Here is a 57,671-nt window from a genome sequence, read left to right as displayed (position 1 = left end):
AGGCCCTGCAATCCAGAGGGTGGCGCACCCACGCCGTTACTGACGGCTTCGGGGCAGTGCAGGCAGCGCGCAAACTGGATCCCGACGCCGCCGTCCTCGACATAATGATGCCTGGGATGGACGGACTAGAAGCAATGGAACGCATCCGCAGAGACCTCCCGAATCTGCCAATCCTGTTACTGACTGCGCTAGATGCCGTCGAAGATCGGGTGCAGGGACTGCGCTCAGGTGCCGATGACTACGTGACGAAACCATTCAATCTAGACGAGGTCGAAGCCCGCCTTGAAGCGTTGGTGCGACGAGCCGGTGGCCTGGCAGCACAGGTAGAAGAGACCGTACTTACAGTGGGCGATCTACAGATGAATGTAGATCGGCACGAATTGGCGCGAGCAGGCAGCCTGATCGAACTCACGAAGACAGAGTTTGACCTGTGTGAATACTTGATGCAGAACGCTTCAAAGGTAGTTTCTAAGGCACAAATCTTGGACGCCGTGTGGCACTTTGATTTCGGCGGAAAAGCTAACGTGGTAGAGCTGTACATTTCGTACCTTCGGAAAAAGATTGATGCCGGTCGTCCGCCTATGATCCACACCGTGCGCGGGGTGGGCTACGTTATGAAACCTGCGGCTGCCGATGAAGCGTAAATACCGCTCCTTAGGGCTACGCCTACCAGCGCTAGTGTTGCTGGTCGGCATATGTCTGCTGCTCTTTGTTGGAGGACTGGCAGGAGTTACCCTGCGGCAGGTGCTCGTAGGGCAGGTAGATGACACGCTGCGCTCTTCGCTAGGGCAGGCAGAGATGAAAGCCGACCCCTCCGGGGGGTCCCTGTCGCACTCGCTGCAGAACCCCGGACTATCGCGCGGGTCGGTGCATCTGATCCGCAAGGGCGGCCTAATGCTCGCTGGCAAGGTCGACTCGGACCTGGCCATTGTGCAGATTAGTGATTCGCAGGCGGAAGAATTCCTGCAGGCGGCCCAAGAAACGCCGTCCTCTACCTGGATTAGCGGCTTGGGACACTACCGGGTACTCGAGGCGAAACTGCCTTCAGCCGACGGAAAGGGCATTCAGGTACTGGCGGGCGAGCCGTTAGAGCGAGTCGACAATGTGCTGGTGTTCTTTGGTGGCCTTTCCGCCCTCTACGGTATCGGCGGGCTGGCATTGGCCTGGTTGCTGGCAAGGGTGCTGGTTCGCCGCGAACTAGCCGGCATTCGCACCGTTACCAAGGTCGCACGGCAGGTAACCAGACAGGATCTGTCCGGGGCCGTCCTCAACACGCGAGCCCCAGCAGCCTTAGCCGCCTCCGAAACCGAGGCGGGCGAGATGGCAAAAGCGCTCAACGTAGCACTTGATCACGTCGAACGCTCTCTTGGAGCCCGAGCGCGCAGCGAAGAAAAGCTAAGACAATTTGTCGCAGATGCCTCCCACGAACTGCGTACCCCGTTAGCTACGGTCGGAGGATACGCCCAGCTTTTAGCGGGCACAGATCTGGGGGAGAGCCCCAACCAAGCAGTATCGCGGATTGCTTCAGAAGCGGAACGAATGCGAGCCTTGGTAGAAGATCTTTTACTGCTAGCCCGCATAGACTCCGGTAGGAAAGTGGAAGTAAAACCTGTACCGCTCGCGGGACTAGCTGTGGATGCGGTAGCTGACGCGGCAGTAAGCGCCCCTAGCCACAAGTGGGATTTGAATCTGGCCGAGGGCGCAGAAGACATTGAAGTAATTGGAAACGAAGCTGGCCTCCGGCAGGTCTTTGCAAACCTTACTGCTAACGCATACCAGCACACGCTTGAGGGCACACTGGTGCGAGTATCCCTACGCAGTCAAGATGGCCGCGCAATAGTTACGGTAAGCGACGATGGGCCGGGGATTGCCGAAGAGGACAAAAAGAAGATATTTGACCGCTTCGCCCGCGCCGATTCAGCGCGTAAACCGGGCGAATCCACCGGGCTTGGACTGTCCATTGCCCACGCCATAGTGGAAGCCCACGGTGGTAAACTCCGCCTGCTAGAGGAGCCAGAACTAGGGGGAGCCACCTTCGAGGCCTCGTTCAATCAGAGGAAAGATAATCCGGCGGAGGCCACTGCCAAGGTAGACTGAGCTCGTGCGATACATATCTACTCGAGGTGGCGGCGCCCCGCGTACTTTTACCCAGATCCTACTCGAAGGGCTGGCTCCGGACGGGGGCCTCTACATGCCCGCGGAATACCCCCAATTGGATGCGAAGACGCTGGAAGAATGGGCGGTCCTGCTGAAAGAGGACGGCTACAGCGCGCTCGCGGCGAAAGTACTTAGCCTGTACATCGACGACATAAGCCCTAAGGATCTGGAACAGATCTGTGCCAGGGCCTATGACAATGACAAATTCTCTGATCCTCTAATGGTGCCAGTCTCGCAGCTGCGGGAAGGGCTGTGGCTGGCCCACCTTTCTAACGGTCCCACAGCAGCGTTCAAAGATATGGCAATGCAGCTGCTCGGAGAACTATTTGAGTGGGTACTGGCGAAGAAGGCAAGGTCCCTCAATATTCTGGGGGCTACCTCGGGGGACACGGGCTCTTCGGCAGAGTACGCAATGGCTTCGAGGAAGAACATCAAGGTGTTCATGTTGACGCCGGCGGGCAGGATGAGCCCTTTTCAACAGGCACAGATGTTCTCTCTTACCGATCCCAACATCCACAATTTGGCAATCGATGGGGTGTTCGACGATTGCCAGGACATCGTTAAGACGATCGCAGGTGACCTAGAGTTCAAGCGCTCCTATTCGATTGGTGCGGTCAACTCCATCAATTGGGCCCGACTATTAGCACAACTGGTTTACTACATCAGCTGCTACCTACGAGTGGCTAACCGGATCGGAGACAAGGTCTCTTTTAGTGTTCCCACTGGTAATTTCGGCGACGTCTGTGCAGGCCATATTGCAAGGCAAATGGGGCTGCCAATCGACAAGCTGATAGTCGCTACAAACGAGAACAATGTACTAGAGGAGTTCTTCCGCACAGGCCGCTATCGCGTGCGTCCTGCCAGCGAAACGCTGGCAACGTCCTCCCCGTCGATGGACATTTCTAAAGCCTCGAATTTCGAACGCTTTATTTTTGATCTGTTGGACCGCGACGGAAAGGCAACTGCGGACCTATTTGGGCGGCAGCTGGCAGAAAAAGGACTATTCGACCTGTCCGATTCGCCGGCTTTCGCGAAGGTAGCAGACTACGGATTCATCAGTGGATCCTCCACCCACGCTGATCGCATCGAGCAGATTCGCGATTGGGATAGGCAGGGCGTGCAAATAGATCCTCATACTGCCGACGGATTGCACGTTGCCGAACAGCTGCGCGATCGCTGCGGTGGCCCCGTGGTGGTCCTGGAGACCGCTTTGCCCGTAAAATTCGCCGATACCATCGAAGAGGCTACTGGGCATGAACCAGAGGTACCGGCCCGTTTCGTGGGGATCATGGACGGACCGCGGCGGGTCGAAGCTCTTCCGAATGACGCGCAGAAGGTAAAAGACTTTATTCGAGCGAACTCGAAGTAAGCTCTCGGCCTGCCGTGTTGAGGCCTAGGCGCCCGTAGGCAAGAGGGAATAGGGATCCCACCCACAGGGCAGCTATTGTTGCCACTGCTACAGTGGCCCACATTGCCCCGGCTAGCCCCACCGTGTCGGTAAGAACTGCTACGAATAGGGGGCCGGCGGCGCTACCCGCCTGGGTAATTGCGGTCCACCACCCCAAGAACCGTTCGCGATAAACGTCCGGGGACATGTCTACGCCCATAGTCATGACAATGCCCGAGCCGAAACCGTTGCCGAATCCAACCAAAGAAGCAAATATCAGGAACGCCATCTTGCCGTCTACTAGCACCAGCCCTAAGAATCCACTGCCCATGATCAGGTAGGCGGGAAGTAGAGCCACCAAGCGGCCGTAGCGGTCTTGGAGTCTACCTGCGGGGTAAAACATGGCCACATCGAGGGCAGCAGAGATAGCGAAAGTAGCAGAGATCAGCGTCGGGGAGAGCCCCATGTGCGCTCCCCACAGTGGAATCAGCACGTTCCGATTCGCTCTTACTATGTGCATCGACATTCCTGCAAAAGCCGCAATTGCAGTGGAAACTGAATCGGCTTTTCGCCGGATTTTCCGATTTAACTTCTTTGCCGCAGTTTGGGCGGTTTTTGCCCGTCCCGGCTCCGGCACCAGGAAGATTGCGATCATAGCGCCTGCTATCAGCGCTGTTATTAGGTGTAGCCAAAACACTGACGGGATGCCGGCCCAAGCCACCATGGCGGCGCCCAAGGCAGGACCTGCCATGACGCCCAAGCGCATCATGCCCCCCAGCATCGAAAGGGCAGTTGCCCGGTAGCGGGAATCAATGTTGTCGGCAAGATAGGACTGCCGGGCGATCGCCCATACAGAGGCCGCTACTGCGATACCGGTCAGACCGATTACGTAGCCGACCTTTGCTACCGTGCCGGGCGAATACAGCGAGAAAAGGCATATTGCCAACGAGATAGCAGCTATCGCCGTTGCTCCCATCAGGCCGCGCTTGTCAGTGGAATGAAGCAAGACATGGCCTACCAATGGTGCCGCGATAACGCCAACCACGCCGTAATATGCCATCACGGTGGATGCGTGCGAGGACGTGAACCCGATCTGCAGAGCGGCAAGCACGATAAGTGGTGCCACGGCTCCCGAGCCAATCGCAAAGATTACGGTCGGTGCGTAAATTGGGCGAATGAGTTTACGTAAAGGATTCACTTTGCCCTAGACAGTTCGTTGTCCTTTTGCACTGCCGCATTTACCGCAGCAGTTGCTGCGTTAGATAGCCCAGCTGCCTCGGCTGCCAGGAGTCCGGCGACAGTGGTCCCGCCGGGGGAGAGGACGGTATCGACCAGATCAGTCGGAGTGAGTTCCCCTTTTGCTGCTTGGGCTTCCACGTTTTCAGCCGTACCTGCCATGGCGGTGGCGACAATGCGTACAGCCTGAGCTTTGGGAATGCCATGGGCTAGTCCTGCCCGGGCAAAAGAATCGATCAGTTGGAAAATCCATCCAGGCAGGCATCCGGCAATGGCAGCAAATGCCGGGAAGAGGTCCTCAGAAATGACCTCGGTGTTACCGCAGCAATCAAACACCTGGACTACCTTCTCAAGGGTTTCTGGGGAGGTGCCTTCGCTGGCTGCGAGGCCGGACATTGACCTGCCAAGGGAGGCGTTTACGTTGGGCATCACGCGAACTAGCCCGGCTGCATCGGTGGGGAGGTCTTCTTGCAAGGTGGCAAGGGAACGGCCTGCAGCAACCGAAACAATGATGGTCTGTTTGGGGTCTGCAAGTTTACTGAGCACGCCGTTTACTTGGTAGGGCTTTACAGCGATTACCGTAATATCGCTCTTGGTTACCAGATCATCCGGGTCTGTTGCGACTTCCGCACCTAGTTCCTCGGCAAGTGGAGCAGACGATTCCTTCCGGCGCGCGTAAAGACATAGCCGAAATTTTTCCTTGCCGTTTGCAGCGACGCCACGGGCAATGGCGCTGCCCATGGAGCCAGTGCCCAAAATTCCTACTGTTAGCATTCGTCCTCCTAAGTTTCCTCCAATTTACCAAGCCGTTGAACCAGCCAGCCAGGGAAAGCAGCGTTAGATTAGAGATATGGATCGATATGCAAATCCGCGCGGCGGGAAAGTAGTTGTAACAGGAGCTTCATCCGGCATCGGGGCGGCAACCGTCAGAGCTCTGGCCGCAAGTGACTGGTCTGTGGTGGCAGTAGCTCGCAGGCAAAACAAACTGGAGGCGCTCGCCAAGGAAACCGGCTGCGAATACTATGTGTGCGACCTAAAGGACAAAGAGGCAGTGGACAAAATGGCTCAGTCCTTGGGCGCGGACGTGCGGGTAGTAGTAAATAATGCCGGCGGCGCGGTGGGCCAAGATCCGATCGCGGATACCACCGTTGAGGACTGGCAGGAAATGTATTCTCGCAACGTCTCCACTGCTCTAAACGTCACCAAAGCGTTTCTGCCCACTTTGCGCGAGGGCGGTGACCTGGTTTTCGTTACCTCCACCGCCGCACACGATACCTATCCTGGTGGAGGCGGTTACGTGGCCGCCAAGCATGCGGAAAGAATGATCCCGCTAACGCTGCGTCAAGAACTGGTGGGCGAAGATGTGCGGTTAATAGAGATCGCTCCCGGCATGGTGAAGACAGCAGAGTTCTCCCTGAACCGACTTGGCTCGCAGGAGGCAGCCGACAAGGTCTACGAAGGAGTCGACAATCCGCTGTCTGCCGAGGACGTAGCGGATTTGATCTGCTGGTGTCTATCCCGCCCAGTCCACGTAAATATCGATTCGGTCATCATCAGACCTACCGCGCAAGCTACAAATACGCTCGTCGCACGCAAAAAGTAGGTGGCTAACACCACAATTCCCAAAAGGCGAATACGGTTTTGCTAGTACTGGAGCCATAGTTACACTGGAGGGGCATTGATCCGGCAATCACCGGGGAGCACTGGGAAGAACGGGTAACTAAGTAGACCCCAGCGGGTAAGCCCGACACAGCTGCAATGAGTGGCCATCTTGACGCAGGGTTTAGGTGGCAACCGAGGTGGTACCGCGGCTCATGTCGTCCTCGAAGCAGAGGAAAAGGAGACCATGAGCAAGGATCCGCAAGAAGCAAAGCGAGGGGCCTACCCACGCCACCGTGATAGCGCAGTCGCCTCCTCTCCTAACTTCCCCCAGATGGAAGAGGAGACCCTGGCCTATTGGAAAGAAGACGACACTTTCCGCAAATCGATCCGCAACCGTGATGCGGGCGAGGGCGGCTCAAACGAATTCGTGTTCTACGATGGCCCCCCGTTCGCCAATGGTCTGCCCCACTACGGGCACCTGCTGACCGGGTACGTAAAGGATTCCGTCGCGCGCTACCAGACCATGAAGGGCAAGCGGGTAGAGCGTCGCTTTGGCTGGGACACACACGGCCTACCCGCCGAACTCGAGGCAGAACGCATCCTGGGCATCGAAGATAAGTCCGAGATTGAAGGCCCTGACGGCATCGGCATTCAAAAGTTCAATGACACCTGCCGCTCCTCTGTGCTGCGTTACACCGACGAATGGCAAGAATACGTCAACCGACAGGCCCGTTGGGTAGATTTCGAAAACGACTACAAGACCCTAGACGTGACTTACATGGAGTCGGTCATCTGGGCTTTCAAGCAGCTCTACGACAAGGGGCTGGCATATGAGGGTTACCGGGTGCTGCCGTACTGTTGGCACGACCAAACTCCGCTGTCCAACCACGAACTGAAGATGGATGACGACGTCTACCAGATTCGCCAGGACAACACGGTTACCGTAGGCCTGCGCCTAGAGACGGGCGAGCTGGCGCTGATCTGGACGACTACTCCCTGGACGCTACCGTCGAACTTGGCCATTACCGTTGGCGAAGACATCGACTACGTAACCATTGCGGTAGCATCCGACCTGGACTCGCCGTTGGCCGGCGAGAAGGTTGTGATCGCCAAGGCCCTGGCTCCCAACTATGCCAAAGAGCTGGGCGAGGACCCGCAAGTAGTAGCTGAATACAAGGGGAAAGATCTGCTAGGGCGCCGCTACACTCCAATCTTTGATTACTTCATGGATGGGGCCAAAGAGGGCGAAGTTCCTGGGCCGAATGCGTTTACGGTAGTAAGCGCCGATTACGTGTCCACCGAAGATGGCACCGGCTTGGTGCACACGGCACCTGCCTTTGGTGAAGACGACATGTTTACTTGCATGGCGGCAGACATCAAGGCCGTCGTTCCTGTGGACGAGGCGGGCAAATTCACCTCGCAGGTACCTGAGTACGAAGGCCTGCAGGTATTTGACGCTAATAAGCAGGTTGTTCGCGATCTGCGCCGCGGCATTGAAGACGATGAGGGGCCGCTTGCCCGTATTCCTCGCGAGCAGCGAGCCGTGCTGGTACGTCAGCAGTCCTACGCCCACTCTTACCCGCACTGCTGGAGGTGCCGCAAGCCGCTGATTTACAAGGCAGTATCCTCCTGGTTCGTGAAGGTTTCTGCTTTCCGCGACCGCATGGTCGAGCTGAATGAGCAGATCACCTGGGTGCCTGACCATATTAAGGAAGGCCAGTTCGGCAAGTGGCTGGCAGGTGCTCGCGACTGGTCCATCTCGCGTAACCGCTTCTGGGGAAGCCCGATTCCGGTGTGGAAGTCCGACGACCCGCAGTATCCGCGAGTAGACGTATACGGCTCGCTGGAAGAACTAGAGCGCGACTTCGGAGTAGAAGTGAAAGACCTGCACAGGCCGTTCATTGACACTTTGGTGCGCCCCAACCCCGATGACCCAACTGGCAAGTCCATGATGCGTCGCATTCCGGACGTGCTCGACTGCTGGTTCGACTCGGGGTCCATGCCGTACGCGCAGGTGCACTACCCATTCGAGAACCAGGAGTGGTTCGAAAACCACTACCCGGGCGACTTCATCGTCGAATACATTGGGCAGACTCGCGGCTGGTTCTACACCCTGCACGTGCTGGCGACCGCCCTGTTTGATCGTCCTGCTTTCACCTCTTGCGTAAGCCACGGCATAGTCCTCGGAGATGACGGCCGCAAAATGAGCAAGTCCCTGCGCAACTACCCGGATGTGAACCAGGTATTCAATTCTTATGGATCGGATGCGATGCGGTGGTTCTTGCTGTCCTCGCCAGTGGTGCGCGGTGGCAACCTCGTGGTTACCGAGAAGGCGATTCGCGACACCGTCCGCCAGGTCATGTTGCCGTTGTGGAACTGCTACTACTTCTTTGCCCTGTACGCTGGCGCGTGCAATAACGGCGAGGGGTATGCGGCGAAGAAGATTGACTTCGCAGATCGGGAAAAGATTGCTTCGCTACCTGTCATGGATAGGTACCTGATCGCTTCGGTCAAGAAGCTAGTCGAAGAGGTCGACGCCGATCAGGACTCCTACGATGTAGCCGGTGCTGCTCACGCGGTGGAGCGCTTCACTGACGTGTTGACCAACTGGTACGTTCGCACGTCCCGCCAGCGCTTCTGGGACGAGGACGAAGACGCTTTCGATACACTGTATTCAGTTCTCGAAGTCCTCATGCGTGCCATCGCGCCGCTAGCCCCGCTGCTGGCAGAAGAGATCTACCGCGGCCTAACCGGGGACGAGTCGGTGCACCTTGCCGACTATCCTGTGCTTGGGGATGCCTGCGCAGATGATGAGCTGGTTGCCACCATGGACGAAATCCGCGACATTGTCTCGGCAGCACACGGGTTGCGAAAGGCAAACAAGCTGCGCGTCCGGCAGCCGCTGCAGACTTTGACTGTAGTTTCTGAAAACTCTGCCGGCCTGGCAGGGTTCAAGGAACTGGTCGCAAGCGAGGTAAATGTCAAGCAAATGACACTTGTCCCGGCGGCTGAATCAGGCCTGGAAGTAGCGAAGGAACTTTCGCTGAACCCGCGCGAGTTCCCGCCCCAGGTGCGCAAGCACACCTCTGCGCTTTTCAAAGCCCAGAAATCTGGAGCGTGGACAGAACTGGAAGACGGCAAAGTCCGCTTCGATGGCGTTGAGGTAGACGGCGAGCCAGTCGTTCTTGGCCCCGGCCAGGTGGCGACCTCGGTGAAGGTCACGGCAGAGGAGGGCCAGGCGGCAACCGTGCTGGGGAACGGCACCTTCGTCGTCCTCGACACAACCGTGGATGCGGCGCTGGAAGCTGAAGGTTATGCTCGCGACGTGATCCGCGTAGTGCAGGACCAGCGTAAAGCTGACGGATTGCACGTGGCAGATCGAATCAACTTGGTCATCTCGGTACCCCAAGAAAGGATTCCGGATGTGCGGATGCATCAGCAGATGATCGCCGCCGAAACCCTGGCCAAGACGGTTTCCTTCGAGGCTAACGAAGAATCCGACAGCGAGGTTCACGCTTCTGTAACCCGCGTGGAAAAGTAGCCTAGAAACAGTTTGGGCCCAGCAGCTAAGTGCTGGGCCCAAACTTATTTAACCGATGTCAGATCTTTTGCGGCTCGATCTTCCAAACGTCATTGGCGTAGTCGCGGATTGTGCGATCAGAGGAGAAACGGCCGGAATTGCAAATGTTTCGCCAGCACATCGCTGCCCAGGAATGGCGATCGAGGTAGTCCTCTACCAACTGGTCGCGCACCTTCCGGTAGTCAGCAAAATCGCCGAGTACGTAGTACATGTCTGCTGGTTCGTAACCGGGCGATTCCAGGAGCGAACGCCGCAGATCGTGGAAGATACCTGTGCCCCCATCGTCGAAGGTGCCGTCGATAAGAGTGTTCAGCACCCGCTCGAGGCCGGGCGTCTCGTGCATAGTGCGGACCGGATCGTAGCCTGCACGCAACTGTTCGAGTTCGTCTACGCGGGCACCAAAGATGTAGGCATTGTCGTCTCCCACAGCGTCAACAATTTCGACATTCGCGCCGTCCATAGTGCCAAGCGTTAGAGCGCCGTTCATCATGAACTTCATGTTGGAAGTGCCAGAAGCTTCCTTGCCGGCTACCGAGATCTGTTCGGAGACATCGGCGGCAGGAATAATGTTTTCGGCAGGGGAGACGTTGTAATTCGGCACGAACACAACCTGCAGAATCTTTGACACCTCCGGGTCGGAGGCTATCAGCTCACCAATAGCGTTGATGAACTTGATGATTGTCTTTGCCCGCACGTACCCAGGAGCAGCCTTGGCCCCAAAGATGAACACTCGAGGCGGGTAGTCGCCCTCGGGATTGTCTTTGATCCGGAAGTACAGATCCAAAATATAGAAGGCGTTCAGAAGCTGCCTCTTGTACTCGTGCAGCCTCTTGATCTGGACGTCAAAGATGGCGTCAGGGTTGACCTCAATGCCGTCGCGCCTCTTCAGCCACGCAGCAAAGTCCTTCTTATTAGCATGTTTTATTTGAAGTAGTTCAGAAAGTACCTCGGGATCGTCCGCATACCCTTCCAAGGCGTGCAGGCGATCGAGGTCGCGAACCCATTCGTCAGAGCCGCTCAGCTTAGTTAGCAGGGACGAGAGGCGAGGATTGCACTGCCGTAGCCACCGCCGCGGGGTAACCCCATTGGTCTTGTTGTTGAATTTCTCAGGCCAAATGTCGTACCAGTCATGCAACGTGTCAGACTCGATGATCTGCGTGTGCAGCGCGGCCACGCCATTGATCGAGAAGGAGGCATAGCAGGCAATCCAAGCCATGTGGATGGAGCCGTTCTGAATCGGCGCCATGTAGTCAATCTTGCCTTGGTCGTATCCGGCTTGAGCTAGCTCTTCGCGGAAGCGGCGGTCGATCTCGGCAATGATCTCTAGAACTCTTGGGAAGAGCCGCTGGAAGATTGAGTACTCCCAGGTTTCTAGAGCTTCGGCGAGCACGGTGTGATTGGTGTAGGCAAAGGTGTGGGTGACAATATTCCAAGCATCGTCCCACCCAAGGCCGTGTTCATCCATCAGGAGTCGCATGAGCTCGGGGATGGCGAGCACCGGGTGAGTGTCGTTTAGCTGAATGCAGTTGTAATCGGCAAACCCGCGTAGATCCTCGCCATGGTGGTCAATATAGTTGTCGATCATCGTCTGCAGCGAAGCCGAGACGAAGAAGTATTGCTGGCGTACTCGCAGAACTTTACCCTCGTAGGTTGTGTCGTTGGGGTAGAGGACGCGGCACAGGTCGGCAACGCGCTCGCGTTCGATGATTGCATCGGTGAATCGCTGCGAGTTGAAGGCATCGTAATCGAATTCCTCCATCGGCTCGGACTTCCAAAGCCGCAAGGTGCCCACGTTCTTGGTACCGTACCCGGTGATCGGCATGTCGTAAGGTATTGCCCTAACCGTCATGTCAGCGAAGTGGACGATACGGAATTCTTCCTCGCGGCGGATGACGAACGGGTATCCCTCTTCCATCCACGGATCAGGGTGTTCCCGCTGGTAGCCGTCTTCGAAAGACTGCTTGAAGAGGCCGTAGCGGTACAGGATGCCGTAACCGGTCACCGGTAGGTCCAGCGTGGCACAAGAATCTAAGAAGCACGCCGCTAGCCGGCCCAGCCCGCCATTACCAAGTGAAGCATCCGGCTCGGATTCCAACACATCCACCAGATTGATGCCGAAGGCGTTAGTTGCTTCGCGCGCTAGATCTACTAGGCCAAGATTTGTGAGGTTGTTGAGCATTGCTCGGCCCATAAGGAACTCTGCCGAAAAGTAGTGTTCCGTTCTAGCAGAGGCAAACTTCTTAGCTGTCTTCTCCCAATTATCCGCGATGCGCGAGACTACTGCCTCGGATAGTCCGGTCCACATTTCGATGGGGGTGGATACCTCTGGGCGCCTGCCTGATACCGATCGCGTGAATGATCCCAGTTCTGCTGTTAGATCTTTTGTCATTACTATCTCCGGCTTCTGTGGTTTTGCCACTGTTGGGAGGCGGGATTCCGCCTGTAGGTCTGTGTTAAGGATATGGGTAGTGTGCCTGAAGGGCCATGGCAGGGACGTTTTGTCTTTCCCGTTGGGCGAAATAACCCAAGAGATGCCGAGGGCGAGGTAGGGCAAAACAAAAGGAGGGGGCCAGCCCCCTCCTTTTGAGTAACAATGGATCTGAAACTTGTGCTTAGTGCACTGTGCCCGTTTGCAACATGGTGGACGCACCCTTCCTAATGCGTCCCGAAGCAACGTCGATTCCCAACCCGATTGCAGTCATTATTACCGCCGGGACAATCCACCCCAGACCGGCGTCACCCAACGGCAAGTGTGTCCAAATCGAGTCCGCGAAGGTTTCGTGTCCAGGAACGGAACGAACCGAGTCAACAATGGCGAACAGCGCAGCGGTCCAGGCACCGGCTCGGTATGTCCACTTCATGTGGCCGGGAATAACGATGTCTAGGATGCACACCAAGGTAAAGATGATGGTGATGGGGTAGACGAATACGTTGATAGGAGCAACTACCTGCAAGATTAGGTCCAGGCCCAGGTTAGACAGGGCAGCTGCAATGAACACGTGAATCATTACCATGGTGGGTAGTGAAACAGTGGGGAAGAGGCGGCAGAAATACTGCGACGAGGCGCTGACGAGACCTGCCGCGGTAGTTAGACATGCCAAGAATACGATTCCACCAAAGACGGCCATGCCCGCCCTCCCGAAGAGCGTATGCGACATTCCCGACAGAGCGACCGCGCCATTGGCCACCGAGGCGTCGGTGACGCGTGCGCCCAACGCGGCTAGTCCGAGGTAGACGACCGCAAGGATGAGGGCGGCAAAAAAGCCCGTGAGTACGGTGGCGCCGAAGAGGCGTTTGCCTTCGCCGAAGCCGTAATTTTGAAGAGAAGAGATGATGACCCCGCCGAAGACAAAGGCTGCAATAGCGTCCATGGTGAAGTAGCCCTGCAGCACACCTGTAGCCAGGGGGTTAGAAGAAAAGTCTTTGGCTGGTGCGTGCGAAACAGGTGAAAGAGTGAAGATGCCTACGATTACCAAAATTGTGATCAGAATGAGCAGGGCGGGAGTCAGGATCGCCCCGATTCGTTCGGTTAGCTTCTGAGCGTTTAGGCAGGTGAGCGCCACTAGTGCGAAGAAAACAACAGTGTAGAGCGCTAGTGAAACGCGATCATAAGAGTGGGGGAAGAACTGCTTTACCGACATTTCGTAGCTCACGGTAGCTACGCGGGGGATTGCATAGAGTACGCCGGTGGACAGGAAGACGATGAGTGTGTAAATGAAGCCAAACTGAGTGCCCATGCGTTTCGATGAGCTGGTGATGCCCTCGCGAGAGGTTGCCGAAGCGACCATCGCTAGAGCAGGTAAAGCTACGCCGGTACATAGGAACCCAAAAATAGCCGCGTAGAAAGAGGTGCCGGAATTGACCCCGATCATAGTGGGGAAAATTAGGTTGCCCGCTCCGAAGAACATGGCAAACAGGGCAAGGGACGTTACTAATATGTTCTTAAAGTCGCGTTTAGAACGCAACACTGACTCCGTTTTAGCTTTCATAGGCCGATTATGGCAAACAGTCCTGTCTTTCCGAGCTGGTGATTCACGTTTTGATATGGCATCTAAAATGCTTGGGTTCCAGGTTTCTAAGTAATGCTCCGGCGCATTAAGATTGAGTTGATGAATAACGAACACGATGCGGATCACACCAGCGCGGCGGATGCCTTCTTGGCAGCGGTAGATGAGGCAGGCCAGTCGGGCATAGACCCGGAGTTGCTGCCCTATCTGGAAGCGGCCGACCAGGACGAGGAACCGAAGAAACTACCGGTGACGGACATAAGTGCCGAGGCCGAAGAGAGGCAGGCTCTCGAGAATTTGGTCGAGGCCTCATTGCTAGCAGGACCGTTGCCCGAAGTGGTAAACGAAGTTAGTAAAGAAAAGACTCCGGAAGAAGCCCACCAGGACCTGCTAAAAGAAGCAGCCCGTGAGGCCGCCCTCGACAAGGAGGTCAGCCGGATCTACGCCCAAATTATTGCGCGCGCTCCCGAGCACAAGGTGCAGCCTTCCCTTGACCGGGTAGCTATGGCAATGCAGTACTTGGGAGACCCGCAGCAGTCCTTCCCGGCAGTGCACATCACGGGTACCAACGGGAAGACCTCTACCGCGCGCATGATCGATTCGCTGGCCCAAGCTACTGGTCTGCGGACCGGACGATTCACCAGCCCGCACCTGCATACCGTCCGCGAGCGTATCTCGCTCGACGGTGAGCCTATCTCGAAGGAAGGCTTCATTGCCGCCTATAAGGATGTGGCTGACATTGTCAGCATGGTAGATCAGAAGAATGCCGCTGGGGAGGGAGCGCGCCTGTCCTTCTTCGAGGTGTTCACGGTCATGGCCTATGCAGCTTTTGCCGATTACCCGATTGATCTTGGCGTTATAGAGGTTGGAATGGGTGGCAGGTGGGATGCCACTAACGTGATCGATGCTGGGGTAGGAGTCATTACTCCAATTAGTAAGGATCACGAGAAGTGGCTTGGATCGACGCTGCCTCAGATTGCCTCAGAAAAGGCGGGCATTATTAAGGAGGGAATGATCCTTATCCTGTCCAAACAGGAAGGGTCCGCCCGGCAGGTGATCTTGGAGGAAGCCCAGAAGAAGCACGCTACTGTTCGTGAATACGGCAAGGATATTGAGGTCCTGTCCCGCCAGAATGCTGTTGGGGGACAATTGATTACGGTGCGTACGCCCGCGGCGGTGTACGAGGACGTGTACGTGCCGCTCTTCGGACGTCACCAAGCAGAAAATGCTGCGCTCGCCATCGCTGCGTTCGAGGCTATGGCCGGTGGTAAGGCCTTGGATGCGAGGCTGCTGGAACAGGGGATGGCGGCGGCGAGCTCGCCAGGTCGGGCCGAGATACTGCGTTCCTCCCCAACGGTCATGGTCGACGCTGCGCACAATCCAGGCGGGGCGGCAGTGTTGCGGCGTACTCTCGAGGACGACTTCCCGTTCACGGACATCGTGGGCGTGTATTCGGCTATGGGAGACAAGGATGTAGAGGGCGTGCTTTCAGAGATGGAACCGCTTCTGCAAGCTATCGTTCTGACCGAGATGCCGGGCGAACGGGCCATGAAGATTGATCGGCTTCGCCAGATTGCGGAGGACGTGTTCGGACCGGACCGGGTGCTTGTTGCAGAAGATACCGCCTCCGCAATTGATCAGGCTGTGACCGCTTCGGAGCAGGCGGGCGCGCCAGCACCGAACACCGCTGTAGTTGCGTTCGGATCGGTAGTATTTGCAGCACACGTGCGTGAAGTGATGGGCGTAGGAAAAGCCCCATCCGAGAACGTGCCCAGTAATATATAGATACTCAGCAGAAAGGTAAGAAGGTGTCGCAGAGTGAACGCACACTAGTGCTGGTCAAGCCCGAAGCGTTCAAACGTGGTTTGACCGGGGAAGTTATCAGGCGTATCGAGGCCAAGGGCTACGAACTAGAGGCTCTTGCAGTAGTAACGGCCGACGAGGCAAAACTGCGTGAGCACTACGCAGAACACGTGCATAAGCATTTCTTCTCTGACCTTGTCGAATACATGTCCTCCGGCCCGATGACGGCAATTGTGGTTCGCGGAGAACGATGCATTGAGGGAATGCGCGTCATGGCAGGATCTACCGATCCCACTACTGCCCCTGCGGGAACGCTGCGCGGAGACTTCGGCCGCGACTGGGGTTCGAACAATATCGAGAACGTGGTGCATTGCTCCGATTCGCCCACCAGCGCTGAACGAGAAATAAAGATCTGGTTCTAAGCCGGCGTGTATCTAAAAAATCTGACCCTGCGGGGTTTTAAGTCCTTTGCCGGCGCTACCACTATGCGCTTAGAGCCGGGGATTACCTGCGTGGTTGGCCCTAATGGCTCAGGCAAGTCGAACGTCGTAGACGCGCTTGCCTGGGTCATGGGCGAACAGGGAGCGCGCGCACTGCGCGGTACCGCCATGTCAGACGTGATCTTTGCAGGCACCTCTGGCAAAGCCGCCCTCGGAAGAGCACAGGTGACACTCACCATCGACAATTCGGATGGGGCTCTTCCGATCGACTACGCAGAAGTAACCATCTCTCGCACTCTGTTTAGGGGAGGCGGCTCCGAATACCACATCAATGGCACCCAGTGCCGCCTGCTGGACGTTCAAGAACTCCTTTCCGATACGGGCATGGGCAGGCAGATGCACGTGATCGTGGGGCAGGGCCAGCTCGATGCCATCTTGTCGTCAACCCCCGAGGAGCGGCGCGGCTTCATTGAAGAGGCCGCAGGGGTGCTAAAACACCGCCGGCGGAAAGAACGGGCCATCTCAAAACTGAACCAGATGGCAGGAAACCTTTCCCGAGTTGAAGATCTAACAGACGAGATAAGAAAACAACTTGGCCCCCTTGCCCGGCAGGCAGAAACCGCCCGCCGCGCCGACGTGATTAGTGCTAACGTTCGCGATGCCAAAGCGCGCCTGCTCGCCGACGATGCGGCCGCGCTCGCGGAGAGGCTTACCTCGCTGAACGAATCCGGGGCGGCCCTGGAACAGAAGAAAAAGGAAGCCGAAAACAACCTCTCTACTATCACCCAAGAGCTAGAACGTGCCGAGCGAGAAGAATCAGAAGGATCCCCGGCACTGGAAGCACTAACCACCGGATGGCAGCGCCTCACCGCGGTATCTGAACGGCTGCGCTCCAACCAAATACTTGCCGCAGAGCGGGTAAAATCCCTGTCCGTACCCATCGCCTACCATGGGGAAGATCCAGCAGAACTCGAGCGCAGGGCCGCGGCAGCCACCGAGGAAGATAGACGCCAGATGGAACACATCGAGGCGGCGGTCGGGTATCTGCAGGAAATTACTGCCGCGAAAGTAGAGGCCGAAAAGGAGCGCCTGAAGTTAGAGCGCGAACTCGCCCTCGCCAAGTCTGTCGCCGGGAAACGAAATAAGGAGCGGGAACGCTTAGAACGCGAAGTCTCTTCTGCAAACTCGCGTTTTGATGCGGCTACCTCGCACCGAAAAAACGCGCTGGAAGCGCTCAGCCTTGCAAAAACTCGCTTTGAAGCCTCCAAGGAAGGCGAAAAGGCCGTTGCGCTACCTCAGAAAGACCAGGAAGTAGCCAAGGTGCATGAAGCTGCTTCTGCCGATGTGCGCGCGCAAAGAGAAAAGGTGGTGCAGGCGCGCAGCAAACACCAGCAGGCTCTTGAGGCTGAGATGCGGTGGACTTCCAAGAGAGATGCGCTCGCCTCTACCGTAGCGCCGGCCGACGCTACTGCCTCCTTGCTGGATCGCGAATTGCCGGGCCTGTTGGGATCATTACCCCCGCTAATTGAAATTTCCGAAGGGTACGAGGACGCGATCGCCCTGGCCCTGGGGGAGCTGGCAGGCACCGTTGTGGCCGATTCTGTAGAAAATGCGCTGGCTGCGGCCGATGTAGCGGGAGGCCCGGTGAAGCTCGCAATCGCCTCCCAGCAAGCACCTGCCTCCCAACCTGAGCTGAAACACGGGCGGTGGGCTCGGTCGGTGGTCACTGCCCGCGAGGGTGTCATGGAAGGATTCCTCGACCTTGCCCTTGCAGGAATCGTCATCGCGGACAGTCGGCAAGAGGCCATTGCGGCCCTGACGCAACCGAACGTTACGACCGTTATCAGTAAAGATGGCGAAATCATCTCGCTCCATCGCATCGAAACCGGAGGAACAGAGGTCGAATCCGTCCTCTCGATGCAAGCACGTCTAGACAATGCCACCAAAGAAGCCATGGCGGCCTCCCGCGCCAGCCTCGCCGCCAAGGGGGGATTAGAGAGGGCGGAAAAGGACCTGAACGCGGCAGAAGAAGATGAAGCCCGCGCCCTGCGCAAACTACGCGAAGCCGACTCAGCATACGCCAAGGCCGCAGAAGAGGCAGCGGCTTTGAAAGCGACGGTCAGCGCGGCGAAGGCGGAACTAGATCGCGCCCAGCAGGCGCTAGTGCGTGCCGATCAGGAAAAGGACACGTTCAGGCAGCGGAAGGAAGACGCTGAGCAAAACCTTGCTTCGTTCCTGGAAAGTCCCACAGACTCAGTTGCGGTAGAGGAAGTAGAAAAAGCCCTCGTGGAGGCCCGGCAGCGCGAAAGCGAATTGATCAAAACTGAAACCGATGCGAGGTTGTCGCATAGATCTGAAGAAGAAAAGGGCCGCCATCTGCGCGATAGGGCCTCTGCGCTGCGGAAAAATGCTGCTAGACAAAAAGAAGAGCGCAATAGGGCAGTGGCCGGGGAAGCTCGCCGGAAGCAGAAGCTGAAAGAAGCAGAAAAACTTCGCGACATGGCCACGGTGGCACTCGAAGCAGCCCAGGGAGCCCTGGAGAGGGCAAGAGCGGCTAGGGCGCAGGAAGAAGAGGCCGCGAAAGCGCGCTCGGGGCAGATAAAGCAGATCCGGAAGCGTTTAGACGATGCCCGCAAACAACTGGCGTCGCTCACCGATAGTGCCTATAGGGGGGACGTCGCAAAAGCCGAGATTAATGCCCGCAAGGATCAGCTGGCTGCGACTGCGCACGACGAACTATCGCTCAGCCTGGATGAATTAGTGCAACACTATGGCCCCCATCTGCTGGTGCCCGACCCCGAGCAGCCAGATGGGCCAGGATATCCTTACGTGCGTTCCGAACAGGAAAAGCGCCTTCGCAAAGCCAATCGCGAACTGCGCGCACTGGGGAAGGTGAACCCGCTCGCGCTCGAGCAGCACCAAGCGCTTTCTGAACGCTATAAGTTCCTTGCGGACCAGCTAGCGGATTTGCGCTCCTCAAGAGATGATCTGCTGCAGATTATCGAGGACGTAGATACCCAGGTGCGAAATGCGTTTTCTGAAGCCTTTGCCGACACGCGCCAGGCATTTCACCACGTGTTCGAGATGCTCTTCCCAGGAGGGCAAGGGGACTTGGTGCTTACCGATCCGGAGAATATGCTCACCTCTGGTATTGAAATTGAGGCGAGGCCCGCCGGGAAGAAAGTCAAGCGCCTGTCGCTGCTTTCTGGTGGGGAACGGTCTCTGGCTGCGCTGGCAATGTTGGTTGCAATCTTCAAGGCCCGTCCCTCTCCCTTCTACGTGATGGACGAGGTCGAAGCGGCGTTAGATGATGCGAATCTAGCTCGCTTGCTTACAGTGTTCGAGGAATTGCGGCAGAGCTCGCAGCTGATTGTGATTACCCACCAAAAGCGCACTATGGAAAAGGCAGACGCTCTGTATGGAGTCACTATGCAAGGTGGAGTAACTAGCGTTGTGTCACAGAAATTAGCTAAATAGCGGCCGCATCGTTAGCGCAAATGTTATGTTTTGGTCACGGTTTTTCTAAAAGGGACTTTTCCGGTGCGAGCGGGCAAAATTTCATGGCAAAATCATAGGCATGGACGCGTCCTTGTTGCTTGTATTTGCGGTGCTGATCATCACGGTAGTGGTGGCATGTTTAGTAATGGCAGCTGTAATCCGCACCCGTAGACCTGATGGGGGTCTGACCAAGTGGGTTCGTGATTCCACCACAGCATGGCAGAAGCGGGAACTTTCGCATCTAGGCGCGCAGCATCCCACCGATTCGAAGTTGGGATCGATTCTGTCCGCTTCTACTCCCGCGCCGGCCACTCCGCGCGTCCTCAACGACACGGAAGACTTTGCGAACGCGGCTAACGAAGTAAAAGAGATAACGCTTTCTGAGGCTCGCGAACTCTCTAAGGCCAGGCTCGTGCGTCGCATTACCCGCGCCACAGGTCAGCGTGCACTGGCAGATATCAACTCTGATGCGGTCCTTATCGACAACGGTAAGGATGCTGCCGGAAACGATCTTCCGCCCTCTTTTGCACCTAAGGTTTCTAAGCCCGCCCCCTCGGCAGGATCGTCCTCTAGTAAGTAGAGGTTTCGCATCCGCGCCCAAAATAGGCGATGATTAGGGCATGGAACATATTCTGCAGATCGTCTCTAGGCCGGAAGTATGGATCCCAGCGCTCGTAGTAGTGCTGATTCTAGTTGTGGGTGGGGTCGTAGCCCATAACCGCAAGCAGATTAGTCCACCCCCGGAAAAGCCGCAGCTGCCAAGCTCTGAGGAGTCGGTGCAGGGGGAGGCCCCAGTCGAACCGCAGCCGCAACCTGAAAAGCAGGCAGAACCTGCCACCCAGGAGCCACCCCGAATTGAGAAGCCTTCTGGGCGTATGGCGAAGTTGCGCTCCCGCCTCTCGAAGTCCGGCGTGCTCGGCTCCGCGTTGCTATCCGTGTTGGGCAAAGGGGATCTGTCCACCTCTGATTGGGAGGAAATTGAAGACAATCTACTGATGGCAGACTTGGGCCTAGACGCAACTGAGGAAGTGGTTTCTCGGCTGCGCAAGGAGGTCGCTGCTGACGGCACTCACGATCCGCAGCGGGTAAAAGAAATATTGCGGGCAGCTCTTTTAGAGCAGGTAGGCCCGGATATGGACAGATCCATCAACTTCTCGGCAACTGATGAAAACACTCCGGGAGTAATGCTGATAGTGGGCGTAAATGGCACTGGTAAGACCACGACTATCGGCAAGATCGCCCGTATCGCCAAAGCAGAAGATAAGAAGGTAGTGCTGGGAGCCGCTGACACATTCCGCGCCGCCGCGGCGGAGCAGCTGCAGACGTGGGCTGAACGCGCAGACGTAGAGCTCGTCCGCTCTTATAAAGAGGGCGCAGATCCCGCTTCGGTAGCATTTGATGCGGTAAAGATCGGTAAGGAAAAAGGTGCGGACGTAGTAATCGTCGACACCGCCGGCAGACTCCAGAACAAAGCGGGCTTGATGGATGAGCTAGGTAAAGTAGCCCGAGTCATTGGCAAGCAAGCCCCTCTGACCGAAGTATTGCTGGTGCTCGACGCCACTACCGGCCAGAACGGGATGCAGCAGGCCAGAGTTTTCAACGAAGTTGTGAACCTGAGCGGCATCGTCCTAACCAAGCTGGATGGGTCCGCTAAGGGCGGCATTGTTGTTTCGGTACAGCGTGAGCTGGGGGTACCAGTAAAACTGGTGGGCCTTGGCGAGGGCGCTGACGACCTGGCGCCTTTCGATCCGCAGACTTTCGTAGACGCAATAGTGGGTGATTGATGAGCACCCTCGAACCGCCACGGGGGTTACTGGCGGATTCTTACTCACCCACCTTCGGTATCGCCTATAGGGGGCAGCTGTTTGCCCAGCGAAAGGAACAGGTAGAAAAATACGTTCCCGACGATGCTGACTACGCGGTGGGCTTTGCCGGCGCTATGGGAAAGGCAACCGCTGGTCCTGCCTGCCCAATGGAACTGGTAATTTCCGGTCCTGGAGCCAGTGAAGGGGCTGCACTACTGGGGGAAGCCCTCGGTGCTAGGGTGCATTTGGCCAGACCACAGCTCTTAGAAGGAGACAACCTTTGGAATGTCCTCTCGCTGCTGGACCTAAAATACATAGCGGGTAAGTCTGGGATCTTGGAAATCCTGAAGAGGGAATACCTGTCCCAATGGAGGCTGCGCGCCAATCAGGTTATTCCCAAGCTGATTGATGAAGCGATGGAACGCTGGGACAAGCTCGGCCAGCTAGCACACCTTAGCGAACCGGATATTCTGCGCGCTCGCGGTGGGCTAGCCGACCTGCGGCTACTGGATTGTGTGGAATCTTCGTGGCTAGCCGCTGCGAACCGGGCGGGGCTGGACCGGGCAGGTAGTCTGCTACGCGACGTTCGCGATTGCGTTGAACATTTTTCGTCTACCCAGGTGTTGCGGATCGAACAGCAAGACCTAGTGGCGGACTATATGGGCACTACTGCAAGGCAATTGCGGGCCACCATTGCGCAAGCCTCAATAGAGATAGAAAATGCTACCGCCCGTCTGCTTGATCGTGCCGAAGCGGTAGCCAGAGGCCCAAAGAAAACACTCCCGAGGGTAGTGCGGGGAATTCGGAAGGCTCCGGCTCTACAGATTATTGACAAGTCAGTAGCGCTCCATTCAGGGCAGGTAGTTCTGTCCTCCAAACGGGATCTTGCAGATCCGCACCTAGTGTTGCGGCTGGCTAGGGCGGCAGGCAGACGCCAAACATACCTGGGAGCCTGGACGGTATCCGCCCTCAGGGGAGCGAAAATGCCCTCTGAATGGGACGATACGGCTCGTCAGCTACTAATAGACTTCCTGGTATCTGCTGGATTTAGACAAATATTTGGGCAACTGGACAGGGTGGGGATCCCTTCTCGGATATTTCCGCTGTGGGAACAGGTACGTTCCAAACCCGTAAAAGGGCAGCGCCTGACAAAGGACTATTTCCTGGTTGAGCTCACCTACTTCGCCTGCGGGCTGGCATCAAGAAGAATAACATCTGTTGTCCCGGCCCGACCCATGGCTCCCCATCCCGCACCTGGAGTAGTAGCGCTGGCGGCAATCCTCAGCGGTTTTTCTAAGTCCCAGGCATCTGAAGTGCTTATGAAACTGGGGGTCGACTCCGAGTGGCGCAGCGATATCTTGAAATCGATAGAGCTTGGGGAAGTTCTGTTGCAGGCTGTTTCCTCAGATGCCAGTATGCGAGCTGTTGACGAGGTAAACGAGGCAATTGGGGGCTCGAAACATCTGCTGTCGTTGCTGGCTGTCTTGGCCGAAGCCTACCTGCTGGCGGTAGGAGCCCCTCGGGGGCAGCTTTCAGCACTGGCAGACCTGGTTTACATGGTGGATGAAACACAGGTGCTTGCTGACCCGCCTGACTTTACCCGATAAGGTGTAACGGTGAATTTTCTAATCGACATTTCTTTCGGCGAGGATTTGATCCTGTGGCCGCGGCAAGTACGCCTGGCGGCCGGTGTCGAAAGACTAGGGGATCTGCGCGACAAGCACGTACGCGAGATGACTCATGTGCCGGACCCACGAGAGCTAGAAGAGCGTGAACTAATCATGGAGACGTTGCGCGATTCTGTGCGAAAGAGGGAGCGGCTGTGGCTGCTCACTATGACGGATGCTCAAATAGGGGCATGGAAGACGTGGGTGGATGCGTCTTTACTCCACGAATTAGGACCGAAACAGAGCGCGCGTGAGCACGAGGTAACGCCCATCGGGATTGCCCCTAGACTACTGATCGATTTTCTGTTGGAACGGCGTACCAAGGCAGACAAGCTTTTCCTGACGGGGGCGTTACACGGGCTGGATTCGCTCCTGATATCTGCAAGGGCAGCAAAACAATTGCAGCAACTTGGCATTCAGCTGCAGCCGCGGTCCGTCCTAGTTCGCCTGTTCACCAACGCGAAGTTCCTGGCTTACCTGGTGGTGCTTGCATATTCAGCACTTAGAGTTCTGCCCGTAATGTTTGTGCGCGAATTTGAGGGATCTTTGGTTATGCTGTGGGCAATAGACCTGCTTACCGCTATCCCGTACACGTGGGGGTTACTAACCATGGTCACAGCGCCTCGTTTCGCAAAACGAATGCTTGGCATGGTGGTTACTATCGCGACGTTTATGGCTCCCTACGTGTACTTCGGTTTGCACGGCAGGGGCTATCCGCCCCACGTCATAGGCATCATCGCCATGTTGATCATGGGTACCTTCGCGTTGGAAGGATTCAAAGCGTGGATGGATCGGAAGGCCTATAAGTCACTGGCAAAGGTGGCTGCGCCGCGCCGGTCCAGAAGGTCGCGTTGGAAGCGTCCCAAGGGGCGGCGCAAGCACCTATTGCACTAGCGATTCGACGGACCAAGAATGGTGCGTGCTGCGCTGATGGCCAGAATCCAAAGTCCCGAGATGAGCCATGCAGCACTTAGCCACAGCGGACGCGATGGGGCGATTACAGTCATGTAGGCAGTGGTAGCTACCCAGATGACAGCCGCGGTGGCATTTAGTGCCCGTAGTCGTTTCACTCGGAAGGGGTGTACCCACTTCCACGGCACTACTGCGAGGATGGTAAAGACTACGATTACCAGCCAGTTGAACAGGGCGGGCGTCTGGAATAGCCACAGGATAATTGCGACTATGTTCCACGCAGCCGGGAAACCGACGAAGTACCAGTCAGAGGATTTCATCTTGGTGTTGCAGTAGCAGAACATGGATGATCCCAGCGCCAGGGCAGCGGCAACGACCGGAAGCGGCTTGGGGCCCAGCGGCAAATACAAGGTCATGAATATTGCTGGCACAAAAGTCCAGGTCAGGTAGTCAACCACGTTGTCCATCATTACCCCAGAGAACCACGGTACTACCTTGGTTACCTCTGCCTTCCTGGACATGGGGCCATCAGCGGCGTCAACTATTAGAGATATTCCTAGCCACATCCACATCAGTTTTATCTGACCGTGGTAGAGCGCCGAAATTGCCAGTAGAGCCCACAGTAGGCCCGTCATGGTGAAAAAGTGGATACCCCATACACAGAGGTACCTTCTTAGCGACCAGCTTTTTGTTTCAGTAGTTGCGGTCAAAGTCGTTAGCTTTCTCTATTGATACTGATGGCATAAGCATAAAACCAAATGTTAGTGACAATGACAACCCAGGCCCAGCTGTGAGCAATCTGTGTGAAAAGGTAGGCTATACACCAGATCGATCGCACTGGAGGACTACGTGTTCAATTCGCTTTCTGACAGACTGACAAACGCTTTTCAGTCCCTTAGAGGTAAAGGGGTACTCTCTGAGGCCGATGTAGATAAAACTACATCCGAGATCAGGCGTGCACTTTTAGAGGCAGACGTTGCGCTACCCGTAGTTCGTGAATTTATATCTAATGTCCGCGAGAAGGCATACGGGGTCTCGAAGTCTAGGTCATTGAACCCCGGCCAGCAGGTCATCAAGATCGTCAATGAAGAACTAATCCAGATTCTGGGTGGCGAGGCACGAGACCTACATGAGGCTGATAGAGGGCCGACCGTCTACATGCTTGCTGGTCTGCAGGGCGCCGGTAAGACAACGCTTGCCGGAAAGCTGGGCAAGTGGCTTACCGAGCAGGGAAAACGTGTCCTCCTGGTTGCTTGTGACCTACAACGTCCTAACGCTGTGAACCAGCTTCAGGTGGTTGGCAAACGGGCAGGCGTAGAAGTGTGGGCTCCTAACCCTGGAAATGGGGTCGGTGACCCGGTCGAAACTGCTCGCTCCGGGGTGAACCATGCAATCTTGAACGGTTACGACATGGTTATTGTCGATACCGCTGGCCGACTTGGCGTCGACGAAGAGATGATGAGTCAGGCGCGCGCCATCAAGTATGCGGTGGAGCCGCACGAAACTCTATTCGTCCTCGACGCGATGATCGGTCAGGATGCGGTTACGACCGCCGAGGCTTTCCGCGATGGGGTCGGATTCACTGGCGTTGTCCTCACGAAACTAGATGGTGACGCACGCGGTGGTGCAGCACTTTCAGTTCGTGGCGTTACCGGAGAACCAATCCTCTTTGCTTCCACCGGGGAAGGCCTTACTGATTTCGAACGCTTCCACCCCGACCGGATGGCCTCGCGCATTTTGGACATGGGCGACGTACTTACCCTCATCGAAACAGCCGAGAAGGCTTTCGATGAGCGAGAAGCGGAAGACATGGCGAAGAAACTCGCAAAGGGTAACTTCACTTTCAACGATTTCCTGGCGCAAATGCAACAGATGCGCAAGCTTGGCTCCCTGAAGAAAATCATGGGCATGATGCCGGGTATTGGCCAGTACCGCGAGGCGCTAGAGAACTTTGACGAAAAGGAAATCAATCGCATCGAAGCGATAGTTCGGTCGATGACTCCGGCTGAGCGTGAGGATGCCTCGATTATTCGTGCCTCAAGGCGAAAGCGCATTGCCGCCGGTTCTGGCGTGACCGTGGCCGAAGTCAATGGGCTTTTGAAGCGTTTTGAAGCAGCCCGCAAGATGATGCAGCAGGCAACCCGTTCCGGCCAGATTCCAGGAATGCCCGGTATGCCGGGAATGCCTGGTGTTGGGGGAGGGCGAGCCGCCCGTCGCAAGGCAGGCAAATCTAAGAAAAAGAAGCGCAAGTCCGGTTCCCCGGCACGAACCAACAGCGTAAAGAAGAGCGGCAATCCCGCCAAGGTGCAAAAGCAATCCAAGGGATCGGCATTTGGCGCCCCCACTTCTGCCCCCGCTCCTCAACCAAAGATGCCATCGGTAGACGAACTGCCTTACGATCTGAAGCGCTTGCTCGGAGGCATGTAGTGTTCCTCCCCGGCAAAGTAGGGCAGGTAGTGCAGGGCGAACTCAAGTTCGTCCCCTGCGGCCTGCATGTCGAGGACGGGCGGATTCGCCTGCCCGAATCCGGTCAGGACGGACATCGGTGGATCTTGCCTGGCTTGGTAGATGTGCACTGCCATCTTGGGATGCGCGGAGTGGAGCCAGTTAGCCGGGCAGAGCTAGAAGAACAGGGGAAGGCAGATCGCGATAGCGGCGTTTTAGCAGTCCGGGATTGTGGCACTGTCACGAACAATGCGTGGGTGAAGTCTGTCGCTTACCTGCCGCGCCTAATCCGGTGTGGGCGCCACGTGGCCCGCTTTAAGCGGTACATAAAAGGTCTGCCAATAGATGTTGACAACCAGGCCGACTTGCCGCAGGTGCTGTCGCATCAGGCTCAGCGGGCAGACGGTTGGGTGAAGCTCGTCGCCGATTGGATAGACCGTTCCATGGGGAGAGAGGCGGTTCTTCGCCCTCTGTGGGAGAAGGCCGTTCTTCGGGAGGCAATCGCCGCCGCTCACGAGGCCGGTGCCAAAGTGACTGCGCATTCTTTCAGCCACGAGGCTATCGATCCGCTGCTGGAAGCTGGCGTCGACTGTATTGAACACGGTACTGGCATGGATGAAGTGCAGATGCAGGAGGCGGCACGCAGGTCGATAGCGGTCACTCCCACTCTGTGTCAGGTGGGAATGTTTCCCACTTTCGCAGCGCCGGGCAGACAGAAATACCCGCTCTACTACGAGCAAATGATCCGGATGTGGGAGCGGCGCTACGAGCAGGTAGCACAGATGGTCGATGCTGGCATCCACATCATGGTAGGTACCGACACTGCGCCAAAGCCGCTACACGGGGGAATTGGCCAAGAGATTGCGGAATTGGAAAAGGTAGGACTGCCCGGTAGCGAAATCGTAGCGGCAGCCTCTTGGCGCACCAGGAATTTCTTAGAATTGGACAATCTTACCGAGGGCGCCAGTGCAGACTTTTTGTGCTACCACGAAAACCCGCTGGAAAATCCTCGGATCCTAGCCAAACCAGATGAGGTGTATCTGCGCGGGCGCAGATATAAGTGATATTAGTCGCCTGGTGGGGCAGGCCGGTTTAAAAAGCCGGCTATATGTGACACAATAGTTCGCTGTACCCGTCGCATTTGCCGCCCTCTCTGTAAGTGCGACGTGTCCGGACCTGCTAGACCAGACCCGAATCCCACCGGCGAGGCATGCAGTCCACCCGATTATATTTAGGAGAACCACACAAGTGGCAGTTCGTATTCGACTCAAGCGAGTTGGCAAGATTCACCGTCCCGTCTACCGCGTCGTTGTTGTAGACCAGCACAAGAAGCGTGATGGTCAGGTCATCGAGCGCGTAGGCCAGTACGATCCGAACCCGGATCCTTCGGTAATCAAGCTTCAGTCCGAGCGCATTCAGTACTGGCTGGGTGTTGGCGCACAGCCGTCCGACACCGTAAAGCGTCTGCTGGTTCTGTCCGGTGACTGGGCCAAGTTCAAGGGTGCCAAGAACACCGAATCGCGCATCAAGGTTGCCGACGCCGACGCTGCTTCTAAGCAGGCTGAGGAAGCCGTGAAGGCTGCTGAAGCTGACGCCGAAAAGCGTAAGGCTGCTGCTGCCGAGGCTAAGGCAAAGGCAGAAGCAGAGGCTAAGGCTGCTGAAGAGGCCAAGGCCGCCGAGGAAGCTGCTGCTTCCGAGGAAAAGGCTGAAGAGGCCGCTGAAGCTGAAGCGCCGGCCGAGGAGGCCTAATGCTAGCGGACGCCCTCGAGCATTTGATTGCCGGAATCGTTGACAACCCGGACGACGTCCGTGTCAGTGAACGCTCTATGCGCCGCGGCAAGCTTCTTGAAGTACGCGTAAACCCAGACGATTTGGGACGCGTTATCGGCCGTTCTGGGCGTACCGCACGTGCACTTAGAGCCGTCATGTCGGCATTGTCGAAACGCGGCCCTGTCCGCGTGGACGTGATCGACACCGACCGCGACTAAGACAAAGCGAACAACTGGGCTCCCCACAGCTAGGTGGGGGGCCCAGTTTTATGCCGTTAGACTAGTAGCTATGGACACCTTTGACGAGACAGTACTAGAAAATATTTGCGCCCCGGAGTTTCCTATAGGGGCGGTGCTGTGGGATCTGGACGGAACGCTCACTGATTCCGCTCCGGTCATTTTGCCTGCTATGGCCGCAACTCTTTCAGAGAAGCTGAATATTCAAGAAAACGAAGCTGATCTGCGGAGGTTTATCGGCCCGCCTCTGCGTCACACGTTCAAACACTTCTCGCCGCAGGCAGACGAGGCACAGCTCGCAGAACTAATCGATACCTATCGCGAGAAGTACCTGGCAAAGGCGGACCAAACCCAGCTTTTCGAAGGAATCGCCCAACTGGTTGACACCATCCATAGGGCTGGAATAAAGCAGGCTATTGCTACTTCTAAACCTGAAAAACAGGCGATCAAGGTAGCGCAGCTTTGCAACCTGGATTACGCAATGGAGGCGATCTGCGGCGCAGACGAGGCAGAGTCCCATTCAGATAAGGCGAAGATTGTAGGCAGAGCGCTAGCTAAGGTAGATGTTCCCGTCCAGAACGCGATCATGGTTGGCGACCGGCATTACGACATAGACGGTGCCGCAAAGAACGGGCTGTGCACGATTTTGGTCAGTTGGGGCTCCAACGCCGAAGAGTGGGAGAAGTCTAAGGCGTGGGCAAGCGCGAAGACGGCAGCCGAAGTACAAGAAATTTTGGAGCTTTAGTGAACGACAACCTGATGAGGGTAGGGGTTATTGGCCCCGCCAAGGGGCTCAAAGGTGGAGCAATAGTAGACGTTCGCACCGATTCAGCATCGGCACGGTTCGCCCCGGGAACCGTGCTGCAGATAGATGGCAATGACTACACCGTGCGCAGCTTCTATCGGTCAGGCAAACGATGGGTTGTGACATTTGAAGAGATTACGACCCGTGAAGAAATAGAAGCAATGCGCGGGAAAGTCGTCTCTTTTGATGTTTCCGAGGAGGAGCTGGACGAGGGCGAGTTCTACGCAAGTGAGCTGGAAGGACTGCCTATCTACGATCCGCAGGGAAACAAACTCGGCTCAATTAGCGGCCTGGAGTTTGGGATTGGGCAGGATCGGCTCAAAGTCACGACCGAGACCGGCACTTTCCTGGTGCCTTTTGTGAAGGCAATAGTTCAGGTTGACCTGCAAGCAGAACGCGTTGTTGTAGATGCCCCCGCGGGTCTTCTGGGGGACTAGCATGCAAATTGACGTAGTCTCTATTTTTCCTCAGTACTTTTCGGTGCTGGACATATCTTTGCTAGGCAAAGCTGAAGCCGCCGGGCTGCTGGACGTGCGAGTCCATGACCTTCGTGATTGGGCGAGCGACAAGCATCGCACCGTAGACGACACTCCCTACGGGGGAGGCGCGGGTATGGTCATGCGCCCGGACGTCTGGGGTAAGGCACTTGATCAGATAATAGGTGACGAAGACGTGGTACTTGCGTTGCCTACGCCCTCGGGGGAAAACTTTACCCAGCGCAAAGCCGAGGAGCTTACCCGGGCTAAGCGGATAGTGTTCGCACCCGGAAGGTACGAGGGTATTGATGCGCGGTTAGCCCAGCACTACCGTTCCAAGAAGAACGTCACCGTAATGGAATTCTCCATCGGCGACTATGTACTAAACGGCGGTGAGGTTGCTTCATTAGTTGTTATTGAAGCCGTCGGCAGATTGTTGGATGGCGTAGTAGGAAATCCCCTCTCGTTAGTTGAAGAATCCCATTCCACTGCGGGCCTGCTGGAATACCCCGCTTTTACGAAGCCTTCGCAGTGGCGAGGGCTCAGTGTTCCGTCTGTGTTATTGGGTGGCAATCATGCGGCCATCGCGAGGTGGCGACGAGACCTGGCATTGCAGCGGACCTGTGAACGTAGGCCAGACATGATCGCGCGGCTTGACGAGGACGAATTGGACAGTTCGGACCGCGAGGTTATTGCCGGCTGCGGCCTGTTGGCGCCGCCGTTCCACGGGCGGATCTCTTTTAGCCTTGCGCGAGCAGAGCAAGTGAGCCAACTACATCGCTTGGCTGCGCGCACATTCCCTGATGCCTGCCCGACATACTTGACGGAAGACGCCATAGCTGATTTTGTTGCGCAAAACTTGAACGAGGCGGAATTGGCTAAAGCGATTGACCGTCAAGAGATTCTAGTTGCGCAGGTTGGTGAGCAGCTCGTCGGTTACGCATGGATCACACCACCTGCTGCAGATGGAGCGGTTCCTACATCCACTCTTGAAAAAGCGATGCCGCAGGGGGGTGCCTATCTCTCGAAACTGTATGTAGATTCGCAGTGGCGGGGCAGTGGTATTGCTGGGGCTTTGCTAGAGGCGGCCATTGCACAACTACTTCCCCCTGCCACGCCTGCAATCGGCCTCGGTACGAACCAGGGCAACAAACGAGCACAAAAGTTCTACCGCAGGCACGGTTTCCGCAAGAAGGGCACCCGCATGTTCAAGGTAGGCGGCCAGCCCAACCGAGACGTGTGCATGGTGCGAGAACTCACAGGTGACGACCAGTACTAACTGTGCGACAATGGATCGGTCTGTGACGTGGGCGAATCCTGCCACAGGGGGACGCCAATGCGCTCGCAGACGCCATGAAGTCGCCGGGGTGTTCCCGGCCTATGGCTAGCGGTGACCTGTGGCACCGATAGCTTGAAGGAAAACTGATGCAGAAGTTTGATCAGCTAGACGCCGCTTCGATGCGCGACGACATCCCCCAGTTCCGTGCAGGCGATACCGTCAAGGTAAACGTTCTGGTTACTGAAGGAAACCGTTCGCGTGTGCAGGTCTTCCAGGGCCTCGTAATCGCTCGTCGCGGCGGCAAGGGCCTAGGCGCCACTTTCACCGTTCGCAAGATTTCGTTCGGTGTAGGCGTCGAGCGTACCTTCCCGCTACACGCACCTACCATCGAATCGATCGAGGTTGTGACCCGCGGCGATGTCCGTAGGGCCAAGCTTTACTACATCCGCGATCGTCACGGCAAGGCTGCGAAGATCAAAGAAAAGCGCGAAAACGCATAGCGTTAGTAGTAAAAAAGTGTGGGGCAAGAGCCCCACACTTTTTTGTTTGCGCTCAGCTATCTGCGTTTTCTAATAGAGGTGAAGGCTAACGCTGCTCCAGCCCCCAGCAACACGGCACCGAGGATAGTAAGCCACTGCTCAGCCATACCGTTGGATCCGGTTTTTGCTAGTGGGCTGGCATAGGGCTTAGAAGTCACTCGAGCCGGCCCGGAGGGCGCCGGTGCCTCTTTACTGCTTTCGCCATCGGCGGGTTGGTTACTGTCAGAATTTGCGGGGGCATTCCCATCGCCGGAGGCCGCGTCTTCGCCGGGGGAAGATCCCTCTATAGGCTTGGCGGGTGACTGCACTGCAGTGTCATTGCCGGAAGTCTCAGGGGCTGTAGAAGGAGTGCCGCTGCCCGCAGTCCCAGGGACTGTAGTAGCCGCTGGAGTATAGCCAGGTTTATTGGGCCCTGCCGGCTGGCTGGGGTGCTGTTTACCGGTCGCGGCACCTACCTGGAAGGATATTGGATACCACGGGGAGTACTTCCCAGTAGCCACGTCTTTAGCCCGAACCTGAATCTGATAACGACCCTGTTTTGTGAACGCCCAGTTGGTATGCAGGTGCGTCCTGTTGGTCGTGTGTAGGGTGCTTACTCGGTCGGAGGCGGCAATTATATCGGCCAATTTCCCCAAATTTTGAGTGAACGCCCACCACTTGGCTCCCTTGGGACCGCTGTGCGGTTTTATCTCAATGTCCACTCCCTTGGGGAAGTGGGAATAATCGAGTTCTTGCGTAGAGAAGCCAGGCCACACCAGACCGGATTTCTGATCTTGAGGAAGAACAAACAATTCGGTGCCGTGCGGGCCCAAGAAATTGAAGCTGGCATCAGCAAATACATGCTTCGACCGTTTTGCCCTAGCCTGAGGGCGAACGGCCAGACTCACCTTGGCGAGGTCGTGCACCATGGGCTTTTTTGAAAATGAGCCAGAGTCGTCCCCCAAAACCATTGCTAGTCCGTTGCCGGCCTGTACTGCCCGTACATCGACATGGCCGTCTGAAATTACGGCTTTTTTGGTGCTCTTTGGCGGAGTAACTTCCTTTGTGGGGGGAGCGGGGGTCGGCTTTGCTGGTTTGTTGCCACTTGGTGCGGGTTCTTTTCCACTTGGCAATTGTTCCTCGACCTCTGCAGGGGCGCCCGTGGGGGCATCTACAGAAAGCGGATGTGCACTGATCGGATCGCCGCTTCGTCCTACGTAGGGGGTAGAGCTAAAAGTCACTATCCCAGTTTTGGGTAGTGGATAACCAAGCCTGATTGTCTTGGCGCCTACGTTGGTACGAGAATTGGGTAGCAGCCGCAGTTTCAGCGTGTACTTGCTGCCGGTACACCCTTCCTGGGGCACCACCATCTGCCGGCGAGCCGGAGAAGAGATGAAATCGATCTCGCAGGATGGGTATTTCCCATTGGGAGTGTCATAGAAGCCGCCCACTACTCGAAAGCTCAGATTCTTGTCTTCAGGTATGGCGGAGATCCGGGCATATTCTTCGTCCAGGCTCGTAGCGCTCAGCTTCACTTTGGCGCTGGTTACCGGGCGGTCATCGTTGGCGAAGGCGGGAGCGGGCGAAGTAGTTTGCTTTTGCGGAAAACTACCGGGGTTAGTGGTCGAAACCTGCGGAGCAGCACTTTGGTAGCGAACAGGAGCGGAAATCCACTTTTTGCCTCCTTGGGTAGGAATAAATACCACCTGGAAGTTAGACGGGGCAGAACCGACCATCTCCGTCCAGGCCGCTTTTCCGTTTTGAACTGGCACTTCCGCAAGGTGGTAGCCGTCGATGTAGAACAGGGCGGTACCGCTCGCGTTATCATTGCCCGCATCGAAGAGCAGATCGCTTAGGTGCTCATCGCCGTCTTTGTCGCGCCCCTCATGCGGTTTCAGGGTGAAAGAGGGAGATTGGTCGCCCTCGGAAGGAGCTGCATCATATGCAGCCCTGGGGTCGCTAATCCCTCCTTTTGTAGGCTTTGTGCCACCGACTTGCCAGACCAGCCTTTGCGGGGCAGAAGCGATGAATCGTCCCTTCTGGTCCCGTGCCGAGGCCCGGTAGGTGAGTGTGTAAGTGCCCGGCTTCGTAAATGTCGTGAGGTTGTGGGTATGGCTGCCCGGATTTATCCATGCTGACCGCATGCCAGGAATGTGTGATGCCAACAGCCAATCATCAGACTTGAACAAGTTCATCTCGCCGGGGCCGTCAAAGCCGACCAAATCTAGATTGAAGGATCGATCCTTGAACTTATCGGCAGGGATATCAATGTCTGCACCAAAACCGGCCCAAATAGGGGAGTTACTAAAACCAGGCAGAATGGGGGCCTGGTATAGCAGTGTGCCGGGCTTTCCAAGACCGGGAATGGTGTTGTCCTTTGGGATCTTGTAGATGTATTGCTGTTCGCCGGTGGGTTTGTAGCCCTTTCCTACCCAGTTCACTGTGCTTTGGAGGGGGTGGAGGGCGCCGTCGACCTCTGCGTTTAGAGTGAAGTTATTGCGCTCCCAAAAAACTTTTGGGGAATCGACGTGTGCCTGTGTGGCAACAAGCAGATCGTCACTGGGACCGGCTTGTGCACTGGTCCAGGGGATACACAGAGCGCTGAATGCGGCAATCGCTGAAATAAACTTTGTGCGCATAGGAGCCGTTTCTAATAATGCGAATGGTTGTCATTAGCGATTGTCTGTTATGGGGGCGGCTTCGTCAACTACTACTTCTTTAGGCTGCCTCCAGCTGGTGAGCCGCCTTAGCGGTTATAAGTGGCACGAAATAGCGCTAAACGCTTAATTATTACTTTTCTCACGTACAGTCTTTTGGGAAAAACTAGGCTGTTTTTTAGTGAGCAGGCGAACTAAAAACCTTAAAAAAGGTAAACGCACCTTAAAAAATATAGGTACGTTTTTTTAGAGCGCGCCAAACTGTGCTCGTCAGTAAGAACGTCCCAGCAGGTCAGCTGGCTAATTTTGGCCTAATGTGGGGCCGATTCGCCCCCTCTACAACGAACTTCAGACGAAAGTCCTAGATTTGCGCAAGTGGTGTTCCGCACATACGGACGCCCCCCTTGAAGGTGGCTGATTATCACGTAAACTCAGAATTGACCACTGAAACTGAGCGTCAAATCAAATAAGGAGTTGGACGTGTCAAACTCAGAAGAAACCTTTGAAGGTTGGGAAGGGTTCAAAGAAGGATCCTGGACCGACCAGATTGATGTCAGGGACTTTATTCAGAAGAACTACACTCCGTACGAAGGTGACGAATCCTTCCTGGAGGGGCCTACTGAGAAGACCCTGCGTGTTTGGGACACTCTAGACAAGAACTACCTCGCTGTAGAGCGTAAGCAGCGCGTGTACGACGTTGACACCGACATCCCGGCTGATGTTGACGCTTTCGACGCTGGTTACATTAGCGAGGACGACGACGTAATAGTCGGCCTGCAGACCGACGTTCCGACCAAGCGCGCCATGATGCCCTTCGGTGGCTGGCGCATGGTCGAGACCGCTATCAAGGAAGCGGGCAAGGAAGTAAATCCCGAAGTAAAGAAGATCTTTACTCACTACCGCAAGACTCACAATGACGCGGTGTTCGATATTTACACCCCGCGTATTCGTGCAGCTCGTTCCTCGCACATTATTACCGGTCTTCCGGATGCCTACGGCCGCGGCCGCATCATCGGTGACTACCGTCGCGTCGCCCTCTACGGCGTTGACAAGCTGATCGAAGAGAAGCAGAAGGACAAGGATCGGTACGCAAGCGAGCCCTTCTCTGAGCACTGGTGCCGCTACCGCGAAGAGCACGCGGAACAGATCAAGGCTCTGAAGAAGCTGAAGAACATGGCTTCCAAGTACGGCTTCGACATTTCCAAGCCGGCAACTACTGCTAAGGAAGCTGTTCAGTGGACCTACTTCGGCTACCTAGGCTCCGTGAAGTCCCAGGATGGCGCCGCAATGTCCATTGGTCGTCTGTCCGCATTCTTTGACTGCTACTTCGAGCGTGACTTCGCTCGCGGCGTGCTGGACGAAAAGGGCGCACAGGAAATCATCGACGCATTGGTGATCAAGCTGCGTATCGTCCGCTTCCTGCGCACTGAAGCATACGACCAGATCTTCTCTGGCGATCCGTACTGGGCAACCTGGTCGGATGCAGGCTTCGGCGAAGATGGTCGCCCGCTAGTGACCAAGACTTCCTTCCGTCTGCTGCAGACCCTGATCAACCTTGGGCCGGCACCGGAACCGAACATCACCATTTTCTGGAACGAGAAGCTGCCTGAAGGCTACAAGCGCTTCTGCGCCAAGGTCTCCATCGAGACTTCTTCGATTCAGTACGAAGCTGATGAGCAGATCCGCGAGCAGTGGGGCGACGACGCAGCAATCGCATGCTGTGTTTCCCCGATGCGCGTTGGCAAGCAGATGCAGTTCTTTGGCGCTCGTGTGAACGCTGCTAAGTCTCTTCTGTACGCCATCAACGGTGGTCGCGACGAGGTCTCCGGCAAGCAGATCATGGAAGGCTATGAGCCCATCAAGGGCGACGGCCCGCTGGACTTCGATGAGGTTTGGGAAAAGTACGAAAAGATGCTGGACTGGGTAGTCGGCACCTACGTAGAAGCCCTGAACATCATCCACTACTGCCACGACCGTTACGCATACGAGTCCATGGAAATGGCACTGCTCGACTCCGAGCTAGTTCGTACCATGGGTTGCGGCATCGCTGGTCTGTCCATCGTTGCTGACTCTCTGTCGGCAATCAAGTACGCGAAGGTCACCCCCGTTCGCGACGAGACCGGCCTGGTAGTCGATTACAAGACCGAGGGCGACTTCCCGCTCTACGGCAACGACGATGACCGTGCCGACGACATTGCAGCGACCGTGGTCCACACCATCATGTCCAAGATCAAGGCCATCCCGATGTACCGTGATGCAATCCCGACTCAGTCGGTTCTGACCATCACTTCGAACGTCGTCTACGGCAAGGCCACTGGCGCCTTCCCGTCGGGCCACAAGGCAGGTACCCCGTTCGCACCGGGCGCAAACCCGGAGAACGGCATGGATACCCACGGCATGTTGGCCTCGATGCTTTCTGTCGGAAAGCTCGACTACAAGGATGCCCTGGATGGTATCTCGCTCACCAACACCATTGTTCCCTCTTCGCTGGGACGCACTGAAGATGAGCAGATCACCAACCTGGTCGGTATCATGGATGCTGGCTTCATCAAAAAAGGCTAGTCAACCCTAAAACGTCCTATAAACAACACAGAGAAGGAGAATAGGAATGGCAGTAAAGACTTTCGAAGACCGCATGGAGTCGATGAAGGCCGCTCGTAAGGACAATGGTGGCGTCAAGGGCCTGTACCACGCCAACATCAACGTCCTGAACAAGGAGACCCTTGAGGATGCCATGGAGCACCCCGAGAAGTACCCGCAGTTGACCGTTCGCGTATCCGGCTACGCCGTCAACTTCGTGCGCCTGACCCGTGAGCAGCAGCTCGACGTGATCTCGCGTACCTTCCACGCAACTCGGTAAATTTGGTTTTACCGCTTACAGTTCGGGGCGATACAAGCTGGGAGAGTGAAGGCTCTACCGGCGAGTATCGCCCCGAACCACTAGAGATTGAGGTTCCCAGGCTTCAGGGAGCCGGACTTGCGGGTGTCACCGATGCGCCGCAGATGAACCGCCAGGAACATCTGATGGCGGTACGAGCCGGAGATATTGGATCGGTGCACTCGTGGGAGCTGGTGACTGCGGTTGACGGTCCTGGTACGCGCCTGACCGTTTTCCTCGCAGGATGCCCGCTCCGGTGTGTGTACTGTCATAACCCTGACACGTTGAAGATGCGTGATGGTACGGCAGTGCGTGAGTCGGATCTAGTGGAAAAGATTGCTCGTTATAAGGCAGTGTTTGATGCTACTGGTGGGGGAGTCACCTTCTCGGGTGGCGAGCCGATGATGCAACCCGTGTTCCTGAAGCGTCTGCTGAAGGATTGCAAGGATCGCGGTATTCATACGAATATCGATACCAGTGGTTTCCTCGGAGCTAATTTCTCGGATGAGGATCTGAATCTGCTTGACCTAGTCATGATGGACGTAAAGAGTGGCAATCCAGAAATCTATAAGAAGGTTACTGGTCGCCCGCTTGAGCCCACACTGAAGTTTGGGCAAAGGCTTGCGGACAATGGCAATAGGGTCTGGATCCGTTTCGTGGATGTACCCGGGTGGACGGATGATAAAGACAACGTGGAGCGCGTTGCCGACATTGTGGCCCAGTGGCCAAATGTTGAGCGCCTGGAAGTCTTGCCGTTCCACCAGATGGCTCGCGATAAGTGGGCTGATCTGAATATGGAGTACAAGCTCGAGGACGTGGAGCCGCCTTCGAAGGAGCAGGCTGAAGAGGTGCGCGATATTTTCCGCTCTCGTGGCCTGACAGTGTACTAAGCTGTAAAAATGTAGTTGGGCGTCGGCTATTGCCGGCGCCCAACTAATTTAAAACCGCCTTAGGGCGGTCTTTTTGTTGACATGGGGGCGCCCTATACCTACCCTATTAAAACGATAACCATTCCCAATAGAGTAGTTAGAAAGGCAATCGTGGCAATCAAGAAGTTGCTTACGGCCTTAGCCGTAGCCGCCCTCGGCGCGAGCTTAGCGCCAGCAGCAGTAGCTGCGCCTAAACCCATTCCGGCAGAGAATGCCAACATTTTTACCCTTACCGATTCCACTGGTTCACTTAGTCTTACCGCTTCTGTGGCGGGGCAGAATCAAGAGCCTGGGCAAGCTTATGATCCGCAAGCGATACTGCTGAGTGTTACGGGGAAAAGCGCCAAAGAGAATATCCGGATCCCTGAAGGAATTGGTGAGAGCAGTTATTTTCTTTCCCAGCCAGAAGATGGCGGTCCTTTCGGATGGGATAGCTCCGCCCTCGCCAATAAGGGCTATGGGGCCGCCAGGGTGCGTTTCAAGAAAATAGAAGGGCCTGGAAAAGTTTTTGCCTACCACTGGCAGGAGGGGCAATCGATAGGCGCATTGTCTGGCGGAGAGACGCTGCTTAGTTCGGGCAGCACTATGGAGCATGCCGAACCAGAGCGTAAAGCTATCAGCTGGTTGTTTGAAAAAGCGGGCACTTACAAGATGACTGTTGCTGCCGAGGCTGAAAAGGAGGGGCAGACGGTGCGCTCGGCGGAGCGAACCTACACCTGGCAGATTGGCCAGAAACATCCGAACACATCCACAAGGACTTACAGTGCCCCAGAAAAGGAAACGGTAGCTGCGGCTCCGAAGGCAGATAGCCCACGAACAAATAAGGGCGAGGCGAAGCGGGTAGAGCAAACACAGAATCAGCCTACAAGTGGGGAAAATGCCGCTGGCGAAGCCCCAACGCCGACTGCTGCTCGTCAGGAAACTGGAGAATGCAAACTGATAGACAGCGATGAAGAAGGGCTGCAAGCAGTCCTAAAAGACGACCGAACTGCGCCGTCGAAATGGATAGACCCTGCAAGCATCACGTTTCCCGTCGGAGAAGCTGCGAAGCAAAACCTGTCCTCCGCCCTCGGGCCGGTACAGGCGGGACATGTCTGGCTAATAGGTGCCACCCAGACGAAGAATGTTCCGTGGCTGGGCGCTAACACGATGCACGAAACGCTGGTGGAAAAAACTGATGGTCCAGTCAAGTGGAAACTCACGGGCTTCCGAGGACCGGGCACCATGTTTGTGTTCACCAACGGGAACCTAGGAGAAGCTGTAGGACAAAAGTGGTTCCTAGGAAAAGATAACAGCGCCTCCGGCGAGGTCGACATTCCCCACAATACCCACGTGCACCCAAACTGGGCCTTCACTAAACCCGGAAACTATGAGGCTGAAATTACTCAGACCGCAAAAGGCAAGGACGGTAAATCCCTCAGCGCGAAAACCACCCTGCACTTCACAGTTGGAAAAGGCGCAATGGACGGACACTTCGACCTTGGCGCAAAAATAGGCAAAGGTGGAAAAGTCTGGCGTACCCCGGATGGCAAGGAATGCAAACCCGCAGCAGGGTTGGCAGGCACTGGAACATCCTCATTTACGGGATCGCTCAGCGTACTGGCAACCGGGCTAGCTGTGTTCGGGATCGGTGTACTAGTTAGGCGCAAATGCGCAAACTAATTGCAGTGGTTTTGCTCTGCTGTTGCGCCTGTAGCCCCGCAGCACAGAGTAAAAAACCACAAGTAGTTGCCACCACCCCCGTGTTAGCTGATATTGCGCAAAACGTTGCGGGCACGCGGGCCCAAGTGAAGGGTCTGGTAAAGCCAGGCGCGGATCCGCACTCATATGAACCGACTTTGGCAGACGTGCGCGCCATAGCCAATTCCAAGCTGGCGCTCACCAACCATCTGCTCCTGGAAGAACAATCCCTGTATCGTGCAGTCCGAAACAACTCGCGCGGACCAGTGATAAAAGTCGGTGAAGAGACTCCCAAATATGGGACGCGAATGCTCCCGCTCGTTGAAGACATCACCCTGGACACGGTGTGGCTAGGGATGCGAGTAGACGGGACTACAGCACGCATGCAAATGACCGCAAAACGCGGCCCCGGAGACGTGAGTGCCTACCTAACCACATCATTCGGCAGCCCGCAGGTCTACCTAAACTCTGCCGACGGCATCGATCAACGCGACGGCGTGGACCTTCCCGCAGGAGCGCACACGCACATGAGCTGGGCATTCACCAAGCCGGGGATCTACCAGATCGACTTTGCCGCAAAGAACGCACGCAACTCAATTACCTTCGCAGTTGGAGTGGACCCCGCCAGAAGCGAACTGACGAAAAATATGGAGGCCCTAACCCAAGGGCACGAAGACATCACCCTAAAGGACGGAAAGATCCTAATCACAGGCGACGCAAAAGACGGCCGGAACAAAGCGAGCTTTGACCCAACGAAGACTGTAATCGTAGTGCCGCCTGCCGCCCTCGAACAGATTCCTCCCGACCCACGTTTTCGGTTCCTAGGTCGCCCCGGACACGAGACCTACATGCTGGCGCAAGCAGTGATTGGCAAACATGTCCACGGGGAAGTGGATCCCCATATGTGGCAGGACGTGCAGGCAGGTATCGCGTATGCGAAGGTCATACGCGACCATTTGAAAGAGGTCGATCCGGCTGGCAGCGCCACATATGACAGGAACACCCGGCAGTATGAGGCGAGACTGAAAAAACTAGATGAATATGTACGCGGACAAATTCGCGCCATTCCGAAGGCGCAGAGGCATCTAGTTACCACTCACGACGCATACGGGTATCTGGGTAAGGCGTATGGGATAAATGTCGCCGGTTTCGTATCGCCTAACCCCGCGGTGGAACCTTCCAGTAGAGATTTAGTAGCGCTAACTCGGACCTTGCAGAACCTGCATGTCAAAGCTGTCTTCTTAGAACCTAACCTTTCTGCTAGATCAAAAGATCTGACTGAAACAGCGAAGCGGCTGCACATAGCTATATGCCCCATACATGGGGATACCTTCACCGAAGAAATAAATACCTACGAAAAAATGATGGCCGCCAATGCAGACTCTCTGCGGCGGTGCCTGGAGAAGAAATGAAAAGAACAATCCTGATCTTGATGAGCGCCTTGATACTGGGTATCTTGCCGCTAGCTCCCGCATACGCTGATGAAAATCTAGATCAAGTTGTCGAGCAAAACGAACAGATTGCGCCTGCCGGAACGAAGAAAATTTTTTCGGAGGGGCACGCCGACTTAGGCATCGTTGTTTCTGGTGAACGGGCGGAAATCCTGATTCGCGACGATTCGGCAGATAAGCCAGTATGGCGTCATCCCGAGGACGTCACGTTCAATCTACAGAAAAGTGCCATCCAGGTACTTCCAGAGGGAACTGACTACAACTTCACAGGGGCCGCGGCAGGCGAGAGGGTATGGGTAATACCGCAACAACAAATTGCGCACGTGCCGTGGCTAGGTTGGAATACGCAACACCCGGGGCTGGCGAATATGGGATTGCGTGGCGTGACAATCGAGTACGCGGGACATATTGGGCCGGGCGAAGCCACTGTTTTTGAACAAGATGGAGGCTTTGCAAAGCCTAGGGTGCTATGGACTTCAAAGAAAAAACACGCCCAGCCGGTGTTTACGGAGATAGGAACCCATGCTCACGCCAATTGGGTGTTCACAAAGCCGGGAGTCCATCTTATTGCTATCAGGATGCGGATGGAGGGACGAAAGCAGAAGAGCCTGCAAACGTATTTGCGTTTTGCCGTGCAGACTGACCCGCATTCCAGCGTCGATGTGTCTTGGCAAGGCAAGATGGCGGAGGAAGCTACACGGCCTGAAAAAGCAGATGCAGCGAGGCCTGAAAGAAGAAATGGGTATTTGTTTTTTGGAATAGGAGCTGGTGTCTTCGTAGCAGCTGGCGTGGCTTATTTGATGACTGTGCGTTCTAAGAGGGCGCGAGAGGAAGCCGAAGCGCAATGAGTGGGATTGCAGTAAAGGAACTAGGTGTGCACCTTGGGGGACGCCAGATCCTGCAGGACATTAGCTTTGCGGCTCGACCAGGTGAACTTGTGGGGTTGGTTGGTCCAAATGGTGCCGGAAAAACCACATTGTTGAGGGCGATACAAGGACTGGTTCCTTCTAAGGGAACAGTCGACTTGGACCCGGCACAGATCGGGTATGTGCCGCAGCGGAGAGAATTTGCATGGGATTTCCCTATTGACGTTACTGGGGTAGTGCTTTCTGGACTTACTCGACAGATAGGGTGGGGACGCAGGGCTAAGTCGCAGCATTTCCGCGCCGCCCTCGAAGCACTTGAAAGAGTCGAATTACGGGCTCTTTCACGACGTAGTGTAGGGGAGTTGTCGGGAGGTCAGCGCCAGCGCGTGCTGGTAGCACGGGCACTTGCCGGGTGTCCTTCGGTCCTGCTGCTGGACGAGCCATTCACGGGCTTGGATTTGCCCTCTGCAGAATTGTTATTGGGGCTTTTCCGAAGGCTAGCTGATAGTGGGACCACAATCTTGATGTCCACTCATGATCTAGCGGGGGCAGTGCAAAAGTGCGACAAATTGTTGCTACTGAAGGGGCGGATCGTGGCATACGATTCGCCACAGGGGATGCGTGATAGGCAACTTTGGAAAGAGGCGTTCGAAGTTACTGACGATTCGCCTCTCTATAGGCTGGTGGGATGTAAATGATTTCTCTTCTTGACTTTTTCGCGGATCTTTCTAACCCGGTGCTCTCCTTTTTGCCTAGAGCACTGTTGATTGCGATGCTTTCTGCATTGGTATGCGCCGTAGTAGGAACTCACGTAGTTTTGCGCGGAATGGCATTTATTGGGGACGCGGTTGCTCACGCGGTTTTTCCAGGCATAGCGATTGCCTATGTTATGGGTTTTTCTTTAGTGGCCGGAGGGGCAGCTGCTGGGGGAGCAATAGCGTTGCTTGTAGCCGTGCTTGCCCAAAACCGAAAAATACGTGAAGAGACGTTGATTGGGATACTGTTTGCTGCAGCATTTGCCTTGGGGTTGGTGATTATTTCTAGGGCGCAGGGGTATACCGCTTCGTTGACCAGTTTCCTTTTCGGCTCTATTACCGGTGTGTCAGAGGGCGATATCTTACTTGTTGCCGCCTTGGGATCTGTGATTGTGGCTACAGTTCTTATTCTGAATAAAGAGCTGGTTGCGGTTTCTTTGGACCGAGAGATGGCGCGGGCTCTGGGGCTACCGGTGTTCTGGCTAGATCTTGTGCTCTACATAGCTGTAACAGGCGCGGTAGTTATCTCGGTGCGCACCATTGGGAACATCTTAGTGCTTGCCCTTTTGGTCACGCCGGCTGCAACCGCGCGACTACTGACGGACCGTCTAGCAACAATGATGGTGCTGTCAGCTGTTTTCGGCTGCATTGGCTCCTTCTTCGGAATTTACCTGTCATGGGCATTAGACGTTCCGACGGGGGCGACCATTGTTCTTACTGTTACAGTAATTTTTGCAGTTGCGTGGGGTGGGGCAGAAGCGAAGAAGTCGCGAGCCGTCGCGGGATGCCGTAGGCGCAGCGTTAAAAAGAAGTCCCCCCGGCAGGGCTCGAACCTGCGACAAACGGATTATGAGTCCGCTGCTCTAACCGACTGAGCTACAGGGGGATCGCGCTCTAGTTTATATGCAACTTCTGCCTAAGTCACATCGCCGGGTTACCGTAGAGCTATGTTTGGCAGAAATTCTTATAAACCGTCGGCAGCGCTAGCTAAGTTGTTGGAGCCGAAAGAAAAAATATTGCATCTCATCTCGCTTACTACCGGACAGGCTGCTGCTACTCGCCGCGGTCTGGTGGTGGCAGACGCAGAGCGTAATTTTTCTGCTCCTTGGTATGAAGTGAAGCACGCTGTGTATCGAGATGATGAGTCCTCGATCACTATTAGCTTTCAAGATCCATCCCAGGATAACGTGAGACTAGTCACTGATGAGGGTGATCCGATTCGGTTTATGGATGAAATTCGCGAGGGCGTAGAGGAGGCGCAGGTGGCCAGTATTGCTCGAACACTGCCTAATGGTACGCAAGTCAGTGTGTCGATTTTGCGGCACAATAGTGGGAAATTGTTTTCTTTTGTGGCCGCTGATGGGTATGTTCCAGAAAAATATTTGGACGAAGTTGGCAAGTTAGAAAGTGAGCTGCGCGACCAAGTTGGAATGCCTCTTCGACCCGCTTCTGATGAACCTGTCTTTGGAGGCGATTAGACGAGCGGGTGGTAAGTCTGCTAAATTCTTACTCGTCGCGATCCCGCGTAGCTCAATGGCAGAGCATTCGACTGTTAATCGAACGGTTGTTGGTTCGAGTCCAACCGCGGGAGCTCTTAGAGCCGATTTTGGCCCGCTTATTCACCGCTTATTTAGTAGTGAATGGGCTTGTGTGTGTTTTTCGTGAATCTTATTTTCCGTTGATATTTAGCCGCTTATTGGCATGTCTACAAAATTCTTAAGACGAGGCGTTCTCGGTAAATGAGATGATGAAAACTCGGCCGTCGCTATTAAATTGTGTTTCAGTCCCACCTAAAGGTACAGGCCAACTCTAACGATCAGCCGGCGGAGTCCAACCGCGCAACGTCAATAAATACTCCTGTGGGGGCTCCCGCAAAGGAAACCCGTCCCAAGGTGGGGGAGTATCCTCAATCATCGCGTTAGCCAAGGCCGCAATCCGGCGCGAATCCGTACGTCCATCTACCAGCCAAGCCAAAGAAGCCTTTTTCCTACCGGGGTCCCAATAACCACACTCAGGCGTTCAAAAATGCCGCGCACCTCAGCTGGGCCAAAGTCACCGGTAGCAAGGAGTGCCTGATACAGGCGGAGCTTAGCCAGTGGGGAGCCTGGCTGAGCCGCGTCCTTCACCACATCCCAAAAATCCACTTGGCCGCTCTGTATTGCTAGCAGCGCCGCCGCCCTCTCCCCATTGGAGGCCCGGGCGGCCGCGTGCAGTGCAGCCGCATCAAAACTATGCGTGTTCATGGCAGTATCAATACCTCCCGACTAGTAGTTACATGGCCGGCGTAATTGTAATTACGCCGCAAAGGCACGACCGTGTGGCCGTTTGCCCAAGCGGTGAGAACCTGATTAGTTCGCCCCTTATGCTCTAGACACTCAGCTAGCGCCCACGGGCCCTCTAGAGCGTCAATATGGGCCAGCAGGCCCTCCAGGTGCCCCGGCCCCCAGCCTTGGTAATTAACCCCGGCAAGTAGGTATGGCGGGTCAAAAAAGGCCAACCTGTCTTTGGTTGGCACCTGCTGGTAGGGCAGGGTGGAGAAGATGACCTCTTTCGATTGCAAAGCACCAGCGTAAGCAATCAGCTTCTTAGCCCGAGGCGGGCACAAATCTACCCGGCCCACCGTAATGTTTACTTCACCCTTTAGGTTGTAGCGCAGCCGGTTATTGAAGGAATACATCATTAGTACCAGGGCTGCCTGCCTTAGGGAGAAGCTAATATTGCCCCGGTTGATGTCTTCCCTGAGGGCATTGAACGGGTCCCGGTTGAGCCTGGCCAAATTAAACCTAGTGCAGCCCTTCCCCGCATAGTAAGCCCGCCCGTAGGTGGAAGCGTCAGTAAAGCCGTAAGCGCGAATTACTGCCCGTAACCGTTCCAAGATGGCCCCGGTAGGGGTCTCGTATAAGAAACGTAGGCCAGCAATAAGCAGGCGGTCAATATCATTTACGTGGATTGATCTAGCAAGGTTTACCCCCACCATGGCCAGGCCGGAAAATGGCTCAACTACATCGCAGTCAAAAACACCCAGTCGGGCATACTGCTTGATCAGCTTCGATTTATTACCTGGCCATGAAAGGGGAGATCGTATGTAAGTCTCCTTCACGTATCATCCCTGCAAATGTCACCAATGGGTAGGACGTTGCAGTACATTTTTCGTGCCCGAAGTAGGTAAACCCGCTCCGCTAACTCACCTAGGTTTTCACCGGTGATCTCCAGCGTATAGGCACCATCGTCCTTAGGGAGCAACTTCAGCTGCCACTGCTTCGGCAAGAATCCCGCGTCTTGAGCATCACTAGCCCAAGTATTGATCCAACTGCGACGGAACGTGTTTACCTTTTCACGGTTATTAGCAAAAATTCCGTTAGCAGCTGCATCATCCGTAGTGCGTAAGTAGATTTCTTCGGCGCAATCATAGGTTGGTGCTCTGAAGCTCCCCCAATTGGAAAGAGAACCTACTACATCATCTGTTTGCGCTAGAGACCCCACTCTTTCACTCATGGCGGCGCGCACCCGACCCGGGTCAGCATCCCGGCCAAAGCGGGCAACGAAGGCTCCAATGGAATAGATGCCATCTGCGCTAGCGTAATTGTCAGGCACTAAAGGAAGCTCGGCAATATCTTGCATAGAAACACCCCCTTTAGCTAGCAGTGCTCGCCGGGGCCTGTGCTACTGGCACATCAGCCGTTGTCGGCCCAGCCGGTGTAGCCGGTTTGGTTTCGGTCAGGCTTTTGATACTTATTTGGGTAGGAAAGCTAATGCTGATCCGCTTAGTTGTGAGGCCTATATTCGGGCTTTGCGTCAGCAGTATGTGTCTTTGGCTTCTAATCAGCAGGCTGCCAGGGTGATGACTGGTGTGTCTGGGTTGTGGGAGGCGACGTCTGTGCCTGCGTGGAGGCAGGTGCAGTTTGGTCGGGTTGTGGTTGATGGCAAGCAGGCTCAGATGGATACCCATTCTTGGTGTAGGTTGCTTGAGTCTAATTCGAAGGTTTTGGCTAAGGATCAGGTCGGGCTGTTGAATAAGGCTTTGGGTGCTTCCAAGATGGCGCTGAATCCTAATTCGATTGCTTTTTCGTTTGAGTCTACGAATCGTAAAGATACTGATATTGCGATGGTGGCGTGGGCTGCTTGTCGTAACCGTCAGGGTAGGGCTGGCCAGTGGGCTATTCCTAATTTGACGGCGGGGGATAAGGATCTTGTTGGTATTGATTTGCGCGGTTTGATTCGGCCTTTAGATACTGAGGAGGGGGACGGTCAGAATAAGACCAGTAGTGATAAGGGTAAGAAGTTTCCTTCTAGTCGCACTAAGGAAGAGGTAAAGAAGGGCGAGGAGGATTGCGCCTTTGCTTTTGAGAAGGATTTCCGGTCTACTGAGGCTATTGCTAGCAAGGAGAAGCCTTCCCTTACGGATAATGTGCGGAAATTGTCGGAGGTAAAGGCTCCAGGCCAGGGGGATAGCACAGCGCCTTCTGCGGATACTTTGAGTTCTGAGACTGCGAAGGCTGAGGCTGGTACTTCGGATAATCCAATTTATTCGCTCTCGTTCTTCTGGCCGCCTTATGAGGTAACGCAGAATAAGTTCCCTTACAAGATGTCTAACGGGTATGTGTTTTTGTCTTCGCTGCACGAGCCTACGTCTAATGCCAATATTTTGCTTGGGCCTTTTGCACACATGCTCTCGTCGTTGTTTGTGTTTTTCACGGTGGGGTCTTTGTCCATCATGGTGCTGATGGCTAAGACGGTGCTGATTAGCTTTTCGATTATCGTTTTCCCGATGTTGCTGTTTGCGTTATTTTCAGACAGTGGGATGAGTAAGTTGGCGGGGATTTTAAAGCCGACGTTCTCTTACTCGCTATTGACGGTGCTTACTACGTTTATTTTGTCTACGGTCACGATGTTGTCGCAGACTATGGCGCAGATTTTTGCGGGTGGCACTAGTGGGTTAGCTGGCTTTACTTCAACTATGATGGTTGGGCTTGGCCCGTTCTTGTCCTTGCTGGGTATTCACGCCTTGTTTACGAGGGTCTTCAAGGTGAAGTCCCCGCTAACGCTCAAGGGGTGCTATTTCTTGGGGTGTGGGAACCTCTAATCAGTTGCAGGCGATGGCTTCTAATCTTGGGGGCAAGCTTGGTTCTATGGGTTCGGGGTCTTCCGGGCGCGGGTTCGGGGCCGGGCTCAACCCGATGGCTGGTTCTAAGGCTGGTTCTGTTGCTAAGTCCTTTGGCAAGAAGGGCCTTTCGGGTACTGCAGGCGGGGCTAAGGGCCTGGTGATGAAGGCTAGGAAGCATAGTTTAAGGGCTGAGGATGGCCAGGATCATGCTGAAGAGAGCCAGGATAAGGCAAGAGAGCGCGAGATGAAGAAGGCCGAGTATGCGGCAAAGCGCGAGAGGGAAGCGGCTCACAACAGGGAGTTCGGCTACTTGTATGGGCTTGCCGAAGGCAAGGGAATTCTGCCTGAAGACTTTGGTAAAGAGGGGTTCCTCAGCCCCAAGAAGGATACTGCTGAGGATAAGCCTGACGGCCAAGGTGGGGCCCCCGACAGTGGAGGCGGCCAAGAGGTAACCCCCGGCAATCCTGGTGGTGCTGGCGGTCAGACTGAAGCTCTCGAGGGCGCTGACGAATTGCCTGCCGCCGGGGCTAATAAGCCGAAAAAGGAGGGCGGGGCCCTGCCGGTTGAGCCACCGAAGCCAGAGGCGGAACCAGAACCGAAGCCAGAGGTGGAGCCTGAACCGAAGCCTAAGCCCAGACCCTATAAAGGGGCCACGCGACCTTACCAGTCGAGAGTGAAAGGCAAGCCCATATTCGTCGGTAAAGGCAATCCTGATGCCGACGAGAACGGGTACGTGCAGACTTTTGTATCCCCTAGGGCCGCGCAAAAGGTAAGAGACTATATAGGACGGCAGGATAAGTACGAACGGTAGTCTGCCCTGACGGGGCGGTAGGTGTTACGGAATGTTGCCCCGGTGGGGGTCCCGGGGATTATCAATCACTACATTGACCCGATCAACCTGCTGTGACTACCATTACTTATCCCTACTGAGGTGAACCCCGCGTAGGGAAGTTATGGCATTCAGTGACGAATGGGTAATTCCTGTGAAAACTACAGCCCGAGCATTCGTCGTTGTCATGGTTACCAGTGTGCTAACTATGTCTGGCGTAGGTGCGGCCTCTGCGATTGAGGCACCTGAGTCAATAGCATCAATTCCTGCTCTGGAAACAAGCGATATTGATCACGATCTAGTTAGGAGCCTTTTCAAGCAAGAAATGATTGCTAATGGGAAGTACGGCGAATGCTTAGAACTGCAACAGGATCTGAGGGCTATACAACAAGAAAGAGGGCCTAAGGGGGCGGCCGCTAAGGCTGCTATCAAGGCTGCAATAAAAGCCATAAGGGGGATCGGGAAGAAGGCTTGGAACGCAACAATAAATAAATTGCCAGTTCCCAACTCGGTGAAGAAATATTTAGGCTATGAAACAGTGATGAAGGCCCTAAATGTCGCTACAGGATTTGAAGGGACGATCGAAAATATGATCACCAACGCCCTAACGTCAATTAAGGTCCCGTCTTGGGCTGCCGGTGTCGCAGCCAGAGCGATCGTTTTTGCACTTCTGTAGGGGCACAAAGTTGATGTCGCATAAGAATGCGGGCCGCAAAGGTTACGTTGCAATCTGCACTGGGGCTGCTGCGCTGGTTTGCGCAGGCAGGGTGGCTTTTGAGGGGCTTGCACATGCTAGTTGTGTCTTGTTTGTGCTGCCGTTGGTTATCTTAAGTGTCCTAGGCCTAGTCTCTTATGTCTCTGACTGTGATGGCAAATATAAATGGCTGGCTATGGGGGTTACTGTGGTTGCCACTTCGGTAGCTTTACGTTTACTTTTTGGGATTCCGGCCGTTTTCCGGTAGCAAATTGTTTGCCTAGCTGCGAAGCGTCGAACAAGTCTTCGCAGCTAGGCGTATCCGTCTCCAACGTGACACTAGAGAGGCTGCCAACTGCCTTAAGCAAAACCACTCATATCGGATACGGTTTTCATTTTACGCAAGGGGGTTGCGGATTCAAAGCCATTGCCGCCCTAACTTGTAGGAGCCTGCCTATACGTCCAGGTGGGAGGCCATAACCCCATACAGGTCAGCCTGATTGAGAAAAGCCATGTGGGCCCGCTCTTCGCCGACCAAATAAGTTCCACAGCAGGCTGCAACAAGAGGCAGGAACCCGACCACCTCATGCAGGCCCTCCACATCGTAGGCTTACCAAAAGGCCTTTACCCCGTCCGCATCCCCGCTCATTAGGGAAGTGACTAAGGTTAGGGCAAGTAGGTAGAACTCGTCTGCACCGCCTAGGGTCTTTCGTCTAACCTCGGCTAGAGTTTAAAGAGGGTCTTTGTCTTCTTGCCAGATGGCGAAATCGTCGATGGCTTTGATGCAAGCGTCAAACCATACTCCGGCGGCGTCGCGTAAGTCGCCGACATTCGGGTCGTAATCTTCGAACATGTACCTGTGCTCGCGTTCATTATGCAGCAGATAAGCACATTTGGTGTCGAAGTTTTGTTGACATAAAAGCTGTTCCTTGTTTACAACATTTCCTCCCTGATACAAAAGCCGAAACGGGGGCGGCCGTCGTTTCCATATAAATGGCTTACAGTCGAAATTCGCCCCTGTCGCGATGCTGTAATTAGTCAGCATGACTACAAAGATTGACACCGTAGAGTGCGGCTACACCATTAAAACAACATTCATCCACAAGGATGCAACGGTCACTTTTATAAGGCGTAGTTGCAAAAATCTCCCGCGATAAAACCGGCATTTTACGGCTGCGCTCCGAAGGTGGAGTAACGCTAGCAAGTGAAGAATGGGAAGACCTACAAATCGAAGTCGTAGATACCCCCACTATGGGGCTGCAAAATGGGAAAATACTGTCCAACATGACTTCCTTGCGCTTCCTGCCTGTGGGGTTGGGGTAGAGGACTGTTCTGGCAAGCTGATTTTGCACGCTGGCGATAATAAGTGGCTACATTCCGAAAGAGGGGGCATCTCGCTTGCAGAAGTAAACTATCCGGCCAGAGTCGTAGCAGTCATATAAATTACCGGCTGCTTTGGGCGGAGTCGTGGCTGCGGGTTGGCGCTGTTATGACCTGCGACCGCTATGGGGTCGGTGCCTGTAGCTACTTCTTATAAATACAAAATATTGGGGCTCATTATTCAATGATAAAGGCCCGGGACGGGCGTATCCGTCCCGGGCCCGTAACGCGGCCAAGCCACATTACTTATTGGTTATGTTACTGGTTTTTCACCTTGCGCCCCACCATTATTGCGCCACCGGCCCCCAGTAGGGTCGAAGCCGCTAGCAGAGCAAGCACGCTAGTGCCTGTGGCTGCCAGGGTCTCGGCCTTAGCCCGGCCAGCAGGCCCCGCCGTTGCCGACTTGGTGGAAGGCTTAGCTGGTGCCGGTTTGCCAGCTGGTTTGCCAGTGTCGTTGCCTGGCTTGTCGGCGCCAGTACCGGGCTTTGCAGCATCTGTGTCAGGCTTGTCTGAGTCGGTACCGGCATCGGTGCTTGGCTTATCAGTTTGAGTACCAGCATCGACCCCCGGCTTGTCGGCTGGCTTATCAGTTTGAGTACCAGCATCGACCCCTGGCTTAGCCGGATCAGTCTGTGTGCCGGCGCCAGTACCGGGCCTTGCAGCATCTGTGTCAGGCTTGTCTGCGCCAGGCTTGTCGGTACCGGCTGGCTTGTCAGTTTGAGTACCAGCATCGGTTCCGGGTTTAGCCGGGTCAGTCTGTGTGCCGGCGTCAGTTCCGGGCCCCGGGGCTGGTGGGGTCACGCTGCAAGCCTTGATTTCGGCCTCAGTCATATCCCTTGTGCCTTCTTCTACGCTTACTTGCGCTGGGCCAAAGCTCCAATCCCGCTTAGCGGCATCCCAGGTCGGCTGGGAGGTTTCCACCTCCCGAGTCCGCTTTACAGTCTTCGCCTTGCAATCCTTATCGCCTTCAACCCAATCGGCCTTCACAACCTTGGCCTCAGGTTTCTGTAGCAAGTCCTTCAGCTCATCGTTAGTACAGTCCCGGCGGCGATTCTCAGTTACGTTAGTCTTATTGGCCTCGTCCAAAACATACTGTTTAGTCCCGGCGTCCCACTTATAGGGGATAGTCGTTACCAGGCGGGACTCTTCTAGGGTCTTAGTCTTGGCATCGAAACTGCCAACCACCACAAGCCAGGGGCCCTCATTCTTCTTCGGCTCTGGCGCATCAGCAGGGCATTCTTTCAGCTCGGCCTCGCTCATGGGACGCGGCTTATCAGTTTCTACTACCCGACGTTCGTTGTCATAGTCAGGAACCCACTTGTGTGAAGACAAACTCCATTTCCACGGGGCAGTGATAAAAGTGTGGGTGAGCGTAACAGTCTTAGTCCTACAGTCTTTTTCTTCCTTGCGCTTCTTCTTGATCTCGTGCTTATATTCGCCGGCAGGCTTAGGTGTGTTGTCCCGGATCTCTTGCTCGGTTAGAGGGCGCTCGCGCTTTTCAACCTCCACCTGTGGCTCGCCCTTGACCCAAGTGGCCTTAGCGGCATCCCACTTATACGAAATAGTGGTCTTCGTACGTTGTTGCTCAATGTTATAGAAGTCCATGCTGAGGGTTCCAGGGATGTCTTCCCAGTCCGTAGTAGTAACCTCGTCAGCAGGTTTCGGGCCTGCGCAAGCCTTCAAATCTTTTTCATTAAGATCGCGCTGGGCAGTTTCCACATCCGTAACCGCCTTTAGCACCCAGCCGGTACCAGTCGCATCGTCAACCCAAGTGTAGGTCGTCTTGGTACGCGACTTCTTACCTTTGCGGGCCGTGCAATCAGTGCCGGAGTCAAGATTTTGCCACTCGGAGGTCTCCGGGGCAGGATCTGCCGGCTTGGTCTGACTTACGGTGTAGGTGACCTTTACGTTGAAGCCCGACTGCCCCGACTTACCTGAAGAGAAAGCAAAAGTATCCACTTCGCCCTCGGTCTTAAACTCATGTGGTAAAGAGTGGTAGTCGTTTTGCTTATCGATGTCTAGCGGGCCCGAACAATCCGACGGAGGCACTAGCTTGCCCATCTTCACCGTCATGGAGGCGACCTGCTCGCGGGCGGCAATATCGGATACATGACACACCGGGGCCATGTCGATGACACGATTGTTGTTGAAGTTGACGTAGCCCAGCTTCTTGAGCCCTTTTAGTGGGCTAAGATCTGCGACCGCGTTGTGCTCAATGTTAAGTTTGCGCAGGTTAGTAAGCCCTGCCAGCGCACTAATATCGCGGAGCTTATAAGAGCTATCTTCTTTGCTAACCCCGCGTACGTGCCCTAAGTCGAGTTCTTCTAGCTTCGGCATCTTCTTCACAGTAGAGATGTCGCGCAGCAGAGCATTGTTGACCTTTAGCACCTTCAGGTTGGTTAGTGGGGCTAGTGGGGTGATGTCGCGGATCTCGTTAGAGAAAATCTGCCCGTACTTTTCTATAGCCGTGTCATAGCTGTTCAGGTTTAACTCTTCCAGCTGCGTCATAGAAGAGAGAAAGCTAAGGTTTTTCACTCCAGCATCACGCAGGGAGAGCTTCTTTAGTTTCTTCAGCTTGGCTAGAGACGCAAACTTGCCGGAAATGCCTGGGGGATTCATCCGGTGTGGTTCGAATTCGAAACTGGTCAGGTTTTCCAGTTTGTCAAGATCGGCCAAAGTTGCGCACTTCAGCTCAGTGATCTTGCCCAGGTCTTCAGCGGTTACTGTCCCGTACTGGCCCCGGCCTAATTGCACCGAGATACACTCACGCAAGGTGGGGTCAATTTCGGCCTTGTCCGTAGCCAAAGCAACGTTGCTAAAGCTAAGTGAGGCGATAACGCCCAGGGCCAATACGGCTCCTGCTTTTCTTCGCACAAAGACTCCTCTCATGGAAGATAATGGGATTAGTTAGGGAACCCTAACCAAAGCACACTATCGGAGCGCGGCCTGCATAAACATTCCCAAAACTAAGGCGCAGGCCTCCTATGGCCTACACGCTGATCCCATAAGAGCCTCGTAGGTACCTGCTGGAAGATGCGGGCTCAGTTAGCCTAGAGCAGGCTATTATTTATCTGGCAACACAGATGGAGGCCACGGTGGATGTCGTAACCAGAGATGACGTAAAGCATAAACTAACGAAGTTTTGCGCCCGGTGGTCTTCTTGCGTTGACCTGGCCCGCACCGAGGGAACTAGGGTGCGTAGTCTGGCGACTTCTTCCATTTCAAGTGTGCGTATCTTCCCCTTTCTGGGGGCGGTTACTTCGGTATCAGCAGCAAAGTTGCGCTCTACCCACCCGCGCCTGGTCGCGTATTTTAGGGCCCTGGATACTAGCGAGCGGATTTCTCTCGCCCGCTTGACCATCCCGGCGTTTACGACGACATCTAGGCGGGTTTGCAGCTCGGGGGTGTTCACCGCCGTTAGCGGGAGCGGCCCAATATAGTGGGCTGTACTTTTCGCCAGAGTGTTGTAGGTTTCTAGGGACTGTGGGCTAACCCTGCCGGTTAGAGAGCGCACGTAAATTCCAATGAGCTCATCTAAGGTTTTAGGGGCCTGCACCCCCGAAAGGTGGGGCTTTGGGGCCAGTTTTTCTTCCAGTCTGGCCCGGGCCGCCCCTTTGGTCTTGCCCCGTGCGGTAACCCGCTTGTAGGTACCCAGCTCATTAGTGTAATAGCAGACGGCATCCCATGCGGGTCCGGCCTTGCGGAACTTGATTTCGCTATAGTCTGTTGGGTTTGTTTTTGGCCTAGGCATTTTGACTCTCGATCCAATCTAATACTTGGTTGTACTCGTATCGGACGGTCGAGTTTTCTAGTTTTACCCATATGGGCCCAGTCCCCATTTCGCGCCACCGTTGGAGCGTGCGCACGGAACAGGAGAGTATTTTTGCCACTTGCACGGTAGTCAGTAATCTCGTCATAAATGGCAAATACAGCCACGAAAATTTTTGGTTCTCCGTCAATAAAACGTCAATAAAACGTCACTTTGATTTCACGTCGAGACGATACATCAGTGTTAGGCCAGGTAGGAAGAGGTTTAGGGCTCTGAAGGTGTGAGGCTACACCCTGGGTTTAAAATCGTATGGTTGTTGGTTCGAGTCCAACCGCGGGAGCTCTTCGCCCCGGCCATGCGCCGGGGCATTTTTCTTTAATAGCGCCGAAAGCGGCACTTCGAGATACCGAGCTACGACGTCCAATTCATCCAAGGACCACGCAACCGCGCCGCGCCAGCGGCGGGATATGGAAACTTTGGAGGTTCCTAAAACCTTCGCTAGTTGTGCTGCGTTTGCCCCCGCGCGTGCTGTTTCGGCGCGATGCTCATCGGCTAATAGGACTGAATCCTTTCCGTAAAGATGCGTGGGAGGTTACTGATGCTCCTTCCCTTCGAAATCGTTTCCATAATCACTGTCTCTACTTTGTTAGAGGAACCTGGGGGACTGGGCTTGCCAGCCCGCGGCTAGCGTTCCCCTTTGTTAAGTAGGTAGTCGATCGACTCAATGACTCCTACCCTAGAGATGGGAAGAGCTAGGAATACTTAGATACCAGTCAGAACCACCGTCTCAAAACTCCATTCTCCAGAGCCGCCGGGTGACAACCAGGTGGCATTGTTATGTTCTCGCGATGGGTTTCGTCAAGATTTTCTAGGAAGAATTGTTTTTTATCCCCAGCTACAGGGATCATTTCTCGGAGGTTTGTCTCAGTGGTTTTATAACCGCCATCGTAATTCGCCGTCGTAGGGGACTAAGACCCTAATTCGTGTGCAGGAGTAGCATGTTTCCGAGGCTGCTTGTGGCAGCCAGGCTCACCTAATTTGTGGGGGCACTAGCTGTTTACAGTGTGAGGCTAAAACTGCAGGAGCACGTAGCTACGATGCCATTTTGAGCTTGAACCATCTCTCGCACGCCCTTGTGTTGACGGAGGAATGGAGGGGTAGCAGCTTTGTATTGTCGTTGTTTTGCGCCCCGGTACCACAATAGATTTATAAACTCATGGGTCCCGGCTAATAAGGCCGGGACCCATGAGGTGGCAGGCAGCTTAGTTTGTGGTAGCTGCAACCTCCTTTTCGGCTGTTGCAACGTTAGCCTCTGCTTCGGCAAGTTTGGCAGTGTTTGCCTTTACCACTGCATCTGCAGCCTGCTTGTTAGTTTCTGCAGCGCCTAGCGCCTTCTTAGCGTCCTCTACGCTACTCTGGGCAGTGGTAACCCTGCTCTGAGCGGCATCCACCGCAGTCTGTGCCTGGGTTATTAGTGCAGCCTGAGCTTCGTTAGCTTGCTGCGTCTTGCTTTCGAGGTCTGCCTTGGCAGAATTCGCTGCAGTAGTAGCGCTCTCCACTGCAGAATTTGCGACGGTAGCGGCTTCAACGGCTTTGACTTCTTTTTGCTTAGCAGAGTCGAGCTGTGCTTGTGCGGCGGCTACCTTTTCCTGGGCATCAGCGGTGTCTATTCCACCATCTGTCGTTGGGGCAGTAGCTAGCGTACCGGTCAGTCCCTCGGAGAGCGGGGCCTTGATCTTCTGGTAGTCCGCTGAAGTCTTGTTGTTCTTGTAGTCGCCAGCAAGCACGTACCGGTTATCTTTATAGGAAACCCCCGCAATAGCATCAGATCCCGCCAAATGTTTGGTTGAAGCTACTGTATACACATCCACTGGCTGGTTCGGTTGTGCGAAACCAAGACCGCGCCAAATATAGATGAATACGCCGGTTGCTTTGTTATATCCCAGACCGGAACCCGCGGCATTGATTGATGGGTTCAGGAAATTCCTATTGTGTCCCTTGGAATTTGTCAGGCCAGTGAATATCGATTTTGCCAGTGCATCTGCAGTCTCTTGGCTGTCGACCCCGTAGCCACTTCTATATGACATGTTTTCAGCAGCTGCGTATATCTGGTCGTCTCCCAAAGTCCGAGTTATCAGGAACCGCTCCTTATCCTCACGGGTAGCCCCGGGAATATTCTCGTCCACAGTGGGTATGTGGTTTAGACGCCTGTCGTTACCCTGTGCATCCTTCGGGTCTTCGGCAACCCAGTTTGCGAACTCAGTCATTAGAGCGTTGTATCGCTTGACCATAGGGAGCTTTTCAAGGCCTCCCTGGCTGCGGTATTCGTTGGTCATCTCAGCGACTCGGTGGTTCACATAGTCTAGACGCTGAGCTTCGGACATCTTCTCCCAATCAAAGCGCTTTGCCTCGGCGGAAGCTGCTTCAGCATCTTTGAGAGCCTTGAGGGCGCTGGTATATGCATCCTGAGCCGTCGCGGTGTTAGCAGCAGCAGTAGTCGCGACTGCTTGTGCCGCCTCTGCCTTAGCGCGAGCTGCGTTCAACCTCTCGGTAGCATCTTTAGCAGCTTTTTCTGCCCTTGCCACGGCGTCTGTCGGAATGCTGCTGTGAGCAGCTGCTAGTCGAGCCTTTGCCCCACCGAGTTCTTCCTGGGCAGCTCCAAGTTTGGCTTGAGCTGCCTCCAAGTCAGCGCGTGCCTTAGTTAATACTTGGTCTGCGCCAGCGGATATGACTTGAGAAGCCTTAAGGGCACTCTCTGCTTCACTCTTAACCTGTTGAGCGGCCTTTAAACGAGCCTCTGCTTCGATGCGAGCTTTGGGATCAGGTTTCGTCCCCACATCCGGTTGAGATCCGATGCTAGGAGTTTCTTCTGTGCCTGGCTTTACTTCGGTGCCTGGGTGGGTGTCCGGCTTGTGGGTATCGCCCGGCTTGGTGTCGGTGCCTGGGTGGGTGTCCGGCTTGTGGGTATCGCCCGGCTTGGTGTCGGTCCCTGGTTTGGTGTCGGTGCCTGGGTGGGTGTCCGGCTTGTGGGCGTCGCCCGGCTTAGTGTCGGTCCC

45 protein-coding genes, 2 tRNA genes and 2 pseudogenes (1 of these 49 running past the window's edge) are annotated in these 57,671 nt (G+C 55.3%); 33 read left to right on the top strand and 16 right to left on the bottom strand.

The genetic code is table 11. The features are described from left to right. The 3 genes in view from QP400_RS09785 to thrC are tightly spaced (at most 4 nt apart) and all read left to right on the top strand, a layout consistent with a single transcriptional unit that may run on beyond the window. Positions 1-644: the 3' portion of a response regulator transcription factor gene (locus QP400_RS09785; RefSeq protein ID WP_101485767.1), read on the top strand. 121 nt of this gene lie to the left of the window's left edge; 644 of the gene's 765 nt are visible here — the last part of the coding sequence; its start codon lies off the left edge, out of view; the stop codon is at positions 642-644. Further along, the gene (locus tag QP400_RS09780) at positions 634-2,097 is read left to right on the top strand and encodes a sensor histidine kinase (RefSeq protein ID WP_004804652.1); all 1,464 of its coding nucleotides are present in this window, start codon (positions 634-636) and stop codon (positions 2,095-2,097) included. The genes QP400_RS09785 and QP400_RS09780 overlap by 11 nt, the downstream gene beginning before the upstream one ends. Positions 2,098-2,101: 4 nt before the next feature. Next, on the top strand, positions 2,102-3,526 hold the full coding sequence (gene thrC / locus QP400_RS09775) for a threonine synthase (protein WP_004804654.1): 1,425 nt from the start codon (positions 2,102-2,104) through the stop codon (positions 3,524-3,526). Here the strand turns inward: thrC and QP400_RS09770 are convergent. Together QP400_RS09770 and proC are read right to left on the bottom strand one after the other, a co-directional pair. Further along, positions 3,504-4,742, bottom strand: a complete 1,239-nt coding sequence (locus tag QP400_RS09770) for an MFS transporter (protein WP_004804656.1) — start codon at positions 4,740-4,742, stop codon at positions 3,504-3,506. The two genes, thrC and QP400_RS09770, sit on opposite strands and share 23 nt — an antisense overlap. After that, the gene (proC, locus tag QP400_RS09765) at positions 4,739-5,554 is read right to left on the bottom strand and encodes a pyrroline-5-carboxylate reductase (RefSeq protein WP_004804657.1); all 816 of its coding nucleotides are present in this window, start codon (positions 5,552-5,554) and stop codon (positions 4,739-4,741) included. Before proC ends, QP400_RS09770 begins: the two co-directional genes overlap by 4 nt. A 76-nt stretch (positions 5,555-5,630) precedes the next feature. Here proC and QP400_RS09760 point away from each other — a divergent pair, with 76 nt between their 5' ends. Further along, positions 5,631-6,383: an SDR family NAD(P)-dependent oxidoreductase gene (locus tag QP400_RS09760; RefSeq protein ID WP_004804659.1), complete on the top strand. Its 753-nt coding sequence runs from the start codon at positions 5,631-5,633 to the stop codon at positions 6,381-6,383. Between the two features lie 243 nt (positions 6,384-6,626). Continuing rightward, a complete protein-coding gene (ileS, locus tag QP400_RS09755) occupies positions 6,627-9,923 on the top strand; it encodes an isoleucine--tRNA ligase (protein WP_004804661.1) in 3,297 nt (1,098 codons plus the stop codon). 58 nt (positions 9,924-9,981) lie between these two features. Here ileS and QP400_RS09750 read toward each other — a convergent pair whose 3' ends face one another. Both QP400_RS09750 and brnQ read right to left on the bottom strand, forming a co-directional pair. Then, the gene (locus tag QP400_RS09750; RefSeq protein ID WP_004804663.1) at positions 9,982-12,351 is read right to left on the bottom strand and encodes a glycogen/starch/alpha-glucan phosphorylase; all 2,370 of its coding nucleotides are present in this window, start codon (positions 12,349-12,351) and stop codon (positions 9,982-9,984) included. 223 nt (positions 12,352-12,574) lie between these two features. Further along, entirely contained in the window at positions 12,575-13,951 is a 1,377-nt protein-coding gene (gene brnQ / locus QP400_RS09745; protein ID WP_004804665.1) for a branched-chain amino acid transport system II carrier protein, read from the bottom strand. A gap of 120 nt (positions 13,952-14,071) precedes the next feature. Here brnQ and QP400_RS09740 point away from each other — a divergent pair, with 120 nt between their 5' ends. The 7 genes from QP400_RS09740 (at position 14,072) to QP400_RS09710 (ending at position 24,076) form a co-directional block, all read left to right on the top strand. After that, on the top strand, positions 14,072-15,754 hold the full coding sequence (locus QP400_RS09740; protein ID WP_051004214.1) for a bifunctional folylpolyglutamate synthase/dihydrofolate synthase: 1,683 nt from the start codon (positions 14,072-14,074) through the stop codon (positions 15,752-15,754). A gap of 23 nt (positions 15,755-15,777) precedes the next feature. Next, on the top strand, positions 15,778-16,194 hold the full coding sequence (ndk, locus tag QP400_RS09735; protein WP_004804669.1) for a nucleoside-diphosphate kinase: 417 nt from the start codon (positions 15,778-15,780) through the stop codon (positions 16,192-16,194). Positions 16,195-16,200: 6 nt separating this feature from the next. Beyond that, a complete protein-coding gene (gene smc / locus QP400_RS09730) occupies positions 16,201-19,689 on the top strand; it encodes a chromosome segregation protein SMC (protein WP_285462660.1) in 3,489 nt (1,162 codons plus the stop codon). A 100-nt stretch (positions 19,690-19,789) separates the two neighbouring features. Beyond that, positions 19,790-20,290, top strand: coding sequence for a hypothetical protein (locus tag QP400_RS09725; RefSeq protein ID WP_004804674.1), 501 nt, complete (start codon positions 19,790-19,792; stop codon positions 20,288-20,290). Between the two features lie 40 nt (positions 20,291-20,330). Beyond that, positions 20,331-21,494, top strand: coding sequence for a signal recognition particle-docking protein FtsY (gene ftsY, locus QP400_RS09720; protein WP_004804676.1), 1,164 nt, complete (start codon positions 20,331-20,333; stop codon positions 21,492-21,494). After that, positions 21,494-23,122: a bifunctional uridylyltransferase/uridylyl-removing enzyme family protein gene (locus tag QP400_RS09715; protein ID WP_004804678.1), complete on the top strand. Its 1,629-nt coding sequence runs from the start codon at positions 21,494-21,496 to the stop codon at positions 23,120-23,122. The genes ftsY and QP400_RS09715 overlap by 1 nt, the downstream gene beginning before the upstream one ends. A 9-nt stretch (positions 23,123-23,131) precedes the next feature. Then, entirely contained in the window at positions 23,132-24,076 is a 945-nt protein-coding gene (locus tag QP400_RS09710) for a hypothetical protein (protein WP_048706482.1), read from the top strand. On the opposite strand, the gene QP400_RS09705 is transcribed toward QP400_RS09710, so the two are convergent. Then, positions 24,073-24,729, bottom strand: a complete 657-nt coding sequence (locus QP400_RS09705) for a CDP-alcohol phosphatidyltransferase family protein (RefSeq protein WP_004804681.1) — start codon at positions 24,727-24,729, stop codon at positions 24,073-24,075. The genes QP400_RS09710 and QP400_RS09705 overlap by 4 nt on opposite strands. Before the next feature lie 214 nt (positions 24,730-24,943). Here QP400_RS09705 and ffh point away from each other — a divergent pair, with 214 nt between their 5' ends. From ffh to rplS, 8 genes are all read left to right on the top strand, one after another. After that, positions 24,944-26,521: a signal recognition particle protein gene (gene ffh, locus QP400_RS09700; protein WP_004804683.1), complete on the top strand. Its 1,578-nt coding sequence runs from the start codon at positions 24,944-24,946 to the stop codon at positions 26,519-26,521. Next, positions 26,521-27,603: an amidohydrolase family protein gene (locus QP400_RS09695; protein WP_004804685.1), complete on the top strand. Its 1,083-nt coding sequence runs from the start codon at positions 26,521-26,523 to the stop codon at positions 27,601-27,603. Before ffh ends, QP400_RS09695 begins: the two co-directional genes overlap by 1 nt. 184 nt (positions 27,604-27,787) lie before the next feature. Then, positions 27,788-28,288: a 30S ribosomal protein S16 gene (rpsP, locus tag QP400_RS09690; RefSeq protein WP_004804688.1), complete on the top strand. Its 501-nt coding sequence runs from the start codon at positions 27,788-27,790 to the stop codon at positions 28,286-28,288. Beyond that, the gene (locus QP400_RS09685) at positions 28,288-28,527 is read left to right on the top strand and encodes an RNA-binding protein (RefSeq protein ID WP_004804689.1); all 240 of its coding nucleotides are present in this window, start codon (positions 28,288-28,290) and stop codon (positions 28,525-28,527) included. Before rpsP ends, QP400_RS09685 begins: the two co-directional genes overlap by 1 nt. Before the next feature lie 70 nt (positions 28,528-28,597). After that, positions 28,598-29,290, top strand: a complete 693-nt coding sequence (locus tag QP400_RS09680) for an HAD hydrolase-like protein (RefSeq protein WP_004804691.1) — start codon at positions 28,598-28,600, stop codon at positions 29,288-29,290. Next, positions 29,290-29,787 carry a ribosome maturation factor RimM gene (gene rimM / locus QP400_RS09675; RefSeq protein ID WP_004804694.1) on the top strand — a complete coding sequence of 166 codons (498 nt, stop codon included), beginning with the start codon at positions 29,290-29,292 and terminating at the stop codon, positions 29,785-29,787. The genes QP400_RS09680 and rimM overlap by 1 nt, the downstream gene beginning before the upstream one ends. A 1-nt stretch (position 29,788) precedes the next feature. Beyond that, positions 29,789-31,105 (top strand): tRNA (guanosine(37)-N1)-methyltransferase TrmD, encoded by a 1,317-nt coding sequence (gene trmD, locus QP400_RS09670; protein ID WP_004804697.1) that lies wholly within the window; start codon positions 29,789-29,791, stop codon positions 31,103-31,105. A gap of 146 nt (positions 31,106-31,251) precedes the next feature. Continuing rightward, positions 31,252-31,605 (top strand): 50S ribosomal protein L19, encoded by a 354-nt coding sequence (rplS, locus tag QP400_RS09665; protein WP_004804699.1) that lies wholly within the window; start codon positions 31,252-31,254, stop codon positions 31,603-31,605. A gap of 56 nt (positions 31,606-31,661) precedes the next feature. Here the strand turns inward: rplS and QP400_RS09660 are convergent, their stop codons facing one another. Further along, a complete protein-coding gene (locus tag QP400_RS09660; protein WP_004804701.1) occupies positions 31,662-34,262 on the bottom strand; it encodes a choice-of-anchor M domain-containing protein in 2,601 nt (866 codons plus the stop codon). Positions 34,263-34,760: 498 nt separating this feature from the next. Between QP400_RS09660 and pflB the strand changes: the two genes are divergently transcribed. The 8 genes and pseudogenes from pflB to QP400_RS09620 all read left to right on the top strand — a co-directional run. Next, positions 34,761-36,842: a formate C-acetyltransferase gene (gene pflB, locus QP400_RS09655; protein ID WP_004804703.1), complete on the top strand. Its 2,082-nt coding sequence runs from the start codon at positions 34,761-34,763 to the stop codon at positions 36,840-36,842. Positions 36,843-36,888: 46 nt separating this feature from the next. Next, entirely contained in the window at positions 36,889-37,140 is a 252-nt protein-coding gene (gene grcA2 / locus QP400_RS09650; RefSeq protein WP_004804705.1) for an autonomous glycyl radical cofactor GrcA2, read from the top strand. Between the two features lie 164 nt (positions 37,141-37,304). Further along, on the top strand, positions 37,305-38,048 hold the full coding sequence (gene pflA / locus QP400_RS09645) for a pyruvate formate-lyase-activating protein (RefSeq protein ID WP_004804708.1): 744 nt from the start codon (positions 37,305-37,307) through the stop codon (positions 38,046-38,048). A gap of 150 nt (positions 38,049-38,198) precedes the next feature. Further along, positions 38,199-39,749, top strand: a complete 1,551-nt coding sequence (locus tag QP400_RS09640; RefSeq protein WP_160309211.1) for a TIGR03773 family transporter-associated surface protein — start codon at positions 38,199-38,201, stop codon at positions 39,747-39,749. Continuing rightward, positions 39,737-41,179 carry an anchored repeat ABC transporter, substrate-binding protein gene (locus QP400_RS09635; protein WP_004804712.1) on the top strand — a complete coding sequence of 481 codons (1,443 nt, stop codon included), beginning with the start codon at positions 39,737-39,739 and terminating at the stop codon, positions 41,177-41,179. The genes QP400_RS09640 and QP400_RS09635 overlap by 13 nt, the downstream gene beginning before the upstream one ends. Further along, positions 41,176-42,066: a choice-of-anchor M domain-containing protein gene (locus tag QP400_RS09630; protein ID WP_004804714.1), complete on the top strand. Its 891-nt coding sequence runs from the start codon at positions 41,176-41,178 to the stop codon at positions 42,064-42,066. Before QP400_RS09635 ends, QP400_RS09630 begins: the two co-directional genes overlap by 4 nt. Beyond that, complete coding sequence (locus QP400_RS09625; RefSeq protein ID WP_004804717.1) at positions 42,063-42,782, top strand: anchored repeat-type ABC transporter ATP-binding subunit; 720 nt, start codon at positions 42,063-42,065, stop codon at positions 42,780-42,782. The genes QP400_RS09630 and QP400_RS09625 overlap by 4 nt, the downstream gene beginning before the upstream one ends. After that, positions 42,779-43,585, top strand: a pseudogene (locus tag QP400_RS09620) (anchored repeat-type ABC transporter permease subunit); the annotation flags it as partial. The gene QP400_RS09625 and the pseudogene QP400_RS09620, both read left to right, overlap by 4 nt. Positions 43,586-43,651: 66 nt before the next feature. Here QP400_RS09620 and QP400_RS09615 read toward each other — a convergent pair. Further along, positions 43,652-43,725, bottom strand: a tRNA-Ile gene (locus tag QP400_RS09615). A gap of 61 nt (positions 43,726-43,786) precedes the next feature. On the opposite strand from QP400_RS09615, the gene QP400_RS09610 reads away from it, so the two are divergent. Both QP400_RS09610 and QP400_RS09605 read left to right on the top strand, forming a co-directional pair. Next, the gene (locus tag QP400_RS09610; RefSeq protein ID WP_004804718.1) at positions 43,787-44,317 is read left to right on the top strand and encodes a hypothetical protein; all 531 of its coding nucleotides are present in this window, start codon (positions 43,787-43,789) and stop codon (positions 44,315-44,317) included. 41 nt (positions 44,318-44,358) lie between these two features. Next, a tRNA-Asn gene (locus tag QP400_RS09605) sits at positions 44,359-44,430 on the top strand. Between the two features lie 367 nt (positions 44,431-44,797). Here the strand turns inward: QP400_RS09605 and QP400_RS09600 are convergent. From QP400_RS09600 to QP400_RS09590, 3 genes are read right to left on the bottom strand one after another with little or no spacing between them, the layout of a single operon-like run. Further along, positions 44,798-45,082: a hypothetical protein gene (locus QP400_RS09600; protein ID WP_004804720.1), complete on the bottom strand. Its 285-nt coding sequence runs from the start codon at positions 45,080-45,082 to the stop codon at positions 44,798-44,800. Further along, on the bottom strand, positions 45,079-45,939 hold the full coding sequence (locus QP400_RS09595) for a DNA adenine methylase (RefSeq protein ID WP_004804722.1): 861 nt from the start codon (positions 45,937-45,939) through the stop codon (positions 45,079-45,081). Before QP400_RS09595 ends, QP400_RS09600 begins: the two co-directional genes overlap by 4 nt. Then, the gene (locus QP400_RS09590) at positions 45,936-46,460 is read right to left on the bottom strand and encodes a hypothetical protein (RefSeq protein ID WP_004804723.1); all 525 of its coding nucleotides are present in this window, start codon (positions 46,458-46,460) and stop codon (positions 45,936-45,938) included. The genes QP400_RS09595 and QP400_RS09590 overlap by 4 nt, the downstream gene beginning before the upstream one ends. A 169-nt stretch (positions 46,461-46,629) precedes the next feature. On the opposite strand from QP400_RS09590, the gene QP400_RS09585 reads away from it, so the two are divergent. The 3 genes from QP400_RS09585 (at position 46,630) to QP400_RS09575 (ending at position 49,448) form a co-directional block, all read left to right on the top strand. Beyond that, positions 46,630-47,922 (top strand): hypothetical protein, encoded by a 1,293-nt coding sequence (locus tag QP400_RS09585; RefSeq protein ID WP_141740554.1) that lies wholly within the window; start codon positions 46,630-46,632, stop codon positions 47,920-47,922. Further along, positions 47,909-48,754, top strand: coding sequence for a hypothetical protein (locus tag QP400_RS09580; RefSeq protein ID WP_004804728.1), 846 nt, complete (start codon positions 47,909-47,911; stop codon positions 48,752-48,754). The genes QP400_RS09585 and QP400_RS09580 overlap by 14 nt, the downstream gene beginning before the upstream one ends. A 142-nt stretch (positions 48,755-48,896) precedes the next feature. Further along, on the top strand, positions 48,897-49,448 hold the full coding sequence (locus tag QP400_RS09575) for a hypothetical protein (RefSeq protein ID WP_004804738.1): 552 nt from the start codon (positions 48,897-48,899) through the stop codon (positions 49,446-49,448). 748 nt (positions 49,449-50,196) lie between these two features. On the opposite strand, the gene QP400_RS09570 is transcribed toward QP400_RS09575, so the two are convergent. The 6 genes and pseudogenes from QP400_RS09570 to QP400_RS09555 form a co-directional block, all read right to left on the bottom strand. Further along, positions 50,197-50,319, bottom strand: coding sequence for a hypothetical protein (locus QP400_RS09570; protein ID WP_004804743.1), 123 nt, complete (start codon positions 50,317-50,319; stop codon positions 50,197-50,199). Positions 50,320-51,104: 785 nt separating this feature from the next. Continuing rightward, positions 51,105-53,720: a hypothetical protein gene (locus QP400_RS09565; RefSeq protein WP_048706503.1), complete on the bottom strand. Its 2,616-nt coding sequence runs from the start codon at positions 53,718-53,720 to the stop codon at positions 51,105-51,107. 193 nt (positions 53,721-53,913) lie between these two features. Continuing rightward, positions 53,914-54,597, bottom strand: coding sequence for a phage integrase central domain-containing protein (locus tag QP400_RS09560; protein WP_004804750.1), 684 nt, complete (start codon positions 54,595-54,597; stop codon positions 53,914-53,916). After that, positions 54,590-54,763, bottom strand: a complete 174-nt coding sequence (locus QP400_RS10515) for a helix-turn-helix transcriptional regulator (RefSeq protein WP_102201935.1) — start codon at positions 54,761-54,763, stop codon at positions 54,590-54,592. Before QP400_RS10515 ends, QP400_RS09560 begins: the two co-directional genes overlap by 8 nt. Positions 54,764-54,901: 138 nt before the next feature. Further along, positions 54,902-55,117: pseudogene (locus QP400_RS10510) on the bottom strand (helix-turn-helix domain-containing protein); the annotation flags it as partial. A gap of 760 nt (positions 55,118-55,877) precedes the next feature. Beyond that, on the bottom strand, positions 55,878-57,671 hold a 1,794-nt coding region (locus tag QP400_RS09555; RefSeq protein ID WP_285462657.1), incomplete at its 5' end, for a hypothetical protein.

The organism is Winkia sp. UMB3158 (assembly GCF_030217145.1).
Classification (GTDB): domain Bacteria; phylum Actinomycetota; class Actinomycetes; order Actinomycetales; family Actinomycetaceae; genus Winkia; species Winkia anitrata.
The sequence above is the reverse complement of the archived record's forward strand: the minus strand, read 5'-3'. Positions and strand labels throughout refer to the sequence as shown.

Excerpts from the sequence above, each read along its gene's own strand:
- QP400_RS09780 (WP_004804652.1), top strand. The coding sequence starts at position 634 with ATGAAGCGTAAATACCGCTCCTTAGGGCTACGCCTACCAGCGCTAGTG.
- proC (WP_004804657.1), bottom strand. The coding sequence starts at position 5,554 with ATGCTAACAGTAGGAATTTTGGGCACTGGCTCCATGGGCAGCGCCATT.
- QP400_RS09760 (WP_004804659.1), top strand. The coding sequence starts at position 5,631 with ATGGATCGATATGCAAATCCGCGCGGCGGGAAAGTAGTTGTAACAGGA.
- ileS (WP_004804661.1), top strand. The coding sequence starts at position 6,627 with ATGAGCAAGGATCCGCAAGAAGCAAAGCGAGGGGCCTACCCACGCCAC.
- QP400_RS09750 (WP_004804663.1), bottom strand. The coding sequence starts at position 12,351 with ATGACAAAAGATCTAACAGCAGAACTGGGATCATTCACGCGATCGGTA.
- brnQ (WP_004804665.1), bottom strand. The coding sequence starts at position 13,951 with ATGAAAGCTAAAACGGAGTCAGTGTTGCGTTCTAAACGCGACTTTAAG.
- QP400_RS09740 (WP_051004214.1), top strand. The coding sequence starts at position 14,072 with ATGAATAACGAACACGATGCGGATCACACCAGCGCGGCGGATGCCTTC.
- QP400_RS09725 (WP_004804674.1), top strand. The coding sequence starts at position 19,790 with ATGGACGCGTCCTTGTTGCTTGTATTTGCGGTGCTGATCATCACGGTA.
- ftsY (WP_004804676.1), top strand. The coding sequence starts at position 20,331 with ATGGAACATATTCTGCAGATCGTCTCTAGGCCGGAAGTATGGATCCCA.
- QP400_RS09715 (WP_004804678.1), top strand. The coding sequence starts at position 21,494 with ATGAGCACCCTCGAACCGCCACGGGGGTTACTGGCGGATTCTTACTCA.
- QP400_RS09705 (WP_004804681.1), bottom strand. The coding sequence starts at position 24,729 with ATGACGGGCCTACTGTGGGCTCTACTGGCAATTTCGGCGCTCTACCAC.
- QP400_RS09685 (WP_004804689.1), top strand. The coding sequence starts at position 28,288 with ATGCTAGCGGACGCCCTCGAGCATTTGATTGCCGGAATCGTTGACAAC.
- QP400_RS09680 (WP_004804691.1), top strand. The coding sequence starts at position 28,598 with ATGGACACCTTTGACGAGACAGTACTAGAAAATATTTGCGCCCCGGAG.
- trmD (WP_004804697.1), top strand. The coding sequence starts at position 29,789 with ATGCAAATTGACGTAGTCTCTATTTTTCCTCAGTACTTTTCGGTGCTG.
- rplS (WP_004804699.1), top strand. The coding sequence starts at position 31,252 with ATGCAGAAGTTTGATCAGCTAGACGCCGCTTCGATGCGCGACGACATC.
- QP400_RS09660 (WP_004804701.1), bottom strand. The coding sequence starts at position 34,262 with ATGCGCACAAAGTTTATTTCAGCGATTGCCGCATTCAGCGCTCTGTGT.
- grcA2 (WP_004804705.1), top strand. The coding sequence starts at position 36,889 with ATGGCAGTAAAGACTTTCGAAGACCGCATGGAGTCGATGAAGGCCGCT.
- pflA (WP_004804708.1), top strand. The coding sequence starts at position 37,305 with ATGGCGGTACGAGCCGGAGATATTGGATCGGTGCACTCGTGGGAGCTG.
- QP400_RS09635 (WP_004804712.1), top strand. The coding sequence starts at position 39,737 with ATGCGCAAACTAATTGCAGTGGTTTTGCTCTGCTGTTGCGCCTGTAGC.
- QP400_RS09630 (WP_004804714.1), top strand. The coding sequence starts at position 41,176 with ATGAAAAGAACAATCCTGATCTTGATGAGCGCCTTGATACTGGGTATC.
- QP400_RS09625 (WP_004804717.1), top strand. The coding sequence starts at position 42,063 with ATGAGTGGGATTGCAGTAAAGGAACTAGGTGTGCACCTTGGGGGACGC.
- QP400_RS09610 (WP_004804718.1), top strand. The coding sequence starts at position 43,787 with ATGTTTGGCAGAAATTCTTATAAACCGTCGGCAGCGCTAGCTAAGTTG.
- QP400_RS09600 (WP_004804720.1), bottom strand. The coding sequence starts at position 45,082 with ATGAACACGCATAGTTTTGATGCGGCTGCACTGCACGCGGCCGCCCGG.
- QP400_RS09590 (WP_004804723.1), bottom strand. The coding sequence starts at position 46,460 with ATGCAAGATATTGCCGAGCTTCCTTTAGTGCCTGACAATTACGCTAGC.
- QP400_RS09575 (WP_004804738.1), top strand. The coding sequence starts at position 48,897 with ATGGCATTCAGTGACGAATGGGTAATTCCTGTGAAAACTACAGCCCGA.
- QP400_RS09570 (WP_004804743.1), bottom strand. The coding sequence starts at position 50,319 with ATGTTCGAAGATTACGACCCGAATGTCGGCGACTTACGCGACGCCGCC.
- QP400_RS09560 (WP_004804750.1), bottom strand. The coding sequence starts at position 54,597 with ATGCCTAGGCCAAAAACAAACCCAACAGACTATAGCGAAATCAAGTTC.
- QP400_RS10515 (WP_102201935.1), bottom strand. The coding sequence starts at position 54,763 with ATGACGAGATTACTGACTACCGTGCAAGTGGCAAAAATACTCTCCTGT.